The sequence below is a fragment of the Kluyvera georgiana genome, from assembly GCF_050990895.1.
Classification (GTDB): domain Bacteria; phylum Pseudomonadota; class Gammaproteobacteria; order Enterobacterales; family Enterobacteriaceae; genus Kluyvera; species Kluyvera georgiana.
The window spans coordinates 2,420,985-2,477,766 of the sequence record NZ_CP158865.1 but is presented as its reverse complement, the minus strand read 5'-3'; the positions used below and the strand labels follow the sequence as shown (position 1 = coordinate 2,477,766).

At 52.1% G+C, this 56,782-nt stretch carries 54 protein-coding genes and 1 pseudogene (2 of these 55 only partly in view); 35 read left to right on the top strand and 20 right to left on the bottom strand.

What is annotated here, in order from left to right; all coding sequences use genetic code 11:
- Positions 1-694, top strand: the 3' portion of a protein-coding gene (locus ABTW00_RS11730; RefSeq protein WP_209438766.1) for an RES family NAD+ phosphorylase. The gene continues 5 nt to the left of window position 1, outside the view; the window shows 694 of its 699 coding nt (coding positions 6-699); its start codon lies off the left edge, out of view; its stop codon occupies positions 692-694.
- 7 nt (positions 695-701) lie between these two features.
- On the opposite strand, the gene yddG is transcribed toward ABTW00_RS11730, so the two are convergent.
- The gene (gene yddG, locus ABTW00_RS11725) at positions 702-1,580 is read right to left on the bottom strand and encodes an aromatic amino acid DMT transporter YddG (RefSeq protein WP_064545508.1); all 879 of its coding nucleotides are present in this window, start codon (positions 1,578-1,580) and stop codon (positions 702-704) included.
- A 220-nt stretch (positions 1,581-1,800) separates the two neighbouring features.
- Here yddG and fdnG point away from each other — a divergent pair, with 220 nt between their 5' ends.
- The 4 genes from fdnG (at position 1,801) to araJ (ending at position 7,757) form a co-directional block, all read left to right on the top strand.
- On the top strand, positions 1,801-4,848 hold the full coding sequence (gene fdnG / locus ABTW00_RS11720; protein ID WP_433640896.1) for a formate dehydrogenase-N subunit alpha: 3,048 nt from the start codon (positions 1,801-1,803) through the stop codon (positions 4,846-4,848).
- An 11-nt stretch (positions 4,849-4,859) separates the two neighbouring features.
- Positions 4,860-5,747: a formate dehydrogenase subunit beta gene (fdxH, locus tag ABTW00_RS11715; protein ID WP_271446976.1), complete on the top strand. Its 888-nt coding sequence runs from the start codon at positions 4,860-4,862 to the stop codon at positions 5,745-5,747.
- Positions 5,740-6,396: a formate dehydrogenase-N subunit gamma gene (gene fdnI / locus ABTW00_RS11710; protein ID WP_433640894.1), complete on the top strand. Its 657-nt coding sequence runs from the start codon at positions 5,740-5,742 to the stop codon at positions 6,394-6,396. Before fdxH ends, fdnI begins: the two co-directional genes overlap by 8 nt.
- 203 nt (positions 6,397-6,599) lie before the next feature.
- Positions 6,600-7,757 (top strand): MFS transporter AraJ, encoded by a 1,158-nt coding sequence (gene araJ, locus ABTW00_RS11705; RefSeq protein WP_433640892.1) that lies wholly within the window; start codon positions 6,600-6,602, stop codon positions 7,755-7,757.
- Positions 7,758-7,791: 34 nt separating this feature from the next.
- On the opposite strand, the gene adhP is transcribed toward araJ, so the two are convergent.
- Complete coding sequence (adhP, locus tag ABTW00_RS11700; RefSeq protein WP_163445580.1) at positions 7,792-8,802, bottom strand: alcohol dehydrogenase AdhP; 1,011 nt, start codon at positions 8,800-8,802, stop codon at positions 7,792-7,794.
- A 217-nt stretch (positions 8,803-9,019) separates the two neighbouring features.
- Between adhP and ABTW00_RS11695 the strand changes: the two genes are divergently transcribed.
- Positions 9,020-9,619, top strand: a complete 600-nt coding sequence (locus ABTW00_RS11695; protein WP_064545496.1) for an inorganic diphosphatase — start codon at positions 9,020-9,022, stop codon at positions 9,617-9,619.
- Between the two features lie 65 nt (positions 9,620-9,684).
- Here ABTW00_RS11695 and ABTW00_RS11690 read toward each other — a convergent pair whose 3' ends face one another.
- The 3 genes from ABTW00_RS11690 to ABTW00_RS11680 form a co-directional block, all read right to left on the bottom strand.
- Positions 9,685-11,397: an ABC-F family ATP-binding cassette domain-containing protein gene (locus ABTW00_RS11690; protein ID WP_433640889.1), complete on the bottom strand. Its 1,713-nt coding sequence runs from the start codon at positions 11,395-11,397 to the stop codon at positions 9,685-9,687.
- A 404-nt stretch (positions 11,398-11,801) separates the two neighbouring features.
- Positions 11,802-13,496, bottom strand: coding sequence for an NAD-dependent malic enzyme (locus tag ABTW00_RS11685; RefSeq protein WP_064545492.1), 1,695 nt, complete (start codon positions 13,494-13,496; stop codon positions 11,802-11,804).
- A 255-nt stretch (positions 13,497-13,751) separates the two neighbouring features.
- Positions 13,752-14,510, bottom strand: a complete 759-nt coding sequence (locus ABTW00_RS11680) for a class I SAM-dependent methyltransferase (RefSeq protein ID WP_433640886.1) — start codon at positions 14,508-14,510, stop codon at positions 13,752-13,754.
- Between the two features lie 102 nt (positions 14,511-14,612).
- On the opposite strand from ABTW00_RS11680, the gene ABTW00_RS11675 reads away from it, so the two are divergent.
- The 3 genes from ABTW00_RS11675 to ABTW00_RS11665 all read left to right on the top strand — a co-directional run bounded on the left by ABTW00_RS11675 (position 14,613) and on the right by ABTW00_RS11665 (position 16,517).
- Complete coding sequence (locus tag ABTW00_RS11675) at positions 14,613-15,419, top strand: helix-turn-helix transcriptional regulator (protein ID WP_065357737.1); 807 nt, start codon at positions 14,613-14,615, stop codon at positions 15,417-15,419.
- A gap of 136 nt (positions 15,420-15,555) precedes the next feature.
- Positions 15,556-15,807, top strand: a complete 252-nt coding sequence (locus ABTW00_RS11670; protein ID WP_433640884.1) for a non-heme iron oxygenase ferredoxin subunit — start codon at positions 15,556-15,558, stop codon at positions 15,805-15,807.
- Between the two features lie 89 nt (positions 15,808-15,896).
- Positions 15,897-16,517 (top strand): LysE family translocator, encoded by a 621-nt coding sequence (locus ABTW00_RS11665; RefSeq protein WP_433640882.1) that lies wholly within the window; start codon positions 15,897-15,899, stop codon positions 16,515-16,517.
- On the opposite strand, the gene ABTW00_RS11660 is transcribed toward ABTW00_RS11665, so the two are convergent.
- A complete protein-coding gene (locus tag ABTW00_RS11660; protein WP_433640880.1) occupies positions 16,503-17,387 on the bottom strand; it encodes a LysR substrate-binding domain-containing protein in 885 nt (294 codons plus the stop codon). The two genes, ABTW00_RS11665 and ABTW00_RS11660, sit on opposite strands and share 15 nt — an antisense overlap.
- 96 nt (positions 17,388-17,483) lie before the next feature.
- Here ABTW00_RS11660 and ABTW00_RS11655 point away from each other — a divergent pair, with 96 nt between their 5' ends.
- Both ABTW00_RS11655 and ABTW00_RS11650 read left to right on the top strand, forming a co-directional pair.
- On the top strand, positions 17,484-17,807 hold the full coding sequence (locus ABTW00_RS11655) for a carboxymuconolactone decarboxylase family protein (RefSeq protein WP_433641021.1): 324 nt from the start codon (positions 17,484-17,486) through the stop codon (positions 17,805-17,807).
- Positions 17,798-18,178 (top strand): tautomerase family protein, encoded by a 381-nt coding sequence (locus ABTW00_RS11650; protein ID WP_433640878.1) that lies wholly within the window; start codon positions 17,798-17,800, stop codon positions 18,176-18,178. The genes ABTW00_RS11655 and ABTW00_RS11650 overlap by 10 nt, the downstream gene beginning before the upstream one ends.
- A 32-nt stretch (positions 18,179-18,210) precedes the next feature.
- Here ABTW00_RS11650 and ABTW00_RS11645 read toward each other — a convergent pair whose 3' ends face one another.
- Positions 18,211-19,188 (bottom strand): NAD(P)H-dependent flavin oxidoreductase, encoded by a 978-nt coding sequence (locus ABTW00_RS11645; protein WP_433640876.1) that lies wholly within the window; start codon positions 19,186-19,188, stop codon positions 18,211-18,213.
- Positions 19,189-19,337: 149 nt separating this feature from the next.
- Here ABTW00_RS11645 and ABTW00_RS11640 point away from each other — a divergent pair, with 149 nt between their 5' ends.
- Positions 19,338-20,228 carry a LysR family transcriptional regulator gene (locus ABTW00_RS11640; protein ID WP_433640874.1) on the top strand — a complete coding sequence of 297 codons (891 nt, stop codon included), beginning with the start codon at positions 19,338-19,340 and terminating at the stop codon, positions 20,226-20,228.
- A gap of 4 nt (positions 20,229-20,232) precedes the next feature.
- Here ABTW00_RS11640 and ABTW00_RS11635 read toward each other — a convergent pair whose 3' ends face one another.
- Complete coding sequence (locus ABTW00_RS11635; RefSeq protein WP_433640872.1) at positions 20,233-20,817, bottom strand: GDP-mannose pyrophosphatase; 585 nt, start codon at positions 20,815-20,817, stop codon at positions 20,233-20,235.
- A gap of 160 nt (positions 20,818-20,977) precedes the next feature.
- Between ABTW00_RS11635 and ABTW00_RS11630 the strand changes: the two genes are divergently transcribed.
- From ABTW00_RS11630 to ABTW00_RS11615, 4 genes are all read left to right on the top strand, one after another.
- The gene (locus tag ABTW00_RS11630; protein ID WP_433640870.1) at positions 20,978-21,304 is read left to right on the top strand and encodes an antibiotic biosynthesis monooxygenase family protein; all 327 of its coding nucleotides are present in this window, start codon (positions 20,978-20,980) and stop codon (positions 21,302-21,304) included.
- On the top strand, positions 21,297-21,689 hold the full coding sequence (locus ABTW00_RS11625; protein WP_433640868.1) for an amino acid-binding protein: 393 nt from the start codon (positions 21,297-21,299) through the stop codon (positions 21,687-21,689). Before ABTW00_RS11630 ends, ABTW00_RS11625 begins: the two co-directional genes overlap by 8 nt.
- Positions 21,686-22,396: an ArsR/SmtB family transcription factor gene (locus ABTW00_RS11620; RefSeq protein ID WP_433640866.1), complete on the top strand. Its 711-nt coding sequence runs from the start codon at positions 21,686-21,688 to the stop codon at positions 22,394-22,396. The genes ABTW00_RS11625 and ABTW00_RS11620 overlap by 4 nt, the downstream gene beginning before the upstream one ends.
- Positions 22,397-22,457: 61 nt before the next feature.
- Positions 22,458-23,495 (top strand): S66 family peptidase, encoded by a 1,038-nt coding sequence (locus ABTW00_RS11615; RefSeq protein WP_433640864.1) that lies wholly within the window; start codon positions 22,458-22,460, stop codon positions 23,493-23,495.
- A 50-nt stretch (positions 23,496-23,545) separates the two neighbouring features.
- Here ABTW00_RS11615 and ABTW00_RS11610 read toward each other — a convergent pair whose 3' ends face one another.
- The 8 genes from ABTW00_RS11610 to ABTW00_RS11575 form a co-directional block, all read right to left on the bottom strand.
- Positions 23,546-23,989: a VOC family protein gene (locus ABTW00_RS11610; RefSeq protein WP_433640862.1), complete on the bottom strand. Its 444-nt coding sequence runs from the start codon at positions 23,987-23,989 to the stop codon at positions 23,546-23,548.
- A 414-nt stretch (positions 23,990-24,403) separates the two neighbouring features.
- Positions 24,404-24,910 (bottom strand): polyketide cyclase, encoded by a 507-nt coding sequence (locus tag ABTW00_RS11605; protein ID WP_004110859.1) that lies wholly within the window; start codon positions 24,908-24,910, stop codon positions 24,404-24,406.
- A gap of 133 nt (positions 24,911-25,043) precedes the next feature.
- Positions 25,044-25,952, bottom strand: a complete 909-nt coding sequence (locus ABTW00_RS11600) for a LysR family transcriptional regulator (RefSeq protein WP_433640859.1) — start codon at positions 25,950-25,952, stop codon at positions 25,044-25,046.
- A 215-nt stretch (positions 25,953-26,167) separates the two neighbouring features.
- A complete protein-coding gene (locus tag ABTW00_RS11595; protein ID WP_433641019.1) occupies positions 26,168-27,547 on the bottom strand; it encodes an ISNCY family transposase in 1,380 nt (459 codons plus the stop codon).
- Positions 27,548-27,719: 172 nt separating this feature from the next.
- Entirely contained in the window at positions 27,720-28,301 is a 582-nt protein-coding gene (locus tag ABTW00_RS11590; RefSeq protein WP_433640857.1) for a hypothetical protein, read from the bottom strand.
- A 128-nt stretch (positions 28,302-28,429) separates the two neighbouring features.
- Positions 28,430-28,756, bottom strand: coding sequence for a zinc ABC transporter substrate-binding protein (locus tag ABTW00_RS11585; RefSeq protein ID WP_167575071.1), 327 nt, complete (start codon positions 28,754-28,756; stop codon positions 28,430-28,432).
- A 19-nt stretch (positions 28,757-28,775) separates the two neighbouring features.
- Positions 28,776-29,210, bottom strand: a complete 435-nt coding sequence (locus ABTW00_RS11580; protein WP_433640855.1) for a VENN motif pre-toxin domain-containing protein — start codon at positions 29,208-29,210, stop codon at positions 28,776-28,778.
- On the bottom strand, positions 29,203-30,123 hold the full coding sequence (locus ABTW00_RS11575) for a hypothetical protein (RefSeq protein WP_433640853.1): 921 nt from the start codon (positions 30,121-30,123) through the stop codon (positions 29,203-29,205). Before ABTW00_RS11575 ends, ABTW00_RS11580 begins: the two co-directional genes overlap by 8 nt.
- 485 nt (positions 30,124-30,608) lie before the next feature.
- Here ABTW00_RS11575 and ABTW00_RS11570 point away from each other — a divergent pair, with 485 nt between their 5' ends.
- The 8 genes and pseudogenes from ABTW00_RS11570 (at position 30,609) to ABTW00_RS11535 (ending at position 41,748) form a co-directional block, all read left to right on the top strand.
- Positions 30,609-31,451, top strand: a complete 843-nt coding sequence (locus tag ABTW00_RS11570; RefSeq protein WP_433640851.1) for a helix-turn-helix domain-containing protein — start codon at positions 30,609-30,611, stop codon at positions 31,449-31,451.
- Between the two features lie 128 nt (positions 31,452-31,579).
- Entirely contained in the window at positions 31,580-32,881 is a 1,302-nt protein-coding gene (locus tag ABTW00_RS11565) for an MFS transporter (protein WP_433640849.1), read from the top strand.
- A 13-nt stretch (positions 32,882-32,894) separates the two neighbouring features.
- Positions 32,895-35,558, top strand: a complete 2,664-nt coding sequence (locus ABTW00_RS11560) for a family 78 glycoside hydrolase catalytic domain (RefSeq protein WP_433640847.1) — start codon at positions 32,895-32,897, stop codon at positions 35,556-35,558.
- 111 nt (positions 35,559-35,669) lie between these two features.
- Positions 35,670-37,028: a carbohydrate porin gene (locus tag ABTW00_RS11555; protein ID WP_433640845.1), complete on the top strand. Its 1,359-nt coding sequence runs from the start codon at positions 35,670-35,672 to the stop codon at positions 37,026-37,028.
- A gap of 172 nt (positions 37,029-37,200) precedes the next feature.
- Positions 37,201-37,448, top strand: a pseudogene (locus ABTW00_RS11550) (nuclear transport factor 2 family protein); the annotation flags it as partial.
- Positions 37,449-37,574: 126 nt separating this feature from the next.
- Complete coding sequence (locus ABTW00_RS11545) at positions 37,575-37,997, top strand: hypothetical protein (protein ID WP_433640843.1); 423 nt, start codon at positions 37,575-37,577, stop codon at positions 37,995-37,997.
- A gap of 15 nt (positions 37,998-38,012) precedes the next feature.
- A complete protein-coding gene (locus tag ABTW00_RS11540; RefSeq protein ID WP_433640841.1) occupies positions 38,013-41,192 on the top strand; it encodes a multidrug efflux RND transporter permease subunit in 3,180 nt (1,059 codons plus the stop codon).
- Positions 41,131-41,748 carry a TetR/AcrR family transcriptional regulator gene (locus ABTW00_RS11535; RefSeq protein ID WP_433640839.1) on the top strand — a complete coding sequence of 206 codons (618 nt, stop codon included), beginning with the start codon at positions 41,131-41,133 and terminating at the stop codon, positions 41,746-41,748. The genes ABTW00_RS11540 and ABTW00_RS11535 overlap by 62 nt, the downstream gene beginning before the upstream one ends.
- Positions 41,749-41,798: 50 nt before the next feature.
- Here the strand turns inward: ABTW00_RS11535 and ABTW00_RS11530 are convergent, their stop codons facing one another.
- Positions 41,799-42,020: a hypothetical protein gene (locus ABTW00_RS11530; protein ID WP_433640837.1), complete on the bottom strand. Its 222-nt coding sequence runs from the start codon at positions 42,018-42,020 to the stop codon at positions 41,799-41,801.
- Between the two features lie 192 nt (positions 42,021-42,212).
- Between ABTW00_RS11530 and ABTW00_RS11525 the strand changes: the two genes are divergently transcribed.
- Both ABTW00_RS11525 and ABTW00_RS11520 read left to right on the top strand, forming a co-directional pair.
- A complete protein-coding gene (locus ABTW00_RS11525) occupies positions 42,213-43,583 on the top strand; it encodes an MFS transporter (protein ID WP_433640835.1) in 1,371 nt (456 codons plus the stop codon).
- 13 nt (positions 43,584-43,596) lie between these two features.
- Positions 43,597-44,859, top strand: coding sequence for a gallate dioxygenase (locus ABTW00_RS11520; protein ID WP_433640833.1), 1,263 nt, complete (start codon positions 43,597-43,599; stop codon positions 44,857-44,859).
- Here ABTW00_RS11520 and ABTW00_RS11515 read toward each other — a convergent pair.
- Entirely contained in the window at positions 44,856-46,082 is a 1,227-nt protein-coding gene (locus tag ABTW00_RS11515) for a LysR family transcriptional regulator (RefSeq protein WP_433641017.1), read from the bottom strand. The genes ABTW00_RS11520 and ABTW00_RS11515 overlap by 4 nt on opposite strands.
- 128 nt (positions 46,083-46,210) lie before the next feature.
- On the opposite strand from ABTW00_RS11515, the gene galB reads away from it, so the two are divergent.
- Genes galB through ABTW00_RS11495 form a run of 4 tightly spaced genes read left to right on the top strand, consistent with a single transcriptional unit; the run spans position 46,211 to position 49,621 of the window.
- Positions 46,211-46,951: a 4-oxalmesaconate hydratase gene (gene galB, locus ABTW00_RS11510; RefSeq protein ID WP_433640831.1), complete on the top strand. Its 741-nt coding sequence runs from the start codon at positions 46,211-46,213 to the stop codon at positions 46,949-46,951.
- Positions 46,948-47,661 carry a 4-carboxy-4-hydroxy-2-oxoadipate aldolase/oxaloacetate decarboxylase gene (locus tag ABTW00_RS11505; RefSeq protein ID WP_433640829.1) on the top strand — a complete coding sequence of 238 codons (714 nt, stop codon included), beginning with the start codon at positions 46,948-46,950 and terminating at the stop codon, positions 47,659-47,661. Before galB ends, ABTW00_RS11505 begins: the two co-directional genes overlap by 4 nt.
- 2 nt (positions 47,662-47,663) lie before the next feature.
- Positions 47,664-48,746 (top strand): 4-oxalomesaconate tautomerase, encoded by a 1,083-nt coding sequence (locus ABTW00_RS11500; RefSeq protein WP_433640827.1) that lies wholly within the window; start codon positions 47,664-47,666, stop codon positions 48,744-48,746.
- Positions 48,746-49,621, top strand: a complete 876-nt coding sequence (locus ABTW00_RS11495; protein WP_433640825.1) for a DUF1932 domain-containing protein — start codon at positions 48,746-48,748, stop codon at positions 49,619-49,621. The genes ABTW00_RS11500 and ABTW00_RS11495 overlap by 1 nt, the downstream gene beginning before the upstream one ends.
- Before the next feature lie 139 nt (positions 49,622-49,760).
- Here the strand turns inward: ABTW00_RS11495 and ABTW00_RS11490 are convergent, their stop codons facing one another.
- Positions 49,761-50,477, bottom strand: coding sequence for a YebC/PmpR family DNA-binding transcriptional regulator (locus tag ABTW00_RS11490; RefSeq protein WP_064545445.1), 717 nt, complete (start codon positions 50,475-50,477; stop codon positions 49,761-49,763).
- A 416-nt stretch (positions 50,478-50,893) separates the two neighbouring features.
- On the opposite strand from ABTW00_RS11490, the gene ABTW00_RS11485 reads away from it, so the two are divergent.
- Entirely contained in the window at positions 50,894-51,265 is a 372-nt protein-coding gene (locus tag ABTW00_RS11485) for a hypothetical protein (RefSeq protein WP_433640823.1), read from the top strand.
- 98 nt (positions 51,266-51,363) lie between these two features.
- Entirely contained in the window at positions 51,364-51,654 is a 291-nt protein-coding gene (locus ABTW00_RS11480) for a VF530 family DNA-binding protein (protein ID WP_064545441.1), read from the top strand.
- A gap of 94 nt (positions 51,655-51,748) precedes the next feature.
- Here the strand turns inward: ABTW00_RS11480 and ABTW00_RS11475 are convergent, their stop codons facing one another.
- Entirely contained in the window at positions 51,749-53,530 is a 1,782-nt protein-coding gene (locus tag ABTW00_RS11475; RefSeq protein WP_065357742.1) for a sigma-54 interaction domain-containing protein, read from the bottom strand.
- A 455-nt stretch (positions 53,531-53,985) separates the two neighbouring features.
- On the opposite strand from ABTW00_RS11475, the gene ygeW reads away from it, so the two are divergent.
- The 3 genes in view from ygeW to ABTW00_RS11460 are tightly spaced (at most 60 nt apart) and all read left to right on the top strand, a layout consistent with a single transcriptional unit that may run on beyond the window.
- A complete protein-coding gene (gene ygeW, locus ABTW00_RS11470) occupies positions 53,986-55,173 on the top strand; it encodes a knotted carbamoyltransferase YgeW (protein ID WP_433640820.1) in 1,188 nt (395 codons plus the stop codon).
- Positions 55,174-55,233: 60 nt separating this feature from the next.
- Positions 55,234-56,433, top strand: a complete 1,200-nt coding sequence (gene dpaL, locus ABTW00_RS11465) for a diaminopropionate ammonia-lyase (protein ID WP_433640818.1) — start codon at positions 55,234-55,236, stop codon at positions 56,431-56,433.
- Positions 56,434-56,465: 32 nt separating this feature from the next.
- Positions 56,466-56,782: the beginning of a YgeY family selenium metabolism-linked hydrolase gene (locus ABTW00_RS11460; RefSeq protein WP_064545433.1), read on the top strand. 901 nt of this gene lie beyond the right edge of the window; 317 of the gene's 1,218 nt are visible here — the first part of the coding sequence; it begins with the start codon at positions 56,466-56,468; its stop codon lies off the right edge, out of view.

The following is a 56,782-nucleotide window of genomic DNA, read 5'->3' as shown; positions in this document are numbered from 1 at the left end:
CGCGGAAACTCCGCCTCGCGTGGCGTTAAAAGGTGCGACGGCATATCGCATTATTCCCAGTCGCTATCCCACCATCGATCTTTTTGAGGATGTGGCCAGTAGCGATGAGCTGGAAGCCGTTTGGGCCGTTGAGGCATTAACGAATGAGCGCTTAATGGAATCTGCCGGTGAACTGATGCGAGTCCCAAAAGCCGATTGGCTCGTCGGGCTGAATGGCAGCAGCTACGTGATGGCCGCGTTTACGCACATTAATCCTGAAGGGGCGCGGTTTACCACCGGCGACTTTGGCGGTTACTATTGCGCTCCGCAGCTGGATACGGCCATCAAGGAGACGGTGTATCATCAGGAGCGCATTTTTGGCTATACCGATGAGCCCGCGCAGAAGGTTCAAATGCGGGTGCTTTTTACCGAGTTTGATGCCAACCTGGCCGACATCACGCAGGAACCCTTCATCTCTTCAGCGCTATATCACGCGACGGACTACAGCCAGTCGAAAGCCTTTGCACAGGCGCAGAAAATGCAAAACAGCGATGGCATCGTTTATTGTTCGGTGCGTCATACCGGGCACACCTGCTACGTGCTGTATCGCCCCTGTCTGGTGACCAAAGTGCTGCAAGCCGAACATCTGGAATATCACTGGAATGGGCGTTCGATTACTAACATTCTGAGCATTAAGCTGTACGGCGGCGAATAAGAGGGTGTTACCGCCGGGTTGCCTGCCAGCACAGCAGGGAGCCGATGCAAACCATCGCCGCTCCTTGCCAGAATGACCATGATAGCGCCGCGCTGAGCAGCACGGCCGCCAGAGCCGAGGAGAGCACGGGCGTGAAGTACGACGCGGCAGCCAGCAGACTGACGTTACCGTGGAGAATACCCACGTTCCAGGCCGCATAGGCTAAACCTAAAGACAATGCGCACAGCACCATCTTGATAACCACCGGCCCGCTAAATACCATCGGTGGCTGCTCGCTCAGCAGAAATTTCACCCACAGACTCAACGCGGTTAATAAAACGAACAGAGTGATACCGTTTTTGCCTTTGGCATATTTGGCGGTCACCGTGCAGTAGGCCGCCCAGATAAAGGCGCCAACAAACGCCAGAATATAGCTCAAAGGGCTGGAAATGACGTTACGTGTTATTTGGTGAAGATCCAGCCCATGCTCGCCACCTAATACCCAGGTGACGCCTAATAGCGCAAGGAGTAAGCCGGGGATAACCAGCCAACTGCTTTTTTGACCGTTAAACACAATGGCAAAGAGAATGGTCAGGCTTGGCCACAGATAATTGACCATCCCCACCTCAATGGCCTGCTGGCGGGTGCCCGCATAGCCTAAAGACAGCGCCAGACAGATTTCATAGCTCACGAATAGCACGCTTCCCGCCAACAGATAACGGCCAGGCATCTGACGCAGTTGGGGAAAACCCACGGTAAAGATCAGCAGAATGCCGCTCAGACTGTAGATCATCGCCGCGCCGCCAACCGGCCCAAGCCCTTCGCTGACGCCGCGAATTAACCCCACCATGGTGCTCCATAATACAATGGCGGTGAGGCCGATGAGCGTCGCTCTTTTCTTATCCATCTCTGACCTGATGCTTTTACAAACGAAGTCTGCGGTTATAGCATTTTTTCACGGCCTGCTGGGATATTTTTCCATAACCATTAACCCTAAAGGATTAATAAAATTCGCCGCCCCTGACTATTAAGGGGGGATCGGTTTTCGACATTGATTTGACGCAAATAAATCAAGGGTATTGCTGTTAGTTTTTCCGGCGAAGTACATCCATACAATGAGGAAAACAATGGACGTCAGCCGCAGAAAGTTTTTTAAAATCTGCGCGGGCGGTATGGCCGGGACGACGGCAGCGGCATTAGGATTTGCTCCTAAAATGGCGCTGGCTCAGGCGCGTAATTTCAAATTGCTGCGCGCCAAAGAAGTTCGTAATACCTGCACATACTGCTCCGTGGGTTGTGGGCTTTTAATGTATAGCCTGGGCGATGGGGCTAAAAATACCCGGGAATCGATTTACCACATTGAAGGTGACCCGGATCATCCGGTCAGCCGTGGCGCGCTGTGCCCGAAAGGCGCGGGGCTGCTGGACTATGTACACAGTGAAAACCGCCTGCGTTATCCGCAATACCGCGCACCTGGCTCAGATAAATGGCAGCGTATTTCGTGGAATGAAGCCTTCGATCGCATCGCAAAACTGATGAAGGCCGACCGCGACGCCAACTTTATTGAGAAGAATGAGCAGGGCGTGACGGTTAACCGCTGGCTGTCCACGGGGATGCTGTGCGCTTCGGCGGCCAGTAATGAAACCGGTATGCTGACGCAAAAATTTGTGCGCTCGCTCGGCATGCTGGCGGTAGACAACCAGGCGCGCGTCTGACACGGACCAACGGTAGCAAGTCTTGCTCCAACATTTGGTCGCGGTGCGATGACCAACCACTGGGTTGATATCAAAAACGCTAACGTCGTGATGGTGATGGGCGGTAACGCCGCGGAAGCCCATCCGGTGGGATTCCGCTGGGCGATGGAAGCGAAGAACAATAACGATGCCACGCTTATCGTCGTCGATCCGCGCTTTACGCGTACGGCGTCGGTGGCCGATATCTACGCGCCGATTCGTTCCGGTACCGACATTACCTTCCTGTCGGGCGTGCTGCTGTATCTGATCGAAAAAAATAAGATCAACGCCGAATACGTGAAGCACTATACCAACGCCAGTCTGCTGGTGCGGGAAGACTTTACTTTCGATGACGGCCTGTTCAGCGGCTACGATGCCGAAAAACGCCAGTACGATAAATCCTCCTGGCACTACCAGCTGGATGAGAACGGCTACGCCAAACGTGATGAAACCCTGACCGACCCGCGCTGCGTCTGGAACCTGCTGAAACAGCACGTTTCTCGCTATACGCCGGACGTGGTGGAGAACATCTGCGGGACGCCGAAAGCCGATTTCCTGAAAGTGTGTGAAGTGCTGGCCTCGACCAGCGCGGCCGATCGCACGACCACCTTCCTGTACGCGCTGGGCTGGACGCAGCACACCGTTGGGGCGCAGAACATCCGCACCATGGCGATGATCCAGCTGCTGCTCGGCAATATGGGGATGGCGGGAGGCGGCGTGAACGCGCTGCGCGGTCACTCCAACATTCAGGGCTTAACCGACTTGGGTCTGCTGTCGACCAGCCTGACTGGCTATCTGACGCTGCCGTCGGAGAAGCAGGCGGACCTGCAAAGCTATCTGGACGCGAATACGCCGAAAGCGTTGCTGCCAGACCAGGTGAACTACTGGAGCAACTATCCGAAGTTCTTCGTCAGTCTGATGAAGTCGTTCTACGGCGATGCGGCGACGAAAGATAACGACTGGGGCTTTAACTGGCTGCCGAAATGGGACCAGGCCTATGACGTTATCAAATACTTCAACATGATGGATAACGGCAAAGTCACCGGCTATATCTGCCAGGGCTTTAACCCGGTTGCATCCTTCCCGGATAAAAACAAAGTCGTGCGCAGCTTAAGCAAGCTGAAGTACATGGTGGTGATCGACCCGTTAGTGACTGAAACCTCCACCTTCTGGCAGAACCACGGCGAATCGAACGATGTAGACCCATCAACGATTCAGACGGAAGTGTTCCGCCTGCCGTCGACCTGTTTCGCCGAAGAAGACGGTTCTATTGCCAACTCGGGCCGCTGGCTGCAGTGGCACTGGAAAGGTCAGGAAGCGCCGGGTGAAGCACGTAACGACGGCGAGATTCTGGCCGGTATTTACCATCGTCTGCGCGAGATGTATCGCAACGAAGGCGGTAAAGGCGTTGAGCCGCTGCTGAAAATGGGCTGGAACTACAAGCAGCCGGATCATCCGGAATCTGAAGAAGTGGCGAAAGAGAACAACGGTTATGCGCTGGCGGATCTCTACGACGCGAACGGCATGCTGGTAGCGAAAAAAGGCCAACTGCTCAATAGCTTTGCGCTGCTGCGTGATGACGGTACAACCTCGTCCTCCTGCTGGATCTATACCGGTAGCTGGACCGAGCAGGGCAACCAGATGGCCAACCGCGATAACGCCGATCCGTCTGGTCTGGGCAATACGCTGGGGTGGGCCTGGGCGTGGCCGCTGAACCGTCGCGTGCTGTATAACCGCGCCTCGGCGGATGTTAACGGCAAACCGTGGGATCCGAAACGCATGCTGATCCAGTGGAATGGCACGAAATGGGCGGGTAACGATATTCCGGACTTTAATACCGCGCCGCCGGGAAGCAAAACCAATCCGTTTATCATGCAGCAGGAAGGTCTGGGCCGTCTGTTTGCGCTCGATAAGCTGGCGGAAGGTCCGTTCCCGGAACACTACGAGCCGATGGAAACGCCGCTGGGTACCAACCCGCTGCACCCGAACGTCATCTCAAGCCCGGTGGTTCGTCTGTACGAAGAAGATGCCGTGCGTCTTGGGAGGAAAGACAAGTTCCCGTACGTGGGGACCACCTATCGTCTGACCGAGCATTTCCATACCTGGACCAAGCATGCGCGCCTGAACGCCATTGCCCAACCGGAGCAGTTTGTGGAAATCAGCGAAGGACTGGCGAAAGCCAAAGGGATTGCCAACGGCGATCGTGTGACCGTCAGCAGCCAGCGTGGTTTTATTCGCGCCGTTGCGGTGGTCACTCGCCGCCTGCAGACGCTGAACGTCAATGGTCAGCAGGTGGAAACCATTGGTATCCCGCTGCACTGGGGCTATGAAGGCGTGGCGCGCAAAGGTTATATCGCCAATACCCTGACGCCAAACGTGGGCGATTCCAACTCGCAGACGCCGGAATACAAGGCGTTCCTGGTTAACATCGAGAAAGCGTAAGGAGCGTTTAAATGGCGATGGAAACACAAGACATTATTAAACGCTCGGCGACCAACCCGATCACTCCCGCGCCGCGCGCGCGGGATTACAAACAGGAAGTGGCCAAGCTGATTGATGTCTCTTCCTGCGTGGGCTGTAAAGCTTGCCAGGTGGCCTGCTCCGAGTGGAATGACATTCGCGACGAGGTGGGGCACTGCGTGGGGGTTTACGATAATCCGGCGGATCTGAGCGCCAAGTCCTGGACGGTAATGCGTTTTAGCGAAACCGAGCAGAACGGCAAGCTGGAATGGCTGATTCGTAAAGACGGCTGTATGCACTGTGAGGATCCGGGCTGCCTGAAGGCATGCCCGTCCGCCGGGGCGATTATTCAGTATGCTAATGGGATCGTCGACTTCCAGCAGGACAACTGTATCGGCTGCGGTTATTGCATTGCCGGGTGCCCGTTTAATATTCCGCGCCTCAATAAAGAGGATAACCGCGTCTATAAATGCACGCTGTGCGTGGACCGCGTTAGCGTCGGCATGGAGCCCGCCTGCGTGAAAACCTGTCCGACCGGCGCGATCCATTTCGGTACCAAGAAAGAGATGCTGGATGTGGCGCAGGAGCGCGTGGATAAGCTGAAGAAACGTGGCTATGCCAATGCCGGTATCTATAACCCGGAGGGGGTGGGCGGAACGCACGTGATGTACGTACTGCATCATGCGGATCGGCCTGAGCTCTATCATAAGCTGCCGAAAGAACCTGCCATTGATACCAGCATTAATCTGTGGAAAGGGGCGCTGAAACCGTTATCCGCCGCAGGTTTTATCGCCACCTTTGCCGGGCTTATCTATCACTACATTGGTATTGGTCCGAACAAAGAAGTGGATGATGACGAAGAGGAGGATGGCCATGAGTAAGTCGAAAATGATTGTGCGCACGAAGTTTGTCGATCGCGCCTGTCACTGGACGGTGGTTATCTGTTTCTTCCTGGTGGCGGTCTCGGGGATTTCGTTTTTCTTCCCGACGCTGCAATGGCTGACTGAAACCTTCGGCACTCCGCAGATGGGGCGCATTCTGCATCCGTTCTTCGGCGTGCTGATTTTCGTGGTGCTGATGTTTATGTTCGTCCGCTTTGTGCACCATAACATCCCGGATAAACAAGATATTCCGTGGATGTTGGGGATTGTCGAAGTTCTGAAAGGCAATGAGCATAAAGTTGCGAAGGTTGGCAAATATAACGCCGGGCAGAAGATGATGTTCTGGAGCATCATGAGCATGATTTTTGTGCTGCTGGTGACCGGGGTCATTATCTGGCGTCCTTACTTTGCGCCGTATTTCCCGATTCAGGTTGTGCGCTACGCGCTGCTGATTCACGCGACGTCGGCCATCATTCTGATCCACGCGATCCTTATCCATATGTATATGGCCTTCTGGGTTAAAGGATCAATTAAGGGGATGATTGAAGGTAAGGTGAGCCGTCGCTGGGCGCAGAAGCACCATCCGCGCTGGTATCGCGAGGTTGAACGCGAAGAAGCGAAGAGAGAGAGTCAGGAAGGGCTGAAGTAACAACGCGTCATCGAAGTGATAAAGAGCGGTCTGATGTTTCCGAATGGGAGTGTCAGGCCGCTTTTTTTTGCTCGCGATAAATATGCGTTATTCACGCTGTTTTTATGGATAAACTTGCCGTCACGCGTTTTTGTCTGGTTTGCATTCTGCGAATGGTCGATAATGCCGACCCGCAAACTCAACATAAACAAGTGATTAGAGGGATGAAAAAAACAATCTTCGCGCTGGCGCTGGGTACTTTTGGCCTGGGAATGGCCGAATTCGGCATTATGGGCGTGCTGCCCGAGCTGGCGCACGACGTGGGGCTCTCAATTCCGGTCGCGGGAAATATGATCTCGTGGTACGCCTTTGGGGTGGTCATTGGCGCGCCGATCATCGCGTTGTTTTCTACGCGCTTTTCCCTCAAGTCAATTATGTTGCTGTTAGCGGCGCTCTGTATTGCCGGCAACGTCATTTTTACCTTCTCCTCCAGCTATGTGATGCTGGCTTTCGGGCGACTGGTGTCGGGGTTTCCGCACGGGGCTTTCTTTGGCGTAGGGGCCATTATTCTGTCAAAAATCGCGCCCCCCGGAAGGGTAACCGCGGCGGTGGCGGGGATGATTGCCGGGATGACGGTGGCGAATCTGGTTGGCGTACCGGCTGGTACCTGGCTGGGGCATCAATTCAGCTGGCGTTATACCTTCCTGGCCATTGCTCTGTTTGACGTGGCGGTGCTGCTGGCGATAATCGCCTGGGTGCCAACGCTATTTGATAAGTCTGATGCACGTTTACGCGAGCAGTTTCATTTTCTCAAAAGCCCTGCGCCGTGGCTTATTTTCGCCGCCACAATGTTTGGCAACGCCGGGGTATTTGCGTGGTTCAGCTACATCAAGCCGTTTATGATGAACGTCTCAGGATTCTCTGAGGGGGCGATGATGTTCATCATGATGCTGGTGGGCCTTGGCATGGTGCTGGGTAACATCCTGAGCGGTAAGCTTTCCGGGCGCTATAGCCCGCTGCGCATTGCGGCTACCACCGATTTCGTTATCGTGGTGGCACTGCTGATGATCTTCGCGTTGGGCGGCATTAAATTTGCGTCGCTGACGCTGGCCTTTATCTGTTGCGCCGGGCTGTTTGCGCTTTCCGCGCCGCTGCAAATATTGCTGCTGCAAAATGCGAAGGGCGGAGAAATGCTGGGAGCAGCTGGTGGGCAAATTGCTTTTAATCTGGGTAGCGCGATTGGCGCGTTTTTCGGCGGGCTGATGATTACCCTGAATTTCGGCTGGAACAGCGTTGCATTGCCGGCGGCGGCACTGTCATTTCTCGCGATGTCGTCGTTGTTGCTTTACGCGCGTTATCAGCGGCGCAGGGCGCTTGTCTGAATAAGCCTCTCCCATCAGGGAGAGGCTGTAAACATTAATGGCGTAAATCAATCACCATACGGCCACGGATCTGGCCCTGTTCCATCTCTTTAAAGATCGCGTTAATGTCGGTTAACGGACGCAGCGCGACTTTCGGTACCACTTTCCCTTCGGCGGCGAACTGGAAGGCCTCGGTCAGATCCTGACGGGTGCCAACCAGCGAGCCAACGACTTCAATGCCGTCCAGCACCAGGCGCGGGATATCGAGGCTCATGGACTCCGGCGGCAGGCCGACTGCTACCACGCGGCCACCGGCGCGAACCGCGTCAACCGCAGAGTTAAATGCGGCTTTCGCCACCGCGGTGACCACGGCGGCATGGGCGCCACCGGTTTTTTCCTGTACGATTTTCGCCGCGTCTTCGCTGCGGGAGTTGATGGTCAGATCCGCGCCCATTTCAGCGGCCAGCTTCAGCTGCTCATCGTTAACGTCCAGCGCGATGACTTTGGCATTAAAGACGTTTTTCGCATATTGCAGCGCCAGGTTACCCAGACCACCAAGACCGTAAATAGCAATCCACTGACCAGGTTTGATGTGCGACACTTTCACCGCTTTATAGGTGGTGACGCCCGCGCAGGTGATGCTGCTCGCCGCGGCAGAATCGAGGCCGTCCGGTACTTTTACCGAATAATCGGCGGTAACAATGCACTCTTCAGCCATGCCGCCATCGACGCTGTAACCGGCATTTTTCACCGAACGGCACAGGGTTTCGTTACCGCTGTTACAGTATTCGCAGTGTCCGCAGCCTTCGAAGAACCATGCCACGCTCGCGCGGTCACCCACTTTCAGGGAGGTCACACCTGGACCAATCTCTTTAACAATGCCAATCCCTTCATGGCCGAGGATCACCCCGGTCTTGTCACCGAAATCGCCGTTTTTTACGTGCAGATCGGTGTGACAGACCCCACAGCATTCCATGGAAAGCAGTGCTTCACCGTGCTGCAACGGACGCAGCTTTTTATCGGTGACATTTACCTGATGGTCATGAGTGACAACTGCAGCCTTCATATCCTACTCCTGGTTATTTTGTATTCGAAAATAATACTCATTAATGATTAGCCATAGGGGCGTAAAACGCAAGGCGCTCAGGGAGAAGAATCTGGTGGGTTTTCATATTGATAGCATTATAGGTTAACCGTATTGTCATCAAACGGTCATCCTTTGTTCACTCGCAAACTCTACGATGTGACTTTTACTTTCCCTATAACAATAGAGTGAACACCCAATGCATCTGGTCAAAACTATCCTTGCCGCAAGCCTGTTTCTTTCCGCTGCCGCTCAGGCGCAAAATATCCTCGAGTTTCCGCAGCCCGAGAACAACCCGGAGGAGTTTTATGCGGTGACCGAGATTCCGGCAGGAGGAATTATCAAATATGAAACCGACGCCAAAACCGGCTTTCTGATCGCCGATCGCTTCCAGTCGATGCCGGTGGCTTATCCGGCTAACTACGGTTCGCTGACCCAGTCGCTGGCGGGAGATGGCGACCCGCTGGATGTGGTGTTTTATACCCGCGCGCCAATGGCTCCGGGTACGCTGATTAAGCTACGCGCGATTGGCGTGCTGAAGATGATCGACGGCGGTGAGAAAGATGACAAAATCATTGCCGTTCCCGCCAGCAAAATTGACCCGACTTATGACGATATTAAAAACATCAGCGATCTGCCCAAAGTCGAGCAGGAGCGGTTGCAGGCCTTTTTCCGCGTCTACAAACAGCTGCCGGAAGGGCGCAAAAAGGTGGAGCTGAGCGGATTTAACGATGCCGCCGCCGCGAAGCAGGAGATTAAGCAAGCTTGGGATGCGTGGCAGCAGAAAAACCCGCAATAAATTATCGCGCTAACGTGCCCTGAAAAGGAAAACCCCGGCGTCGCAACGCGCGGCCGGGGTACCGTTTAGCTCAACTGATTATTGATTAAGTCAATCTCCTCTCGCCAACGCTGCTGCATCAGCGGCTTCTGATGTTTCGGCTTGCGCGCCAGATCCTCCGCTAACCGCTGTTCGAGCGTAATTAAGCGCTCAAGCAGGTCATCGCCTTCCGGCGTGGTTACAGGGGATGAAACCGTTGCCGCCTCCGGCGTTTCTGAACGGGTACGCTGGCGTAATTGCTCATAGACCGCATCGGCGTCCGGCCATTCGCTCAAGCCACACTCATCAATCAGCCAGAAGCGGTTACAGCTTTGGCTGATAAGCTGGCGGTCGTGGCTGACCAGCAGCAGGCCTCCGGGGTAGTTGCAGAGCGTTTCCGCTAACGCCGTTTTACCATCAATATCCAGATGGTTGGTGGGTTCATCCAGCAACAGCAGGCTATAGCGGGCAAGGGACAGGCCGACAAACAGCAGGCGCGAACGTTCGCCGCCGCTCAGCGTACTGACTTTTTGACCGTGACGCGTCCAGCCGAAACCGGCTGAAATCAGCGCGCGTTTGCGGGTTTCACCCGATGGCTCGAACATTTCCAACGCTTCCAGCAGCGTGGCGTTATCGGCTAACTGGTGTAACGTCTGATCGTAATAGCCAGGATGCAGACGCGGATGCAGCTTAAGCCCGACGTCTGGCGCTTCCTGCTGCATTTGCCGCCAAAGGAGGCGCAGTAGCGAAGATTTACCACCGCCGTTGCGCCCCATAATGGCCACGCGGTCACCGCTTTGCAGCCGGGCGATGCCGGTGGTAAACAGCGGCGCGAGTCCAGGCGCAGGGGGGACGGCAAGGTGCTCCATTTCCAGCAGTCGATCGGCTCGTACCGCATCGCCATGGAGTTCCAGTTGCCATGGCGTGCCGGCGGTCAGGTCGGTTTGCGCTGCTTTCAAGCGGGCAACCTGCCTCTCCATCTGTTTGGCCTTGCGGGAGAGATCTTCATTGTCATAAACCTGCCCCCAGGTTGCCAGCCGTTTGGCGCTGGCGGTGACGCGGTCGATCTCTTTTTGTTCGGCTTTATGCCGTAACGCATCGCTCTCATCCTGTTCAGCCAGCGCCTGACGCGCGGCGGTGCAGGGGAGAGAGAACGCGTGCAGGGTGTTATCACGCAGTATCCAACTGGTATTGGTCACGGCATCCAGCAGCGGATTATCATGTGAAACCAGCACAAAGCTGCCGTTCCAGTTATTCAGGAACGTTTCAAGCCAAAGCAGCGTTGGCAGGTCGAGGTGGTTACCCGGCTCATCCAACAGCAACAGATCGGGATTAAGAATCAACGCGCGTGCCAGCAGTAGGCGCGTATGCTGTCCGCCGCTTAAGGTGGCAGCAGCCTGTTCCAGCTCATCAGCGTGAAACCCCATCTCCATCAGCAGCCGTTCAGCCTGCCAGCGTTGGCTTTCATGTGCGGTGAGAGGCAGCTGCGCCAATACCGCCTGTATGAGCGATTGCGCTAGCAGGTCATCAGGAAGATGCTGTTCGACTCGCGCCATCAGACAATGGTTAGCGATGGACACGCTACCGGACGAAGGGGTAATGGTTCCGTCAAGTACCTGTAATAAGGTACTTTTCCCGCAACCATTATAGCCAATCAGACCGATACGATCGCCTTTCTTCAGGGTGAAGGAGAGTGCGTTGAAAAGAGGGCCGAATGCCGTCTCAACGTGAAGAGATTGTGCAGTTAGTAATGTGCTCATTTGCTTACTCAAGTGTTACAGGCATGAGAATGCCTCGTCATACAACGCTGACGATAACTTGATAAGCCCGAGGGAAGGGTTTAAAGGTTGGTGTCTTCGCTCAAGCAGAAGTTATCGCAGCACGATACCGATAACGCTTGAGCTGGTGCGATCACCAAATGTATGTGAAACATTGAAAATTTCACAGTACAGCATAATTATCCTCCTTTTTTCATGATGTCAGGTGATTCGGTAAATGCAGTGTAGCGGGTGTGTAATCTCTTTACCACCAAAGATATTAGTTACAACATACATGCGCTGCGTTTAAGGTAACACACAATCAGCATCGTGCATATCATGCATTTTCAAGCAGAAGAATAAGGAAAACCCGGCGTCACGCTTGTTCAGCCGGGCTATAGGACAGGTTAAATTGAGGTACGACGATAGCTGCGATATTCCGGCAGCCAGAAGTTCTCATCAATCGCTTCTTGCAGCGCGTCAGCAGAGGTATTCGTCGCGACACCCTGTTGCTGCGCCATCTTACCCACCGCAAAGGCGATGGCACGCGAGACGATGTGAATATCCTTCAGCTCAGGAAGCACCAGCCCTTCGCCGTGGTTGGCAAGCGGAGAGTGTTTTGCCAGGGTTTCGCTCGCCGACATCAGCATTTCATCGGTGATACGCGAAGCGCCAGAAGCGATCACGCCCAGACCAATCCCCGGGAAGATATAGGAGTTATTACACTGGGCGATCGGGTATACCTTATCTTTCCAGGTCACCGGCGCAAACGGACTGCCGGTGGCAACCAGCGCCTGGCCATCGGTCCAACTGATGATATCCTGCGGCGTGGCTTCTACACGTGAGGTTGGGTTCGACAATGGCATCACAATCGGACGCGGGCAGTGTTTGTGCATTTCACGAATAATCTCTTCCGTGAACAGGCCCGTTTGGCCGGATACGCCAATCAGGATATCCGGCTTCACGTTACGCACCACATCGAGCAGTGAAATCTGCTCATTATCATGCTGCCAGTCGTGAATTTTTTCCTGCTTTTGCACCAGTTTACTCTGGAACGGCAGCAGGTTAGGCATCTGGTCGGTCAGCAGACCGAAACGGTCGACCATAAACACACGGCTGCGAGCCTGTTCTTCACTCAGACCTTCACGCTGCATCTGCGAAATGATCTGCTCGGCGATGCCGCAGCCCGCAGAACCCGCCCCCAGGAAGACGATTTTCTGCTCGTTAAGCTGGCTACCCGCCGCGCGGCTTGCCGCAATCAGCGTACCGACGGTGACTGCCGCGGTGCCCTGAATATCGTCGTTAAAGCAGCAGATTTCATTGCGATAGCGGTTCAACAGCGGCATCGCGTTTTTCTGCGCGAAATCTTCGAACTGCAGCAGCACGTTCGGCCAGCGCTGTTTCACGGCCTGGATAAAATCATCAACAAACTGGTAGTACTCTTCGTCGCTGATACGCGGATTACGACAGCCCATATACAGCGGGTCGTTCAACAACTGTTGATTATTGGTGCCGACGTCCAGTACCACCGGAAGGGTGTAAGCCGGGCTGATGCCGCCGCAGGCGGTGTACAGCGAAAGTTTACCGATAGGAATCCCCATGCCGCCGATCCCCTGATCGCCCAGACCGAGAATACGTTCTCCGTCGGTGACCACAATCACTTTGATGTTGTGGTTCGGCACATTTTGCAGGATATCGTCCATGTTGTGACGATTCTGATAAGAGATGAACACGCCGCGCGCACGACGATAAATCTCAGAGAAGCGTTCGCAGGCCGCACCGACAGTTGGCGTGTAGATAACCGGCATCATCTCATCGAGATGGTTTTCAACCAGGCGGTAGAACAGCGTTTCGTTGGTATCCTGAATGTTGCGTAGGTAGATATGCTTATCGATTTCAGTTTTGAAACCCTGGTATTGAATCCAGGCGCGCTCGGCCTGCTCTTCAATACTTTCGACAACCTCGGGCAGGAGCCCCAGCAGGTTGAAGTTGCTGCGTTCTTCCATACTGAACGCGCTGCCTTTATTCAGCAGCGGAAATTCCAACAGAACCGGCCCCGCATAGGGGATATACAGGGAACGATTTTTCTTGCCTGGTAACATCTGACTTAACTCCGTTATCTTCACTCCAGACCCAGCGGCGGGTGCAGCGCGCAAGATTATAGAGCAACGCTTAATACGATGGTGACAAATCGATAGAAAGGGCACAAAAAAGCGGGTGACGGCCTAAAAGTTCGACAATTTCAGTTTTATTTAATGACTTTATTGGTGACAGTGTCACTTTTAAGCTAAATCAAACGGCGTCATCAAGAGAGTAAGAAAAGAGGTTGCCGCCAATTCTGACGACAACCAGCACATTTATCGTGCCTGGAACATAATGGTGTCTGAGGTGAAGCTGCCATCAGCGGCAATAGCGAAATGCTCGCGTACCTCATGAGAGACTTTTTCTTGCAGGTAACGAATGGCCTCAATGATGTTGTCCGGCGTTTTCATCCGCGCAACCCAGGAAGAGAACTCCAGGTGCAGCCTATCGCCCACCAGTTTATCGACGACCATTCCCCGGTTATTGAGCATCGCCAGCCATTCACCTTGTGAGTAGTTGCGAATGTGCGATGGGTCGCGCAGCATTTCAATGGTTTGCAGCCAAACATCCAGAATCGCTTTTCCCGGTGATGCAATGTCCATCATGATAAAGCGGCCACCCGGTTTCAGGACGCGGCGAATCTCCATCAATGCCGCCTGCATATCGTGCCAGTGGTGGGCGGAATAGCGGCTGATAACGACATCAAAACTGTTATCACCAAACGGCAGAATTTCTGCCGGGCCTTGCGCGCAGGTAATGTTGTGCAGCCCACGTTTTTCCGCCTCCTCGGCAACCACCGCCAGCATCCCTTCAGACAGATCGTACGCCGTCACCTGCGCCACCTGTGTCGCGGCGGTAAAACTGGCGTGCCCGGCGCCACAGCCGACATCCAGTACCGTGGCCTCGCCATCTTCGGATAACCATTCGCTCAGGCGACGTAAATCGGCCCCCTGGGCGTGGACATTGCTCTGTAAATAGGCTGTCGCCTGACCGCCAAACTGTGACTTCACCAATGCTTCATGATGGTTGTTCATACCCGTCTTCCTCTGTTGTTATGTTCTTGTTAGAACGGACTATACGCCGCGACTAATACGGGTACAATATTGGTACTTATACTGGTATATCGAGTTACTACCATGGACAAAACCGGGCTGACAGGGCCAGAGGCGCTGGGTACATTTTTACGCGTGAAGCGAGAAAGCACCTCACCGGAAATGCTGGGCATTCCCGTGCTTTCTCGCCGTAGAACGAAGGGGCTACGGCGTGAAGAGGTTGCACAAATGAGCGGTATCAGTACCACCTGGTACACCTGGCTGGAGCAGGGACGTGATATCACCGTTTCCGCGCAGACGCTCTCTGGCATTGCGATTGCGCTGCAGCTCAAACCCGCGGAACGGGAATATCTCTTTTTGTTGGCACATAAGAGCGATCCGCTCAGCGAACAGGTGCCCGCGGTAGAACAGACAATTCTGTCCACCGTGCATCACGTCTCGGAACCTTGCTATCTGCTGGATCTTACCTGGCAGGTGCTGGCATGGAATAAAGAGGCTGAGGCGCTCTTTACCGGCTGGCTGGACGTTGAGTCTGCGCCTAACATGATGACCTTTATGTTCCAGAATCCGCTGGCGCGAGCGCTGGTCAATAACTGGGAGGCGCGTGCGCGACGCATTGTCGCTGAACTCCGATCGGATGCGATCCATTATCCGAATGACAGTACCCTTAACGCGTTTGTGCAACAAATGAGCGACAACAGCCGTGATTTTCGCGAATTCTGGTCTCAGCAGCAGGTGATCGTGCGGGAAGGGGGCGAGCGCGTTTTTCACCATGCCGTAAAAGGTGACATCACCTATCGCCAACTGAGCTGGCAACTGGCAAGCAACCGGGCATTAAAAATGATCATGCTGGTTCCGGAAAGCGACTCACTGCATTGCGTTACTCGGTAAACAATCTCATAAAACAACGACGTAGCCAGGTGTTGGCGGCATCCTGATGGACGTGGCTGGGCCAGAACAGGTTAATCTGGATACGGGGCAACTCATAGGGCAACGGACGAATGGCTAGCCCGAAGCGCTAATTGGCGTGGACGTCAATGGTCACGATACTGCGCTGTATCGTACCGATGAGGGCATTTTTGCCAGCGATAACCGCTGTTCACATGGTAATGCACGCCTGAGTGACGGTTTTCTGGAGAACGGTGAAATTGAGTGCCCGCTCCGTCAGGGGGGCTTCTGTATCAAAACCGGCAACGCAATGTGCAGCCCATTGACTGAAGGGGTTAGGATTTACCCGGTGCAAATCGAGGGCGAAAAGGTCTATCTCAAGTTCGCCTGATTCCTCTCTGGCCCGGCATTCTCGTCGGGCCAAAAAATGTTGCCAAAAAGTAAAGCCTGCAATAGTATCCTCGCTTTCGGAGATCGAAAATGTCTGTTGCAGACTCCCTTCTTGCTTTTTCGCTTGCCGCACTGGTACTCACGCTAACGCCCGGTCTGGATACGGCGCTTATTCTTCGCACCTCGGCCGCTGAAGGCGGTAAAAAAGCCTTTCAGGCGGCGCTGGGTATCGACGTGGGTTGCTTTATCTGGGGAGCGTTAATTGCCTTTGGACTCGGTGCGCTGCTGGCTGCATCGACGCTGCTGTATGATGGGCTGAAATGGCTTGGCGCCGGGTATTTGTGCTGGCTGGGCATCCAACTTATGCTGCTCCCCCGGGAGTCCTTCACCACAGCATCGACCCACGCGGTTCAGCGCTATAGTGGGTTTATGCGCGGCCTGCTGGGGAATGTGCTCAACCCCAAAATGGGCGTCTTTTATGTCTCATTTTTACCGCAGTTCATCCCGGCGGGACATTCGCCGCTGATCTGGACCTTTTTGCTGGTCGCTATTCATGTCGCGCTCGGGACCTTGTGGTCACTCACCTTGATTCTGGCAACGCGATACGCCGCGGCGGTATTACGTCAGCCACGGTTTATCAAAGCGATGGATCGCGTCACGGGCGGTCTGTTTATGCTGTTTGCCGTGAAATTAGCGTTAAGCAGCCGCTAGTGCCTGGACAATCAGTTGCTCCAGTAGCAAATGTGCCGGGTGCTGTGCCGGTAAACTGGCGGGATTGTGTTTTAACGTGATTCCCATAACGCCCGGCGAGGGCAGCCGGGCGTTTACCGTTCTCAGATTTGCAGGCATGCCGACCCGCGTACGGACGGTAAGCCCCAGGCCGGCCTGAACCGCGGCCCAAATACCGCCCAGACTATGACTAACGAATACCACACGCCAGGGAATGCCCGCGCTATCCAGGGCTGCCGTGGCGCGAGCACGCATCAGGCATGGGTGTTCAAACATCACCAGAGGAATGGGCTCTCCGTCGGTAAGGCATTTATCAAGAACCCCATTTTCTGAGCCAATCCACTCCAGCGGCCGTACGTCTAACAGTTTGCCATCGCTTGCGCTGAGGTCCGGCTGCCAGAACAGTGCCATATCCAGCGACCGATCATCGAGAGCCTGCTGTAAGGAGCCATTACGGTCCACTTTGGCCATGATCCTGACGTCAGGATGTTGATAATGAAATTGACCCAGAATGCCGGGCATCAGCGACTCGCCAAAATCCTCCTGCATGCCGATCCGCATTTCACCCTTCAACTGCGCGCCCTGAATCGCCCGTTGTGCTTCATCACTCAGGGCCAGCAGGCGACGGCCATAAGACATCAACGTCTCTCCTTGCTGCGTCAACTGAAGGTGACGACCTTTTTTCGTCACCAGCGCGGCGCCGCACTGGTGCTCGAGCTTTTTGAGTTGTGCGCTGACGGCTGACGTTGAGCGGCAAAGCTGCGTGGCCGCCTGGGCGAAACTACCGCACTCAATACCGGTTATAAAACTACGTAACGCGTCCAGATCCAGCGTAGGAAGCCTCTTTTGCATATTCATCCTTTTTATCAGGACGGTTGGTCCTGAACTATTCGATATTCAGGATGCTACTGTTGCGCCAGTATGAGGGGACTGTCAATACGGAGAACCATTATGTCGTCATCACTGGACCGTCATACCCTGGCAAAAATAGCTCCCAAGCTTGCCGAAGTGAGCAGCCAACTCCTTTTCAACGATATCTGGCAGAGGGAAGACCTTTCTCCACGCGACCGTAGCCTGATAACCCTGTCCGCGCTAGCAGCGATGGGACGCGTACATCAGATACCCTGGCACCTGGATTTTGCACGTCAAAACGGCTTGCAGCGGGAAGAAATCATCGAGGCCTTTACGCATCTGGCTTTTTATATCGGCTGGCCCGCTGCCGTCACGGCGCTGGGCTGCATCAGTGAAGAGGAGGAACGATCATGCCCTTAACGCGCATAACGCTGGGTGATACCTATAGCGATAGACAGATAGCGTTGATGTCGACGATTCTTCATCAAACCCTGGTCGATAGCTTCGCGGTACCCGTTGAAGACTGTTTTCAGTTGTTCGATAAATTGCCTGCCAACCAACGCATATTTAATACTCACTACCTTAGCGGTGGTCGTAGTGAAGGATTTGTCCTGATACAGATCACCGCGGGCCGGCCGCGAACGCCGGCGCAAAAGCAGGATTTTTATCGCATGCTGAATGAACGGTTTGGTCGAGAACTCAATATCTCACCGGATGATGTGATGGTCATTATCCAGTTCAACCAAGCGGAGGACTGGAGTTTTAGCCGCGGTGAAATGTTTTGCCCCTGAGTCAAAGGGCAGCGTAAGCTGCCCGTTTTACGTTATACCGTTAATTGTTCGACGACTTCAGCGACGCTGAGAATCTTTTTAATCCCGCCAATGCCGGTACCCAGCGAGATATAGCCTTCATCGGTGTTGCCTTCCAGCATACCAAGGCGTAACCCACGCAGGCCGCCCATTACGCGGGCTAACTCTTCTTTGCTGGCACCAGCTTTATCGAGTGCGACCAGTTTCTCTGCCAGCTTCCCGGGCAGCGAGCGATAGTAGTCGGGCAGGGTGCGGAACAAACGTAAATCAAGACCGTTCGCCGCCACAATTTTCTCTTTAACCGACTGCGGCACACGGTTTTCTACGGTACTGATGAATACGGAACCCGCAAATATCCCTTCGGCGCCCAGCGCATAAGCGGCTTTGGCCGTGCGCTTATCAACGATACCTCCGGCGGCAAGAACCGGAACATTTTCCACGGCATCGGCAATCAATGGAACAATAGAGAACGTCCCCAGCGCGGTACCGGGTAGGGTGCCACCTTCATCAAAACCGGTGGCAACAATCATATCGGCTCCTGCTCGTTCCGCTGCGCGGCTATTCGCGGGCGTCGGGTTGATATCGCGATAGATAATGACGATGCCGGCGGCTTTCAGTTCGTCGAACAGTGCGGGAATAATCGCGCCGTCGCTGTAGCCGGTGTAAACCACGGCTTTTACCGCTTCTTCTTTGATCACCTGTAGAATTCCCGGCGTCCAGATATCATTCTCCGGAGTGGGGATCAGGTTCACGGCGAATGGTTTTTCGGTCAACTTTTTGGTTTTTCGAATCTCTTCGCGCATTTTCTCTGCGGTTTCTTCCGGCGTTGAGACTGCGGTCTCAGCGGTCAGCCCCGCATTTGGCCCAAGGACGCCAAGGCCTCCTGCATTGCTGACCGCAGCGACCAGTCGCGCATCGGTCAACCAGGAGAGTGGGCCCTGGATGACCGGTTTTTCGATACCCAGAATCTGACATATACGGTTATTTTTCATGATGTTATTTCCTTGTTACAGCGCTAATTCGCTGGAATAAGGGCAGTGTAGAGAGATTTATTATTCAGAAAAATAGTGAAAAATGTTCATCACTATTATTAAATTAGTAACAATGATTCGATAACGGGCGGGAAAGGTGTGTTATGCAGATGAATCTATTTGAAAATATTAAGATATTTATCGAAATCATCGATTCCGGCAGTTTCACGCAGGCTGCGGAAAACCTGCAAATTCATCGTCCCGCCGTCACCAGGGCCGTACAGCAACTGGAACAACACAGCGGAGTGCGGCTGTTGCAACGTACCACGCGGCGTATCTATCTGACGCCGGAAGGCGAAGAGTTTTACCGGCGCAGTAAGCCATTGCTTTCACAGGCTGATGATTTACTGGAATCTTTTTCACCGGACCGGCCGCTGCACGGCCAGCTGCGCGTTGATATGCCGATTGCTTTTGCGCGTCTGGTCGTCATGCCTAAGCTGCAGACCTTCTATGAGGCACACCCGGACCTCGAGATAATCCTTAGCAGTAGTGACGTGCGCCGCGATATGCTGCGTGACGGCCTTGATTGTGTGCTGCGTGTCGGGGAGCTGGATGACGGCGACTATGTGGCTCGCCCGTTAGGCACCGTAAAAAGGATGACCTGCGCCAGCCCACACTATCTTGCGCAATACGGCACGCCAGAAACTCTTGACGACCTTCGCCATCATCAGGCCGTGAACTGGATTATCAGTAACGATCGTGAAGTCATTCCGTGGCACTTTGTGACACCGACAGGCATCGAAGAAATGACGTTGCCGGGCAAACTAATCCTCGATAACTCGGAAGTGTATATTGCGGCAGGCCTCGCCGGGCTTGGCCTGCTTCAGGGGATGAATTTCTTCTTACAACCGTATATCGACCGTGGTCAACTGGTGGAGGTGCTTCCGGACTTCCCGTGCCCGTCGCGCAAACTGTCGCTGCTTTACCCACATCGCCATTTATCGCATAAGGTGAGGGTATTTGCCCAATGGCTGGAAGGGTTACTGGAATGCTTGCGCTAACGGGTTAGAGAATGCCTTTGTGCGCCATGTAATAGAGCAGCATAATGGTTTTGCCATCGACAATCGCGCCGCTATCAATGGCGGCCAACGCCTCGTCAAAGCCCATCTCCAGTACTTCAATATCTTCACCTTCCGACGCCAGACCGCCGCCGGTGCTCACCTTATCCCGAGCGGTATACTCCGCAATAAAAAAATGTAGTTTCTCCGTCACGGAACCCGGGCTCATAAAGGCCTCTAAGACCTTCTGCACGTTGGCAAGGCGAAAACCGGTTTCTTCTTCGGCTTCCGCCTTAATGCGGCTTTCCGCATCCATATTGTCCAGCAATCCGGCTGCCGTTTCGATTAAATACCCCGGATAGCCGTTCATGTAGGTTGGAAAGCGGAACTGGCGGGTAAGAATGACCGTCCGATGCTCGCGGTTGTAAAGCAGGATCGTCGCGCCGTTACCACGATCATAGACTTCACGACTTTGCCGCTGCCAGTCGCCGTTCTGGCGCTGTAAATCAAACGTATATTTTTTTAGCGTATACCAATCATCTGAGAGGGTGTCCGTCTTGATAATGCGTACTTTTGCGTTTTTTTCGTGCATAGTGGTTTCTCCCTTGTCGAAAAACCATCATATACGGCACATTCGTGCATTATCAAGAAAAATCATGTATGCCATGTGTTTGACATATTTCGTTGTCTATCGAAGTATTCAACGCTTTCAAACGCTACAGTGGCCGCCTCAATATACGTAGGAGGTTGTGATGATTGCCGTACTGTTTGAAGCACAAGCCGTAGCCGCCCAGCAGAGTCGATATCTGGCGCTGGCCGCCGAACTGCGGTCAGAACTGGAAAATACTCCGGGTTTTATTGCCATTGAGCGATTTCAAAGCTTGTCGACGGAAGGCAAAATTCTGTCGTTATCCTGGTGGAAAGATGAAGAGTCTGTACGGGAATGGAAGCGAAATGCACTACATGCGGCCGCACAAGAAGAGGGAAAGCGGACCCTATTTCGTGACTATCGTATTCGTGTCGCACAGGTCATTCGGGAATATTCATCCGATCAACGGGGGCATGCACATCATGTATGATATTCATGTTATTTTACAATCTTGCCCGGGTGAACTGGCAAGGTTAGGTACCATGCTGGGGCAGCATGGTATAGGCCTGGAAGGCGGCGGTGTTTTTACCACAGGCGAGGTGGCGCATGCGCATTTTCTGGTTTCTGAAGGTGAACGGGCGCAACAGGTTCTGTACGATGCGGGAGTTCAGGTTGTCAGCGTTACCCAGCCGTTGATTCGTCAACTCAAACAAGAACGGCCAGGTGAATTAGGTGAGATCGCTCGCGTGTTGGCTGAGCAGGGTATTAGCATTCTTGTGCAATACAGCGATCACGATAACCACTTGATTTTATTAACCGATAATAACCAACTGGCGGCAAGCATAACAAAACCCTGGAGTATTAATCTGTCATGAAGGTGCTTAAAGCAAGCCAGGAACTTGACGATGGCGAGGCTCTGGAACATGCGATGGCGGAGGTGGCGACCGCCATCGCAGATCCCTCACGGGTTAGCATGCTTTGCGCCTTGATGGATGGACGGGCATGGACAGCAACGGAGTTGAGTGCGGTGGCGGATATTGCGCCATCGACCGCCAGTGCACATCTGAATAAACTATTGAACGGTCAGCTAGTTAGCTGCCTGTCTCAGGGGCGACATCGTTATTACCGGTTAGCAGGGCGAGAAATCGCCTCGCTGCTGGAAACGCTGATGGGCGTGTCGATGGCAAGGGCGCCGCAGATTAAAACCAATGCGCCTGTTCATCTGCGTAAAGCACGGACGTGCTACGATCATTTAGCGGGAGAAATCGCAGTCACGCTGTATATATTTATGACGGAAGCGGGCTGGTTCATCCCCGAAAATGAGTCGTTATCGGCCACCGGGACCGCCCGATTTGCCGAGATAGGCGCCGTGCTAGCTCCCCGTTCCAAACGCAAAGAAGCCTGTGGTTGTCTGGACTGGAGCGAGCGACGGCTGCATCTTGGCGGTAACGCCGGCGCCGCGCTGCTGAAGGCCTTCGAACGAAATGGCTGGATTGAACGTGTTCCGGGCTATCGGGAGGTGCGTTTTACCGGCCCCGGAGAACAGGCGCTGTTCCATTTCTTTCACGTAAAGCTGAAATAACGTCATTGCGCTGTCGAATATTGATAAGCTATGTTTGGACTTTATTTTACGGACTTCGCTGATGAATATTCGCATTCCCCCCAAATTGATTCCTGGCGATTTAATTGCCATTACGGCTCCTTCATCCGGGGTTCCTGAGCATGTTCATCCGAGATTAGAACTTGCTATTCAGCATCTACGTAACCGCGGATATCAGGTTGTTGAAGGGGAATGTTTACGACAGCAATTTAAAAATAAAAGCGCCGATAAGCTCCTGCGCGCACAAGAATTGATGTCTTTTCTCACGTCGCCGGAGGTGAAGGCCGTAATGCCTCCCTGGGGTGGTGATTTAGGCATGGAGTTGCTCGAACTGCTGGATTTTACGCAGCTAGCGCATATTCCCCCCAAATGGTTTGTCGGTTTTTCCGACCTCAGCACGTTCCATTTTCCTCTGACCACCCTGTGCGGATGGGCTACGGTACACGGCCCCAATCTCATGGAATTAGGCGCTCGTGAACTGGACACCACCACACAAGCCATTTGGAGAGTGCTGGAGTGTGAACGAGGCGGACAGGTAACGCAGCATGCTTCCCATGCCTACCAGATAGAGGAAAATCAATGGGGTAGCCATACCGATGCTGGGTTTAATCTTACGCAAAATACGCAGTGGAAACACCTTGATGGCGTGACGCAGTCGGTGTGTTTTCAAGGGCGTTTAATCGGCGGTTGCCTGGATATTATCGCCTGGCTGGCTGGAAGCGAGTGGGGCGATTTACCTCGTTTTCAACGTGAAAATCATGATTCTGGTTTAATTCTTTATTTTGAAAATGTGGAAATGGGCCCCTGCGAATTAACGCGGGCACTTTACAGCCTGCGCCTTAAGGGATGGTTTAAGTGTGTGACCGGTATATTAATTGGCCGAAGCGCGGGGCCGGATACCGAATTACCCACGCAGCAAAGCTATACTGATGCATTGCAATCCGCGTTGGGTGATTTACATATCCCTGTGATCTACGATGTCGATATCGGGCATATTCCACCGCAAATGACGCTCGTCAATGGCGCCCAGGCCACAGTGATATTTGAGAATCACGGAGGTTCAATTACGCAGCAATTGTAAACTGCGACAGGATTTTGCACTCGCAGATCAAGAGACAGCCTTTACAGCGTTCAGTTGTCCTGTCGTAGCCATGGCGTAATTGTCACGCCAGCTAACAATCCCTCAGGGCTGAGCATTCGAGTCACCGTCTGACCCCAGGGTTCTTTACGGTTTGCTACCAACAGGTGATAACCCTGGCGTTTTAAAACATCAGTCGCAATATCGATATTCTCGACTTCAAACTCAATCCAGCCTTGAGGCACAGGAATATCATCTGGCCATATTGCTGTACCAAAGCAGGACTGGGCTGCCTGGGATAATGGCCAAAGCGCGAAATGTTTCACGCCGTTGAGTACATCCGTATCCGTCAAAAAATAATCACTGTTGCCATCCATAGCTTTGAGCGGCAGGTTAAGCGCATCAATATAAAATGATTTGCTAGCATGGGTATCGCGGGTGACAGGACCAAAACCTGCGACGAACATAACGTTCAGACCGGATAAATCTGGGGACATACTTTCTCCTGAAGTTACCGTGAGGATATGAGGTATATCGCTAATTTATCCGTCAGGGATGCCCACAACAATCTCAATGTCGGGCGTGGTTCTGGTTTCGTGATGTTAACAGCATTTGAGAGGGATTTTGTACGGGGCAACAACCAGTACAATCATCGTCGTTGAACGCTGGTTTTTCCCTTGGGTTTTTTTGTCAAAGCTCACTGAAATTGTCTAATCACTGGCTCGTTAGAAATGTCCGTGTGTTGAAAAGTCCGCTTAGTGCCAGGAGGGGACATTACAGATATGGCCGCGCGGTGTCACTTGCGGGGGTTACATGATTTACCTGTAATCAAGTGCAATAGCAAACGGGCAAATATTCTTGAGGCTGCGGGGAAGTGCAGCCTCAGTGATATGACTGTGGAAAGCGGTTTATTATTTCTTTGCTGCTCGAATCAGGCCGTCAAGCCATTCCTGATGACCATTAAGCATTGGGTTCGGGCGGGTATTTGCCAGATCTTTTGCCGGGACTCCGTTCTGTGTTTCCTGGGTTAGGATACGGACCCTGTGACCGGAAAGATCCTCCAGTAGCCACGCATGATGGACATCGAGTCGTTGAGCGGTATCTTTTTCACCGGCCCATCCGTGCCATGCCAGGCGAGCAGGTTTACCTTCAGCAGGTGGAACAAACTCCACAACCTGAGCTTCAACTGGGAAACCAAACGTGCTGAAGTAGAAGCGAACCCCATTTTCCAATTCTGGACCTTTGTTGTCATAAAAGCGCACATCGGCGGAATTTTTATAGTATTCCGGCCATAGCAATGGCTGACTCAGGAGCGGCCAGACATCATTGACGTTCAGACCTGAGATGATCATTTCATTAGAAACAAAGTTATCGGTAAAACCCGGAATAAAGCCTTCAGGCCAGTTAATCGCGTTCATAAATTTCTCCAATTGCTATAGTTGAGTGTACTGCGTGTGTCATTACGGCAGTAACGTGATGACAGTGATTATTGGTGCAATGGAGTTATAAGGCGAATTGTCATTACTTATATTCTTAATAAAATAAATTATATCAGGGCGCGGGATGTTGGCTTACTTCTGCGCATAAAGCACGAATCCACTGATGACTTGGGTCACGATGGGTTCGCTCATGCCAGGCCATGCTCTTGGTAAAGCCGGGTACTTTCAGGGGCAAAGGAAGAATGATGAGATCGTTGTTAGTCAAGACCATGCGATGAGGTACAACTGAAATCATATCAGTCACTTGCAATATATCAGGTATCACCTGAAAACTATTAACTGACATGCCTACTCGTCGTGTCAGACTGAGCTTAGCCAGTGCTTCATCTGTAACACCGGTGAAGTTACCTTCTGATGACACCAGAATATGTTCCTGTTTGCAAAATTGTTCGAGCGTCATTTCTGAACTCGCTGCCAGAGGATGATGACGTCGTGCTACGCAGACATAATCTTCTTCATAGAGCGCTCTTCCATGCAGGTCTTCGGGGGTTGTTTGCGGTGTTATCAAAGCCAGATCAACTTCACCCCGAGACAACTGCTGATACATTCGCTCATTGTCCACGGGCCGCACGGCGATTTTAATATTCGGTGCACGTTGTTTTAGCTCAGCCATCAACGGAACGACAACAGCCTTAAGTGCATAGTCCGTTGCGACGATGGTATAAGTCAGTTCTACCGTCACGGGATCAAATTTCTTTGGTTTCAGCAGGATAGCGATATCGGTGAGGATTTGTTTTACCGGCGTAGAAAGTTCGTTGGCCCGCATTGTGGGGACCATACCGTGGCTGGTGCGAACAAAGAGTGGATCGTCAAAGTAATCACGCAAGCGAATAAGCATACCACTGACGGCAGGCTGCGTCAGGGAGAGGCGCTGTGCAGCCCGAGTCACGCTTCCCTCATCCAGTAATGCATCAAGGGCCTTAAGAAGGTTAAGGTCGAGGGTTCTGACATCATTTTTCATAATGAACTAGCCTGACAGATATTAAAATTTTAATTCAGGCTAAATGCTCGGGAAAAGGTTGTCTAGAAGGTTTGCGAGTATTTTCCTTTTGGGGGAACTTCCATTTCTGGATGGTAAGCCTTGTACGGATAAGTCCGCTTCGCTCAAAGCGGACCTTAAGCTCTCTTGCATTGCAGCTCTATGAAGATGGGATTATGTCTGCCATCATCTCCATGTCATTTCCTTGTACCGAAAATCTCGTCAGAACGTGATTGTAATGTCTTCAGCGCATTGAGCATATCGTCTTCGTCCAGAGATCGCTGGGATTTCTTCTCTGTGGGTTTCCTGCGTCGGCGCGAGGGGCCATCTCCGGCAGGGAGAGCCTGTGAACGGTTATTGTCGCGTTTGTCCTGTATCAGTTTGATAAATTCAAGTGTACGCCCGAGGCGCTTGTTGTCCACGATAGCCCCCTGGTCGATTTCCTGAAGGCGATCATAGGTGGAGTAGGGAAGGACAACCCCGTTTAGCCGGAGCTCTTTCCGGCCATCCGGGTAATGCCAGACCTCAATGTACTTGCCAATAGCCCTTCGGCTTAACTCATTGTCTTCAATCAGATAGAGCACTTTGTCATACTGCACCGTCAGGGATTTTGAAACACGGCGCGGTTCCCGCCATGTGAAAAATGCGGTCAGATCATCATCAGTTTCAAGTGGCCGGTGAACATCAAAGTCATGCCGGGGTGCTTTGCCAAAGCGCCGGTTGTAATCGGTCATAAACTCATCAGCAAAATCATTGGCTGCATCCACTGAGGAAATGCCCCTGAGCCGGAGCTCCTTTACCAGGCGATCCTGAAGCGTCAGATGGGCCCGTTCCACACGGCCTTTGGCTGAGCTGGTATTGGCGCAGATAGTCTGGATGTTCAGTTCGTGCATCGCACGGCCAAACTGGGTATAACCATCGCCACCGGTAGCGTTTTTATTGTTGATTCTGAAGACGCTGGCTTTATCGCTGTACAGCGCCAGGGGTTTGCCATGCTTCTCCAGATAGCCCCGCGTGGCTTCAAAATAGGTGAAAGTCGATTCCGATTTCACGAAACGGAGTTGCATCAGGCGGCTCGTCGCATCATCAACGTAGACCAGGGCAGTACAGGCAGGCGCACGGTTCTCGAACCAGTGATGGTCGCAACCATCAATCTGGATCAGTTCGCCGCAGCAAGCCCGGCGATAGCGTGGCTGCTGAATTTTTGGCGCACGTTTCTTGCGGGGAACCCAGAGCCCGGTTTTTATCATAAGCCGTCTGAGCGTTTCCTTACCAAGAACAATACCGTGATTTTCAGCGAGCTTTTCCCGCGCCAGTGTGGGGCCAAAATCGGCATAGCGTTCACGGATGATATTCAGGGCCTGATCAGTCAATGATGCGGGAAGCAAGCGATTTCCGGTGCGACCACGACTCTGGTTATTCATGCCCAGTGGCCCGGACTGACGATAACGTTTCAGCAGACGGCTGCAATGGCGCGGCGTGATACCGAGCATTTCGGCTGCCTGACCAGGACGCAGGTTGTGGTCGATGACATCCTGAAGGATTTTGAGGCGGTTGATTTCTTTCACGGTGAACATCCCGGTGTCATGTATAGTCACAGAAAACTCCTCATCAGGAAAAGTGAGTTGTTGACTAGGCATACAGGTCTGAGAACTATAGCCTGGACATTCCTAATGGAGCCACAAATAGACATTATCATTGAGCCCCTACATCATTGGTGCGCATAATGTATATTATGTTAAATAACCTCTATGAGTCTATTACTTCATGCTTTACTCGTGCGGCCACAGAAATCAGCATGTTGTGAATTTTGAGATACCTCCCTTTTATTGCAGCACTACCGCCCCCCAATAATTGGTTAGCGTAATATCCTTTCCCGGCTGTCCCTATCCCGGTTAAGCCTGACATCATGAAACTGAGGTAATCGAACTTCTCACCGGTATTGCCGGTTGCAACCTGGACAGCCCCATTTGCTCCGTAACTCAGTCCGGCACTAACAAATTTTTCCGTCAGCGTGGCTGATGACGTTAACAACGAACCCGCTCCGGCAACCGTACCCCAATAATTTTCTGGCTCACCGAAGAAAGCCAGAGCTCTATCACCCTGTGACGTATTGCTATTCAGATAGTTTAAGTCGTAGCGGTTACCTTCAATGACGTAGTCCTTCACATCCGGGTTTTCCAGCGAACCATACAGCCAGCCAGGCCGACCTGCCGCGCTGAGTCCGCCCTCAATATTCCATTTATCTTCCCCGGACAGCGCCGTCAGAGGGTCGGTAGCCACATCAATATGCAATTTCAGCCGGTTATCAGCACTAATTACAGCATACATGTTCTGAATATCTCCGCATTCACGACCGGCTTTACGACAGGCAGTCATTTCTCTATCAAAAGCATGCGCCTCGTCGTAGCTCAGATAATTATTCTCAACCGCAACCGAGGGAGTTGGAATTTCTTATATTACGGACCACCCCACGTTAATTGAGACTTCAAATCGCCAGGAACTATATTAAATAACTCTTTTATATAAATAAGATGTTGGTTATAATTTGGTGATATATTCTCATTGCATTTTTTAACATAATATTTTGCTTGGTTATTTAAAAACCATATATCGTGCTCTGTAAAGTTCTTATCCAAGATAGTAACAGTCAAATTATGAACAAGTTCAGCTTCGAGATAGCAAGATAAATTCAAGCTTTTTTCTTTATTTTCCGGTCTCTGTAGGTTTCTTATATAAGGCAGTGCAAGCCCTAACATTTTCACGTATATTTCATTTTTATACATGTAACCATCCTTATATTTATCACTTTCTTGTCGGCATAGAAGAGGCTCCAGCCGGAGCATTAAGCCAGCTTGGACGACTTGCCATATCAGAACCACCCTGAGCAACTTCTTTATCCCAGACCTGTGCTCCAACCGGATCGTCTTTCAGCTTCTTATCGCTTTCCGCGCTTTGCTTATCGCTGACCTGTTTCCATTTATCGATCACAGCCTGACAATCACCACCTGATTTCCGGCAGTCCGACAGCTCTTTATCAAAGGTCAGCGCTTGGTTTGCACTGAGATAGTTATTCTCAACCGTCGTCTTACCCGCCTGCCCCGCATTCAGCGCATCCTGCGTACTTCCGCCTGCCAGACCTCCGGCTAATCCTGCCGCGAGACTGGCAAATGCACTCAGCGTTGTTTTCTCATCTTCCGTCAGGTGACTTACGTCTTTACCGTAAATATTTTCAGACATTCGCCACCGCACGGCTGACGTCACCATTCGCCAGCCCCTGTATCAGCGCCGTCCCTGCTTCAACAATACGCCGGTTATCGCCGCCGACTTCCCACTGTGACTGATTAATTTCCGCCTGTATCGCCTGGGCTTTAATGTAACCATCAATGGTTGCAACGTCATCCGTTGCCTGCCCCGCCTTAGCAAGCTCTTGTTTCGCCGCATCGCGTTCAGCCTCTGATGGTGTCTCCCAGTCTTTATTCACCTTCCTGGTGGCGGCGATCTCTGCCTGCGTCGCCGCGATATCGGCTATCTGCTGGCCAACCTCGCCGATAAGCTGATTACGGTCTATGCGTTTTTGCTCGGCATCCTTATCAAATATCGTCTCCAGCTTCTCATGTGCGTTAGCCGTATCCCGGCTTAGGTCGTTGATATCCTGCTTTTGATTACCGCTGTCACGCACAATAATCTGGCCATCTGACATCGCCGCGTGTGTGGTATTGCTGCTCTGCCCGCTGTTATTCACCCCACTCAGTAACGCGCTGGCGCTGTTGGTGATGAGCTGGCCGGCAATCGGGCCACCCGAGTTGATGCCGATGCTCTGCTGTTCTACCTTGTAATCCGCGTGGTTGCGGATGTCGTTAAAGCCTAAGGTGCCAGTATCAAGACGATTTTTATCTTTATCCGCCTGGCTGATGATAACGGCTCCGTTAAGCTGGGTATGCTCACCCACGGTGATGTCAAAACCACCCTGTCCCGCGTTAATCCCCGTCTGCTCATCGACGGACTGGTAATCACTGTGCATCGCCGTCTTACTGGCACTGGCCGAGAATGAGCCGCTGTTCATGCTGGCGCTGCCGCTAACGTTGACGCTTTGCTGTTTCTCCCCCACGGTCACTTTAACGGTTAGCCTTAGCAATGGCCGGGTCGACATCAGCAACCGTTTTTTTTCTTCTGATAAAGCTCCAGATGCCCAGAGTAAGAATCAAGACCGGAGTCATACATTTTGAAATTAACATTCTGTTTTATCCACAAGGACATTCAGTCTATCGCGATTTGACCTCAAAGCAATCCTCGCTCTGCCCCCTCTTTCCCCTCTTCATGATGGCTATAAATCATAATCATTCGATAGCTAATTAAAGCACATCATCATTAATTAATTTCTTCCATCTCATTGCAAACAACAAAACTAATCTGACATTCCTTTCTCTGTATTTATAGAAAAATGAAGGTTGAATCACATGTAATTACGGCTGAGTGCCAAATTGCCATGTGGACTTGTCATAACTATTGCTGTTAAATATAAATGCGTTATCAAATTTAATATTTCACCAACAAACAGCGACAGACATTTCATTCATAAACATGAGAAGGTGAATATGCTATGGTTATTGTTTGTAATTTACTACGGGTGACAATATGAAAATTATGCACAGTCATGAGTTTTTCTTGTCAGAAAAACATGCTTTCTGCCTTTTTATGCTTGGTCAACAAAGTCTTGAAGAAGTTCATGGACATGATTTCGATGAGATTGTTATTGTGTATGAAGGTAGCGGATTCCATATAATCAACGATAACGTGCAATTTATCTATAAAGGCGACTTCTTTTTCGTCTCAACCACCGATACGCATAGTTACATATCAACCAATAACTTATCGGTAATTAATGTTCTTATCCATAAGAGTCGACCTTTTACATTTTTATCAAATATCAACAAACTCATTGCGAGAATTGAAGAAAACAACAGTCTTACCAATCAGTATAACATCTCTTTATCTCAGGATGATTTGCAGAAAATTATAACACTGAGCGAGGTTATCAACAGTCGCCAGGATGATGACTTCAATGATATCTATTTTTCGGCAACCGAGATGGCCCTCTTTGGTATTATCGATACACTATATCAGTGCACTCAGCGAAGAGCGACTCGCCAGTCTCATGATGCTTCAGGAAGAAAATATCTCCTTAACTTTCTGAAGTATAACTACCAGCGACATATTCACTGGGGCGAACTTTGCGATGAAAGTGGTATGGCAAAACGCACGATGTTCAGATTTATTAAAGATATCACCGGCTATACTCCGGGTAATTTTCAGCAGCTATTTCGCCTACTGAAGGCGCAGGAGTTATTGCGGACTACGGATAAAACCATCAATGAGATAGCTATCATCTGTGGTTTTCAAAATACGATCAGATTCACGGAAAGTTATAAACGACGCTTCCGCTACCCTCCTTCCCGGGAGAGAACTCTCACCCGTTAATTAGTATGAGCAATACCAGTATTAAAACACCTTATTGACAAGGTGTATTTCCGTGCAAAGAAAAAGAATGCCGCAATACCTCGAATATTAACCTTATTATAATTATCTCCTTAGAGAGGATAACAAGTATGTCAGTAAAAAAAATACCTAACCCCTGGTATGTTGGGGTCGTGTCAGGAATGGCATCCTACATAGACTCTGCCGCGATTGTGTCAAACGGTACTGCTCTGGTTATTTATCAGAAAACAATAGGAACTACGGCAACGGAAATAGGTGTTCTTTCCGGACTTCTCACATTATGTATTGCATTAGGCGCATTTACCGGCGGACGTCTGGGAGATCGTATCGGCAGGCGGCGAGTTTTTATCATTACCATGGCCATGATTATCATCGGCACCTCATTACTTGCTTTAGGTACAACATTTCATTTATTGCTGATCGGCACCTTACTCGTCGGTTTAGCGACCGGCGCTGATTTACCCGTCTCGCTGGCAACCATTTCCGAAGCGGCAACGGATAAAAACAGAGGAAAGATCATCGCCCTTTCCAACCTGTTGTGGACCATTGGTATTGGTATGACGATGGCGATTGCCGCCATTGTGGGTGAATGGGGAAGAAGCGGCGCGCAAATCATGTATCTGCATGTAGGATTGGTGGCTGCTGTACTGCTGGTTTTACGCTGGTCTATTCCCGAATCGCCTTTATGGCTGGTTGCCCGCGATGAACTTCGCCGTGGCGTCACGACGGTTCGCGCGCAAAAATCCTCCTATAAGGATCTGCTGCGAGGAAAATATTTATGGCCGTTTGTCGCACTTTGTATTTTTTACGCATTTACCAACCTCGCCGCTAACACCGGCGGACAGTTCGGAACCTACGTTGCGGTTAACGTGGTGGGAATAAGCGTCGGCACAAATTCATTATGGAATTTACTAATTATGCCCGTTGGTATGGCCTCCGGCATTTTGTTCATGCGTATCGTCGATACGCCTAAACGTATGCCCTTCTATATATTAGGTGCAGTCCTGCTAACCGGCGGATACGCCCTGCCGATGGTTTTTAATTTCACCCCTGCATCATGGTTCTGCTGCATGTTATTTACCAACATGGGTAGCGGTCTGGCATTCGAAGGAATTATGAAAGTCTGGTCGCAGGAGTCATTCCCGACCATGCTGAGATCGACCGCTCAGGGCGTTATTGTTGCCGTTGCCCGCCTCTCATGCGGTCTGCTCGCTTTTGTTACCCCCGTATTGCTTGATGCTGGCCCAATGGTGCTGTACGCCACACTCTCATCTGTTGTCGGTATTGGCCTGTTTATTGGCTGGCTCTGTTTCCGCGGGAAGCAGCGTAATGAATTTAATGATGAAGCGCAAATGCTCCCCCCTGATGACCGTAATAACGAAATGAATAAGCATTTAGCAAGTGAAAACTAAAAGGAGCGGTAACATGTTAGCGATTAAAAGCGTGTCATTAAACTATTCCACAACGCTTAACGGCACTGAGACTATGCCGATAATCGGCTGGGTGATTGACAGCAACCATCAAAATGTTGAGCAAACAGGCAGACAAATACAGCTGAGCGAAAACGCGACCTTTACAAAAATCGTTTATGACAGCGGTTGGGTCGCCAGCGCAGATTCACAAAATATCGTCTTACCTGACCTTGAGCTTAAAAACTCGCGTCATTACTTTATCCGGGTAAGGATAGGTGATAATCACGGAGAGCAGAGCGACTGGAGCGAGAGCGCCATGTTTATTACCGGGCTGCCGGGATCGAAGTGGACGGCGGATTTTATCTCTGCCGAGACCAGTGACGACAAAAATGAATCCAGAGGCACGCTGCTCAGAACGCTTTTTGAGCTCCAGGACTGCGATGATATTGATTCAGTTGTTGCCCATGCCAGCGCCCTTGGCCTGTATAAACTCTATGTCAACGGTGAAAAAGTGGGTAAGGATGAGCTAACCCCCGGCTGGACCAGCTATCACCACCATCTGCTCTATCAAACTTACGATCTGACGTATCTGGTCAACAGCGGGGAGAATGCAATTGCCGCCAGCATCGGCGCGGGGTGGTATAAAGGCGATATGAGCTTTAATCGCCAGCGTAATTATTATGGCGAACGTACCGCGTTTATCTGTCAGGTAGTCGTGACCTATAAAGATGGGCGGCAAACGATGTTCGGCACCGATAATCGCTGGCTGGCCACTGACTCGCCGGTCTTATTCTCGGAGATTTATGATGGTGAAACCTATGATGCGCGTCGTGAACAATTCGCCTGGAATAAGGTGAATTGCGATACGGCAGGATGGCGTGCGGTCAGCCTCGTTTCATCCAGCAAACGTGTCCTGCAGGCACAAGGGACCTGTACCGTACAGGCCATAGAAACCCTCAAACCTCTGGCCCTTCTCACGACACCTGAAGGCGATACCGTCATTGATTTTGGGCAGAATCTTACCGGCTGGGTTGAGTTTCACGTCAATGGCCAGGCCGGAGACAAAGTTATTCTTCGCCATTTCGAAGTTCTGGACAAGAACGGCAACGTGTATCTTGCTAACCTACGCTCGGCAAAGCAGCGCATTGAATACGTGCTTAAAGGGACGGATAACGAGATTTACCACCCTAACTTTACCTTTCAGGGCTTTCGCTATGTGAAGATAGAATCCTGGCCTGGAACGGTAGAGCTGGATAATTTTAAAGCCGTGGTAGTGCATTCGCAGATGGAACAGACCGGAGAGTTTCTCTGTTCTAATCCGTATTTAAATCAGCTACACCATAATATTCTGTGGGGTTTAAAGGGAAATTTCGTTGATGTCCCCACCGACTGCCCGCAGCGCGACGAGCGATTAGGCTGGACCGGCGATGCGCAGATTTTCTGCCGCACTGCGAGCTATTTGATGCAAACGCGCAACTTTTTCGCCAAATGGCTGACCGATCTTCGTTATGACCAGACGCCAGAAGGTGGCGTACCGCACGTCGTTCCCGATATCCTCACCGACAGAAGCGACGAAGACCGCTTTATGCGCGACGGCTGCACCCATTCTGCCGCAGCATGGGCCGATGCTGCGGTGATCAATCCCTGGACGCTCTATTTGATGTATGGCGATACCGCAACGTTACGCAACCAGTACGGCAGTATGAAGGCATGGGTTAATTTCATGCGGACTCACGCTACTGATAATAAATGGAGCTATAAACTTCAGTTCGGTGATTGGGTCGCGCTTGATGCTAAAGAAGGCAGTTATTTCGGCGCAACGCCGAACGATTTAACCTGCATGGCTTATTATAGTTTGTCCACATTATTGCTTGCCAAAACGGCAAAAGTGCTCGGATATATGGACGACTATGCAGACTATTCCACGCTTTATACCTCAATCGTTAACAGCTTCCAGCAGGAATTTTTTACCCCTAATGGACGTCTGGCGGCAAGAACGCAAACCGCACATATCTTAGCCCTTCACTTTGATCTGGTCCCGGATCGGTTCAGAGAAAGAACCATCAACACATTGGTTGAACTCCTTAATGAACATGACGGGCATCTGGTAACAGGATTTGTGGGTACGCCTTATTTCTGCCACGCACTCAGCAACAACGGTCGCAGCAAGGAAGCCTGGCAGTTGCTGTTAAAAGATGATTTCCCTTCCTGGCTCTATCAGGTTAAAGCAGGTGCAACAACCATCTGGGAACATTGGGATGGAATTAAACCCGATGGCTCAATGTGGAGCCCGGATATGAACTCCTTTAACCACTACGCCTATGGCGCAATCGGCGAGTGGATATATCGGGCAGTCGCCGGTATCGACACCGACGAAGACCACCCCGGATTCCGCCATATCCATATTAAACCGACCTTTGGCGGTAATCTTGAATGGATGAATGTCCGCTATCGTTCGGGATATGGTGAAATTCGCGTGAACTGGCAGGTAGATGAGCAGCAGGAGATTACGCTGGATATCACCATTCCGCACAACACCTGGGCCACAATTAAACTCCCGGCGGCAGGTGAAATTATAGAGAGCCATGAGCTCAAGTTTACCCTTACGGGAGATGAATATCAGGCCGTTGGCGGATCCGGCAAATATAAAATTAAATATCGGCAGTCGCGATTTTAATAATTAACCACCTCTGCTTTGCCGTTATTTAAAGAACAATGCCGTCACGCCTTTAATGATGGCGAAGCGTTTTTTCGCGATCTTACCTCTGTTAATGAATGGAATTATATAATGAAAAATAAAACTGCTCTACTATCGATGGGATTATTCCTGGTGAGTCCGACATCTTTTGCAGACTCACCGGAAATATCAATGGAACAACGCCTACAGCGCCTTGAGCAACGGCTCTATTCGGCAGAAACGCGGGCGCAAACCGCTGAAGAGGAAATCAGACAGCTGAAATCCGCGCAGGTACACGGTAGCACACAGGCTATCCCGGTCGTGGGAACGGCCTCCGCGCAGGAAACAGGCAATAATAAAACTGAGCCAACATTGACCCTCAGTGGATTTGGTGACCTCAAATTTTATGGCGACGTTGAATTTAATATGGACGCGGAAAGCCGCAAAGGTTCGCTTATTAACCAACGCGACGATAGCAATGAGAAATGGGATATTAATGGGCGCATTTTACTGGGTTTTGATGGTTACCGGGGGCTGAACGATGGTCGTTTTGCCGGATTTACGGTACAACCACTTGCCGACCTGAATGGCTCCGTTAATCTTGATGATGCTGCTTTCTTTTTCGGCAAAGAGCAGGACTGGAAAATTAAAGTTGGCCGCTTCGAGGCCTTCGACATGTTTCCCCTTAACCAGGATACTTTTATTGAGCATTCCGGCAATACCGCCAACGATCTGTACAACGATGGTCACGGCTATATCTATATGATGAAAGAGGGTCGCGGGCGGTCTGATTCCGGCGGCAGTTTTATGCTGAGTAAACAGCTGGATAACTGGTATTTCGAATTAAATACTCTGGTCGAGGACGGCAGTTCGCTACTGGTTGATAAAAAATATCATGGACGTCAGATTGATAATGAAAAAAACGTGGTTTATCTGCGCCCGGTAATTGCCTGGTCTGAAGATGCGCTGAGCGCCGCCGTAGCAATGGAGTCCAACGTGGTGAATAACGCCTGGGGCTATTATGATCCTCAGGGCAAATGGGTAAATCAGTCCAGACGAAACGGCTATGGCGCGACATTGACCTGGAACGGCCTAAAGAAAGATCCTGATAACGGTATTGTCGTTAACCTGAACACCGCCTATCTGGACGCTTCGGGTGAAAAAGACTTCACCGCCGGCGTTAATGCTCTGTGGCAGCGTTTCGAACTCGGTTATATCTACGCGCACAACAAAATTGAGCAATTTGATGGCAGTTCGCTGGCAAACTGTGACGATGGCTGCTGGATCACCCAAAAAGGCACCTATGACATCCATACGCTGCATACCTCATACCAACTTCCCGACCTGATGGATATGAAAAACTTCAATATCTATTTAGGCGCGTACTGGTCATGGCTGGATGAAAAAGGCGGAGACGAAAGCGTTCACGACCGCTACGGCGCCCGCCTGCGCTTCAAATACTTTTTCTGATCCCTTCGGAGGCCCGGTAAGGCGCCAGTCGCCACCGGGCAATACCCTAAGTCGATAGGTTGATTAATTCACCTGACAGGCCAGGCGCCTGATATTACGACCATTGCTGGAGGATTTATGCTGAAAAAACGGTTATCGCCTTTTCATTGTTCTGCGCTCTGACGCCCGCTGTGTTGAAGGTTTTGAGCAGTTTATCGCGTTTCTGAAGAATAAATACCCCGACTCGCGCAGCGAAATTAAACAGGCATTTGTTGACGGCGATTATGTGATCCTGCACGTTGAAGTGACCGGGCGTGAGCCTGGCGTTACGCGCGCGATTATCGATATTTCCACGTCGATGAGCAGCATAAAATCGTTGGGCACTGGGACGTTACCCAGAACGTTCCGGAAAAAACTGCCAGCGACAATAGTATGTTTTAACCCTTAACCAGCGCTGCCTTCCGCCCACTTTCCCTGCTTTCCCTATTTTTGCTTTAACAGAACAGAGCTTGTTTAATCCATTTATTTACTTTACTGTAAAGTAAATAAATTAACGAGATTAGCCTGATGTTCAACGACGAAAAATGGGGAAAACTATTTTTTTTCATTGGATTAGCCCTCTTTTCATGCTTTTCCAATGCCTCGTTGCGTCCGAGCGTTTCGCAAGAAACGCAGATCCAGGACGCATGTTCGCGTACGCAGGAACCGGCTCAGGCCAGTCTCTGCCATGCCCTTCGTATTCACCAGCATGTGGAGAGACGGCAACAAAACCTGCGTTTTTTACTGCAACAGAACATTTTCAGTATTCAAACCTATGACTACCTCTGGAGCGAATATCAGCAAATCAGCGCATGTTCCGAAATCAGCAGATTTCTGGTTACCCATGCCAGTGACGAAAATGCAACCTCACTGCCCTTTCCCCTGTCACTGCCGTGCCACGCGCTAAGCGAACCGCCTGCCGTATTCGTTCTGCAAGAATCTATTAACTGACCGAGGTGGCTAACGATGCTGGCACGCTTTTTCGTTTTTCGCCCCGTTTTCGCCGCCGTCATCGCCATTTGTATTATAGCCACCGGTGCCTTTGCACTGATGACGCTGCCGATAGAACAATATCCGGATATTGCCCCTCCCGGCGTCAACGTCACGGCAAACTACCCCGGAGCCTCTGCTGAAACCGTTGAAGACAGCGTGACTCAGGTGCTGGAGCAGCAGATCAAAGGTATTGATGGACTGCTCTATTTTTCTTCCAGCAGCAGTTCGGCAGGCCAGGCGCGAATTAGCCTCAGTTTCGACCAGGGCATTAACCCTGACATGGCGCAGGTTCAGGTACAAAATGTGGTCAATCAAGCAATTACGCGCTTACCTCAGGAGGTTCAGCAGCAAGGTATCACGGTAACAAAATCACAGGGCGACAGCCTGATGGTGGTAGCCCTCTATGATCAAAGTAAGCGGTTAACCAGCCTTGATATTAGCGACTTCCTGGTCAGTTCCCTGCAGGAGCCGCTGAGCCGAATTGAAGGCGTGGGTGAAACGACCGTGTTTGGTGCACAGTATGCGATGCGCATCTGGCTCAACCCTCTTCAACTGAACAGCTACGGTCTGATGCCCTCGGACGTGCAGGTCGCCATCGAAGCGCAGAATTCGCAGGTCACCAGCGGCGAAATTGGCGCGCTACCTACTCTTGAAGGACAATACCTGAACGCAACGGTGACCACACAGTTGCGGATGGAACGCCCGGAACAGTTTGAAAACATCATTTTGCGCACCCGCAGCGACGGTTCGGTAGTCTATCTGCGTGACGTTGCCCGCGTTGAGATCGGTGCGGAAAACTACCAGAACCAAACCACGCTTAACGGTTTTCCCTCCGCCGGGATCTCAATTCAACTGGCTTCAGGGGCCAATGCGCTGGAAACGGCGGAGAAAATACGGGCAGAGGTCGAACGTCTGGCGTCGCGCTTTCCGCAAGGCGTTGTTGCCGCTTACCCCCGTGACAGCACGCCGTTTGTGACGGTCTCTATCGAAAGCGTGGTACGCACGCTAATTGAAGCGATTCTTTTTGTGATCGTGGTGATGTACCTCTTTCTTCAGAGCTGGCGGGCGACGCTAATTCCGGCCCTGACGGTGCCGGTGGTCCTGCTGGGGACTTTCGGCATCCTCAGCCTGCTGGGCTACAACGTGAATACCCTCACTCTGTTCGCGATGGTGCTGGCGATTGGTCTTCTGGTAGATGACGCCATTGTGGTGGTGGAGAACGTTGAACGCTTGATGGCAGAGGAAAGCCTCACGCCGCTGGCGGCTACGCTACGATCCATGAATGAGATAACCGGCGCGCTGATCGGTATCGCACTGGTCCTCTGCGCTGTTTTTATTCCTATGGCGTTCTTCGGGGGATCGGTAGGGATTATTTATCGCCAGTTCACCGTGACCATTGTCTCCGCGATGGCGCTTTCTGCACTGGTTGCCCTGACGCTGACGCCAACGCTGTGCGCCCACCTGCTAAAGCCTGGACAGATTAAAAAAGGGGTATTTTTCAGCAGGTTCAATCGCGGTGTTGCTATCTGTCAGAATCGCTATCTTGCCATACTCCGTCAGATAGTCGGCCGCCCGTTCCGCTTTGTGCTCCTTGCGCTGTCGCTGACCTGTTTGATGTTCTGGCAATATCAGCAGCTTGCAACCGGTTTTTTGCCTGAAGAAGATCAGGGCGCGGTGATGGTTCAGTTTACCCTCCCTTCGGGTTCGCCGATAGCAATGACCGAGGAGGTCGGCGCTGAAATTACTCGCTATTTTATGACCGAGGAGGAAAACAACCTGCACGTCATTTTTATGGTCACCGGAAGAAATAACGCCGGCAGCGGGCAGAACGTGGGTATGGCCTTTGCCGAATTAAAGCACTGGGATGAGCGACCTGGAGAACATAATAGCGCCAGAGCGATTATTGCGCGGGCAAACCAGTATTTTAATAAAACCTCCCGGCTGGCCAACATCACTATTATGTCTCCGCCAGTCGTGCGCGGGCTTGGGCAATCGAGCGGCTTCGAGTTATGGCTACAGGACAGTTCGGAAAGCGGCTACCCGGCGCTTATCCTGGCACAATCCAGCCTGCTCAATGCTGCCAGAGAAAACCCCAACCTTACCGCCGTACGGATGAATAGCCTGGAAGAAAAGGCGCAGCTACAGGTTGATATCGACAGACAAAAAGCGCAGGCTCAGGGCCTGGATCAGATCGATATCAACAGCACCCTCTCGGCCGCCTGGGGCGGCGTGTATATCAACGACTTTATCGACCGCGGGCGCGTAAAGCGCGTTTATATGCAAGGAGATGCGCCCTGGCGTTCAACGCCGGAAAATTTATCCGCCTGGTTTGTCCGCGGCAGCAGCGACAATATGACCTCCTTCGATAGTTTCTCGTCATCGCGCTGGACCACCGGACCGCAGATGCTTCAACGATTCAATGGTCTGCCGGCCGTGCAGTTTCAGGGGAGCGCAGCAGCGGGCATCAGTTCGGGTTCAGCAATGACGGAGATGTCCGGACTGGTGAGCGCGCTGAGCGGGTTTGATCTGCAATGGAGCGGTTTATCCTGGCAGGAGCAGGCATCTTCGGTACAAACGCTATGGGTGTATCTGGCCTCTCTGGCTTTTATGTTTTTATGTCTGGCCGCCTTATATGAGAGCTGGTCTGTTCCGATTGCCGTTATGCTGATTATTCCCCTTGGTATCGTGGGCGCCGTCAGCGCCTCTTTACTCGCCGGGTTTGAAAATGATATCTACTTCCAGGTCGGAATGCTGACGACGATGGGCCTTTCAGCCAAAAATGCCATCCTGATCGTTGAGTTTGCCCTTGCGCACTACCGGCAAGAGAAACCGCTGTATGAGGCTTCTCTGGAAGGCGCACGCCTGCGTTTGCGCCCTATCATCATGACTTCACTTGCATTTGTTGTCGGCGTTATCCCTCTGGTACTCTCTACTGGTGCAGGCGCTTCCAGCCAACGAGAAATTGGAACCGCGGTAATCGGCGGTATGCTCAGCGGGACGCTGCTCACGCTGCTTTTCGTTCCACTCTTTTTCCTGCTGGTGCAGCGAGGAATCATGCGGCTAAAAGACGCAAACAGTAAGGATTCAATCGATGGTCAATCAACGCGGGCGGCCGATGAAAGCCCGCCCTCGCATTTTACAAACCGCTCGTAAGCTGTTTCTTGAGTACGGACTTGATGTCTCTCTCGATACAATTGCGGCAGAAGCAGGGACCACGCGACCGACGCTATACAGCCATTTTCCCGGCGGTAAAGACGCCCTGTTGCTGGAAACCTTTGAGTTGCTTAATGACAACATGCAGCCGCCGTTACGTCAGCTCTTGCAGGAAAGTCATCAGGATCTTCCCACGCTGTTGCGCGGGTTCGCTAAGGTCGTGCAGCAACACTTTTATACGCCGGAGAATATCCATTTTCAGCGCCTGCTGATCCAGGTGCTGGTACAAAAGCCCGAGCTATACCACACGCTTGAACAGCGCCCCTCAGGTCGCGTTTTGCAGGCGCTAGGCGAAATACTGGCGCAGAAACGAGACGAAGGGCTCCTGACCATCAACGACCCGGAGCTCCAGGCGACGGCGTTTCTCGGCGCGATTATGGGATATCTGCTTCCGGGAGCATTAATTGCGCAAAAAGCGGTAGCCCCAGAAAAGCTCGACCAGCTCGCCGAGTGTTCGATTACCGTCTTCCTTACGGCCTGGGGCTATAAGCCATAGCGTCGCCGCCCCCCTTGCAGAGGGATTAAACGCGAACAACCGGCCCTCAGCTAAAATCCCCGGCCGCCTGCCCGCCGAACAGGATCCGCGACAGCGCCAGAATGCCTGGCGCCTTCCAGAAACCAGTGCGCGTGCAGCAGCGCATTGCACAATAACATCACTAGCAGCCCGCGAATGGCGATTAACACCTCGCCGATGATCCATTCTGTGACGCCCAAAGCGATGATGGTGATGCTGGCCGTGTATAGATCATCCCTTTTGGCGGATATCATTAATCAGCCCTGTTCTGCTTGTCCTCACAACCCCCTGGTTTTCGCCAGATCCATCACATTATAAATAGAACTCATACCTGTGCTTGGTTTTTTGAACCAGACACAATTCGTCGCCTGCCTTAAGTTGTATGCGAACGTTCATCACATAACACAAACAGAACATTCATACCGCCTGCTTAAGGAAGTCACTCTATGAATCAAACAAACATCGTTGATGTAAAGGCGTGGATCGATGCCCGGCCAATATCACGTTTTCAGTGGCATGTCCTGCTCCTTTGCTTTCTTATCATTATGCTTGATGGTTACGATGCCGCAGTTATGGGCTTTATTGCTCCTGCGTTAATTGAAGACTGGGGTATCAGTCGCGCTCAACTAGGCCCGATACTGGGCGCTGCCATGTTCGGCGTCGCTATCGGTGCTTTGGTCGCAGGGCCGTTGTCGGATCGTTATGGCCGCAAGCGGGTCCTGCTCTGGTCAGTTGCTTTGTTCGCCCTTTTCAGCCTGGCTGCTGCAGCAGCGCAAAGCCCGCTACAAATGGCGCTAATGCGCTTTCTCACCGGGTTAGGTTTAGGGGCTGTCATGCCAAACTGCGTCACGCTAGTTGCGGAATACATGCCTGAACGCCGTAAAGGATTAATGATTACCCTGATGTACAGTGGATTTAATGTCGGCTCCGGACTGGGTGGATTTATTGCCGCTGCTCTGCTGTCGCGCTACAGCTGGCATTCGGCGCTGATTTTCGGCGGTGTGCTACCGCTGGTTCTGCTGCCCATTATGATCGCCCTGCTACCAGAGTCGGCTATGAGCATGGTTGCCCGCCGAGTGCCAACAGAAAAAATTGCCAACGTGCTGAATCGTCTGGGTGGAAACTTCAATGAAAATAATATCTTCACATTGAATACCCCGCAGATATCGCGCAGCAGTAAGGTGATTCAACTGTTCCGTCACGGATACGCCAGAGGGACAGTTGCATTGTGGCTGACCTATTTTATGGGACTGTTTGTCATTTACCTGCTTAATGGCTGGCTACCTACGATTCTGCGTTCCGGAGGGCTCTCACTGCAGCAGGCTGCGATCATCACCGGCCTGTTCCAGCTTGGTGGTCCACTTGGCGGTATTATCGTCGGCTATATGATGGACCGCACTGCCGCCAAAAAAGTCATTGCCCTTACCTATTTCCTTGGTTGCCTGTGTCTGTTAGCGCAAGGACTGATGGATTTCGGTTCAGTGGCGCTGGCGGTGCTGATCTTCATCAGCGGGATGTGCATTAATGGGGCGCAAAATGGTCTTCAGGCTTATTCCCCCGCCTATTACCAAACGGAAATTCGCGCCACGGGCGTAAGCTGGATGCACGGCATCGGCCGCACGGGGGCGATTCTGAGCTCTACGCTCGGCGGCGTCATCATGCTGGCCGTTCCGGGGCACTCATCCATTTTCCTGGTGCTCGCTTTGTCAGCTTGTCTGGCGGGCATCGCTATTTTGATGCACCGTATGAACCGAAAAGAGCCTCGAGCAACAGAGGCAGAAATGAGCGCCCTGGCGCAAACCCTGCGTAACCGATAACTGGAGTTTCATTATGGCCCGAATACTTGGCGGTATTGCCGTCTCACACACGCCGACGATTGGCTTCGCGGTTGATCACCACAAACAGCAGGATCCGGCGTGGACCCCTATTTTCCAAAGCTTCGAGCCCCTTCAGCGCTGGCTTGATGAGAAAAAGCCCGATGCGTTGGTCTACATCTTTAACGATCATGTGACCGCATTTTTCTTTGACCACTATTCCGCGTTTACCCTCGGAATTGACAAAGAGTATGGCGTAGCAGACGAAGGCGGCGGCCCGCGCAATCTGCCGTCGGTAAAAGGCGATGCGGCACTCTCGCGGCATATTGGTGCAAGCCTGATGGCCGATGAGTTTGATATGTCGTTCTTTATGAATAAAAAACTGGACCACGGGTTGTTTTCCCCCCTGTCGGCGCTTCTGCCCTGGCAGCAAGAAGAGGGATGGCCAACCCGCGTGATCCCGCTGCAAATCGGCGTACTGCAATTCCCTGTGCCGAGCGCAAAACGTTGCTATAAGCTGGGCCAGGCATTACGGCGTGCCATTGAAAGCTATCCGGAGGATATTGACGTGGCGATTGTCGCCACCGGCGGGCTGTCGCATCAGGTGCACGGGGAACGCTGCGGATTCAACAATACCGACTGGGACGCGCAGTTTGTCGATATGCTAGTTAACGACCCGGAAAAACTCACCGAAATAACCATCAGTGAATATGCGACTCTGGGCGGTATGGAAGGCTCTGAGGTTATTATGTGGCTGGTGATGCGCGGCGCCCTTTCGGCCAATGTCACGGAGACCTGGCGTGATTACTACCTGCCCTCAATGACCGGCATTGCCACGCTTATTCTGGAAAATAACGCACGCACGCCGCCTGTGGACACCCTGACCCGCCACCGCCAGCATATGGCACAGCAACTGGCTGGTGTTGATAACCTGCCGGGAACGTATCCTTTTACGCATGAGCGCAGTCTGAACGGCCTTCGGCTGAACAACTTTCTGCATAAGCTGACGCAGCCCACCTGGCGCCAGCGTTTCCTGAGTGCGCCGCAGGCACTGTATGAGGAGGCCGAGCTGAGCCAGGAGGAACAACGTCTGCTGAACGAACGCGACTGGCGTGGTTTGATCCAGTACGGCGCGAGCTTTTTCCTGCTGGAGAAAATGGGCGCAGTAGTCGGTGTATCGAATCTGCATATTTACGCCGCCATGCGCGGTCAAACGCTGGAGGAATTTCAGAAAACGCGAAACCAACAGGTCACCTATTCTGTCGCTGGCACCCGTTAACCTTTCGCCACGTGGTTATGAATAAAAGTGAGCAAGGCTTGCGTTGCCGGTGACGGTAGGCTCCCTTCCCGAAAGGTCAGCCCGATACGGCGTGTAGTATCGGGCAAACGGACTGGCAAAACGGTGAGCAGCCCGTTCTCAATTTCATAGCGCATTTGGCTTGTAGAGACCGCAGCCAACATATCGGAGTGAAGCAGCAGGCCACGCACCATTGCCGCATCACCGGTTTCAACACAGGGCTGTGGTAGAGGTAGCCCTGAGATGAGAAAGGCATTGTCCAGCAGATGCCGCGCCGGAGCGTTTGAGCGAGGTAGCACCCACTGCGCCTGCGCCAGCTTGCTTCTGGGATCAGGATCGTGCAGCAATGGATGGTCATTGCGCGCCAGAATCAGCATATCCTCTTCAAAGAGCGCCTCGCTTTTCAGGTCGGGGAGATCCTCATTCTGACGCAAGGCGCCAATAATAAAATCAATATTGCCCGCGCGCATGTCCGACACCAGAGACTCATACGGGCTCTCGTTCGTCATTATTGTGATGTTGGGATGGCGCGCCAGGAAACTGGCGATCGCTCCGGGTAGCAGTTGTGTCCGACTAAGTGGCAGCGCACCTATACGCACGCTTCCCTCCAGCACGCCGCGCCGGGCGGCGAGATCGCTCCAGATATTATCCAGTTCGTTCAGCGACCGACTGATGTGGGGATAAAGTACGTCTGCCGCAGCTGTCGGACGAACCCCTTCCGGAGTACGACGAAATAGCGTCGCGTCGGCCCCTTTCTCAAGAATTTTAAGTGCTGCGCTGATGGCCGGCTGCGTCACCCCGAGCTGGGTCGCGACGGTCTGGGTATGATTGACATGATACAGTTGAATAAAAATTTCCAGTCGACGGGTATGAAATAGCCAGCCTGCATCCGGCAGCGCGGTAGACGCGCTGGTGCGCACCCTTAGTTTTTGCATCAGGGCAGGCACTGCCTGCAAATCCTCTACCGCCCGCCTGGCGCGCGGTAATATGCATTTTCCGTACTCCGTAAGCACCATACCGCTGTAGTGACGCTCGAAAAGAATGACGTTCAGTGAGGCTTCCAGGTCGCGTATTGCACGCGTAATGGCGGACTGTGTACGAAATAAATCATCGGCGGCACGGGAAACACTTCCCCTTAAAGCTACCTGACAGAAAAAGCGTAGCTGCATAATATTTATCGATTTGCTTCGTATTTTTCTCTGCATGATCGGCCCAACACCACTCAATGAATTCAATAACAACATAAATAAAAATCATAGCGTTCACAAGTTAACGAATTACCTTCCTGTGACGGGACATGACAAGCTGACAAAAAACAACAGAGGAAGACACCATGTCCCAACCGATTCGTGAAAAAAGTGCCCTTGTCGTTAGCGCCCACTCCGCTGATTTCGTCTGGCGTGCAGGTGGCGCGATAGCCCTGCACGTCGAGCAGGGCTATCAGGTGCATATCGTCTGCCTGTCGTTCGGCGAGCGCGGGGAGTCCGCTAAACTGTGGCGCAAAGGCAATATGACTGAAGAAACGGTAAAACATCATCGTCGGGAAGAAGCGCAGGCTGCTGCCAACATTCTCGGGGCCAGCGTGGAGTTTTTTGATATTGGTGACTATCCGCTGCGTGCCGACAAAGAGACCCTGTTCCGCCTGGCGGATGTTTATCGTCGAGTGCAGCCGCACTTTGTCCTGACCCACTCCATGCAGGATCCCTATAACTACGATCATCCGATGGCGTCGAACCTCGCGCAGGAAGCCCGCATTATCGCCCAGGCAGAAGGATACCGTCCGGGTGAACCTGTCGTGCAGGCGCCGCCAGTCTATTGTTTTGAGCCGCATCAGCCTGAACAGTGCAGTTGGAAGCCGGACGTCCTGCTGGACATCACCCGCGTCTGGGAGAAAAAGTATCAGGCAATCCAGTGCATGCAGGGCCAGGAACACCTGTGGGAATACTATACTCGCGTGGCGCTCCAGCGGGGCGTGCAGGCTAAACGTAATATCGGCATCACCGCCGCACGTGACATCGTGCATGCCGAAGCTTTCCAGAGCATCTTCCCTCGTGTGACGGAGAATCTTGCATGAACCTGCTTAACCGTAAAGGCGTTGTCATCCGCTCCCTTCCACGCAAGGACAATACCACCCTGCGTCAGTTCAGCGCTGCAGGGGTAGCTACGCTTCACGAAGCTTATGACCGACAGGGGCTTATGGCCCCGTACATCAGACCAATACAACAGGGCATATGCCGTGCCGGAAACGCAGTCACCGTGCTGGTCACGCCCGGCGATAACTGGATGTTCCACGTTGCAGTCGAGCAGTGCCGTCCGGGCGATATCCTCGTGGTAGCCCCCACTTCACCCTGCGGGGATGGTTTTTTTGGCGACCTGCTGGCAACGTCGTTACAGTCGCGCGGCGTCGTGGGCCTGGTGGGTGATATCGGTATCCGTGATTCGCATACCCTCCGCGAGATGGGCTTTGCCGTCTGGTCCCGGCAGGTTTACGCCCAGGGTACGGTGAAAGAGACGCTGGGCTCGGTTAACGTCCCGATTATCTGTGCAGGCCAGTTGGTGACGCCGGGGGATGTGATTGTCGCCGACGACGACGGCGTGGTGGTCATCCCGCACGCGTTTGCCCGCGAGGTGTTGGTAAAAGCCGAAACCCGAATAGCGAACGAAGAAGCGAAACGAGAGCGGATGGGGAACGGCGAACTGGGGCTGGATATCTACGCAATGCGTCCGCGTCTCGCCGAGAAAGGGCTGCGTTATTACGATAACGCTGAAGACGTGGAGAGCTAAACATGGCACAACGCAGAATTCCCTGCCTACTGATGCGCGGAGGCACCTCTAAGGCAGCCTGCTTTCTCGCGGACGATTTACCGGTGGAACCCGCAAGTCGGGACGCAGTGCTGCTAGCGGCGATGGGCTCGCCCGATGCACGTCAAATCGACGGCATTGGCGGAGCCGATCCGCTTACAAGCAAGGTGGCAATCATTCGCCGCTCGGCTCGGCCAGATGCCGATGTCGATTACCTTTTTGCCCAGGTGAACGTCGATCGTGCCGTGGTCGATTACGGTCAGAACTGCGGCAACATTCTTGCTGCTGTTGGACCTTTTGCCATTGAGCGCGGCCTGGTTGACTGCGTCGCCCCCCTAACCCGGGTGCGCATCTATATGGAGAACACCGGCCAGCTTGCGGTTGCAGAAGTGCCCTGTGACAACGAAGGCGTGGAGTATGCGGGCGAGACCCGCATTGATGGCGTACCCGGTACGGCCAGTAAAATTGTGCTCAATTTTCTCGACGTGGCGGGATCAAGCTGCGGCGCGCTGCTCCCGACCGGACAGTCTCGGGATCGCTTCGACGGCATCGATGTAACCTGTATCGATAATGGTATGCCGGTGATCCTTGTCCGTGCCAGCGACCTCGGGCGCACAGGTTATGAGACCCGTGAACAGCTCGACGCAGACGATGAGCTGAAGCAGCGGCTGGAGTCTATTCGCCTGCAGGCCGGACCACGCATGAATCTGGGAGACGTGTCGCAACGCACGGTTCCCAAAATGACGCTAATTGCCAGGCCGCGCACCGGGGGAGCTATCAGCAGTCGTACTTTTATTCCGCACCGCTGCCATACCTCGATTGGCGTTTTCGGCGCGGTGAGCGTCGCCAGCGCCTGTCTTATTGAAGGCTCAGTGGCGCAAGAGCTGGCGAGCCTTGAGCGTATGCCAGAACTGAGCGTTGAGCACCCAACCGGTGAATTCAGCGTGGCGCTCCAGCTTGCTGATAACGGCCAACTGACAGGCTGCGGTCTGCTGCGCACGGCGCGGCTGCTGTTCATCGGCGACGTTTGTATTCCGGCCAGCGTATGGCCGCGTGAGGAGCTGTGATGACGACAATAACATTTATAGGCTATGGTGAAGCAGGAGGCATTCTTGCTGATGCACTGGCAAAAGAGAACCCGGTCACCGTCTGGGATTGCAAGTTTAATGGTCCCGAGCGCGATGCAATGATAATGAAGGCGCGTCAGGGAGGCGTGCGGGCAGCAATCTCACTGGCCGACGCGTTGACAGGTGCCGAACTCATCTTTTCCACCGTCACCGCAGGATCCGCGTTAGATGTCGCGTCACAAGCAGCCCCGCTGATGGCGGATAAGCAGTATTTCCTTGACCTAAACTCCGTCGCCCCACAGACCAAGCGGCAGGCTGCCGAACGCTTTAAGCCCGGCACTTACGTTGATGTCGCGGTGATGGCGCCTGTTCCCCCCGCAGCACTCAGAACGCCTTTGCTGATCGGGGGCCCACAGGGGGAAGCTATCGCCGAATTACTGACCGCGCTAGGATGTCATGCCCGCTACGGTGGGAACGACATTGGCAGCGTGTCGGCAATCAAGATGTGCCGCAGCGTAATGATCAAAGGACTGGAAGCGCTTACCGTCGAATGCCTGTTCGCCGCCCACCGGTACGGCGTTGAGGAAGCGGTGCTGGCATCGCTACACGCCAGCTTCCCCTCATTGGGCTGGAATGATGCCTTCCCCGGCTACCTGATAAGCCGCGTTGCCGAGCATGGCTTCCGACGCAGCGAAGAGATGGAAGAAGTGGTCAAAACCCTTCGCGACGCAGCGGGTGATAGTGTGATGAGTCAGGCGACGGCGATAGCCCAACGCCACCTGCCAGAACGTATGGCCGCGCTAGGAATTACCTATGCGCAGCTTGAGCCGTTTAACTGGAAAGCGCTGACAGCGTTGCTTAAAGACAACATTTAAACGCACCGAGCAGCGTGTAAGGAAGAAGGACGATCCTGCAGCACGTTGTGCGTTATACGCGTTACCAAAAGGAGCAGCAAACTAAAGTGAAACCCTCGCTTAAAACGCTGCTCCCCAATCACAACGATTACAACCTCAATTAGAGATTTGCAACGTTGTGATATACTTTTTGTACATCATCGTCATCTTCAAGGGCATCAACAAGACCTTCAAAGATTTCCAAATCTTCTGGTGAAAGCTCAACTTCAGATTGTGCAATCATTTCTAATTCTGTCGTTGAGAATTCAGTAATTCCGGCTGCTTTCAGAGCTGCAATACCTTTATGAAGGTCTGTAGGTTCGGTATAAATAACGATGTTTCCTTCTTCTTCGGTTACATCACGAACATCAACTTCAGCTTCAAGCAAAATTTCAAAAATACGATCGGAGTCTGTTCCTTCAAATACAATCACGCCAGTATTATCGAACATGTAGCTGACCGCGCCCGCCGCACCGATGTTGCCGCCTTTCTTATTGAAAATCATGCGGACATTCGCGATCGTACGGTTAACATTGGAAGTCAATGTTTCAGCAATAATCATTGAACCACTCGGTCCAAAACCTTCATAACGGCCTTGTACGAACGTCTCATCCCCGCCACCTTTAGCCTTATCAATGGCTTTATCAATAACGTGTTTTGGAACTTGGGCTTGCTTAGCACGTTCAATAACGAATTTTAAAGACGTGTTTAACTCTGGATCTGGTTCACCTTGTTTAGCAGCAGCATAGATTTCCACACCGAACTTTGCATATACTTTAGACGTTGCACCGTCTTTAGCCGTTTTTTTAGCAACAATATTGGCCCATTTACGTCCCACTGGGATGCTCTCCTCGACAATTTATTTACATTACTGGCAGAATAATAATCTATTTGCTTTATCCGCCATATTATATCACAATGTATAAATATTCGTCCATGAGAAATGGAAAAGCTAAGTTTTTCGGAATGTTACTTTAACTCTATCAATATTTAACATTATAGATAAACAATGCCTATGCTTTCTTTTGAGCCTGTTTTTTATTTATTTTAATAATTTATCTACGCTGGAAATATATAAATAAAATAACAAATGTGATAGCGCAGGTATTGTAGGGTATCGTGCGCTACGTGAAATCTGCGTTTTGTCGCGGGTCATTTCCCTCAGAATTGACGTAGCGACGCTAACCCGTTTTTTATTGCAACAATAAGAGTAAGCGTCTACCTTTGTCGTACCTTGCCAAGGTTCTTAACCTTATGATGCCAAAACATAAACTCGTTTCTGCGTTTTGTATACTGTTCCTGCTCGGCACCACCTGCGGTTGTTCACTCACGCGTGTCTCTGATACCACACTCGCTGAAGAAGTCGCGAATCTGAACGTGATTGGCATGCGCCTTGGCGATGCCAGAGAGAAAGTTCGTCGCCAGGGATATGAATGCAACGATCAGGGCATGCTTCGCCATGTACAAACCGAACATGTCAGTCGGCCATTAATACAGCTTGAATGCAGCCGTTCGAGCAGCGAACTTTTTTGCCCGCAGATTCGCAATGTGGTACTCAATGCCGATCCGCAAACGCTGACAGTGGTCGATGTGGGTAAATACATCACTCAGCGAGCATGTTTTTAACACCCGGAATGTCGTTATCCCGCAAAACGCAACCGTTGCCGCTGGCGATGGTTTCTTGTACCCTTCCCTCGCCTATCCATCAGTAATTACGGAATCCAATGACCACGCAGACTTCCAAAGATCCTTTACACGGCGTAACCCTTGAAATGCAGGTTAACGCGCTGGTTGACCGTTATGGATGGCAGCAGTTAGCGAAGCTTATCAACATCAACTGTTTCAAGAACGACCCGAGCGTGAAATCAAGTTTGAAGTTTTTGCGCCGAACGCCCTGGGCTCGTGCGGAAGTGGAAGCGTTGTATCTGGACTCGTTGACTGACGAAAAAGCAATTACGCCGGCGGAACCGACGTTTGATCCATGGGCGAACAGCCGCGCTAAGCGCGAGAGTTAATATAAAGAACGCAACCACCGGTTGTGCGTGGTTGCGATTTCCCCTCCGTACTGCCACCAGCTTACCGTCATTTATATCGAGCAAGCCGACCGGCCTAGACTACGATGAGATCGTATTTTTTGATCTTGCGATACAACGTGGCAATCCCGATGCCTAACTCGTCTGCCGCTTGCTTTTTATTGCTATAGCGGCTTAACGCATCACGAATCATCTGCCGTTCCATCTCTTCGAGCCCGGTCACTCCCTCCTCATCTTTCACGGCTCTGACCACAGTTGACCCCGGTGTATCCGCGCGCTCGCCGGCCTTGCCGCTGCTTACCAGGTTTGGCGGTAGCAGAGAAACATCGATCACTTCGCCGGAAGGTACCACGTTGACCAGATACTCCATCAGGTTACTCAGTTCACGAATATTGCCAGGCCAGCGATAGCTTTTCAGCAGCGCAATCACCTCTGGCGCGACGCCGGGATAGACCAGTTCCAGCCGCCGGGTATGCAGATGCAGGAAATAGTGAATCAGCAGTTCAATATCATCCTGGCGTTCACGCAACGGCGGTAGACGTAGCGGAATGACGTTAAGCCGATAGTAGAGATCTTCACGGAACTTACCTTCGGCGATAAACTGCTCAAGATTCTGATTGGTGGCGGAAATGATACGAATATCCACCGGAACCGGATGACTTGCCCCTACCGGCTGAATCTCACGGGATTCAATAGCGCGCAACAGCTTGGCCTGCAGCGTGAGCGGCATATCGCCAATTTCATCCAGAAACAGCGTCCCGTAATTAGCGGCCTGAATCAGCCCCGTTTTGCCATTCGCCGATGCACCGGTAAAAGCCCCTTTCACATAACCGAACAGCTCGCTTTCCAGCAGCTGTTCGGGAATGGCTGCACAATTAATGGCAATAAACGGCTTATCTTTGCGGTCGCTCAGCTTGTGCACCGCACGGGCAACGACCTCTTTACCGGTTCCGCTTTCCCCGACAATCATCACGCTTGATGGGCTTGGGGCAACGCGAGTAATCAGCTTTTTCAGCTGCCGCATTGGCCGACATTCTCCAACCATCTGTTCAATCTGCGGCCCTTCCTGCGGCGCGGTAATATCTGCCGAAGAGTGTGACTGATGAAACGCCATCAGGAACAGCCACTGATCCTGAATGGCGTGCAACTGACCAATGATAAGCTCTTTCTTATCATCAATAGAAATGACATGTTGAACGTGACCGCGAATAAAATTTTGCGCGAACGTCAGCGGCCGAAAATGAATCTCTTTACCCACCATATTACCCTGAGTGGCCCCAAGGATTTTTAACGCTGCCTGATTAACAAATTTGACTTTCTGTTCCTGACTAACAACCAGTACTCCCTGGTCCATATTGTCAAGCATCGTTAAAAACATTTTCTGGATATTGTCGCCACCGCTCTGATCCTCAAGTAAGCGGGAGACAAATATGGAAGAGACGTGACGGACATAATCGGAAAACTCGGTGATGTTATCATTTATTCGCTCCTGCTGGTCGCGCGTCAGCGCAATCAGACTAATAACGCCGACGCACTGCTCCTGATAAATCACCGGCGTGCCAAGGAAGGCCTTTTCTTTGCAAGTATCCTTACTTTCACAGCCTTTACAGAGCGGGTCAAAACGAGAATGGGTAACTACCTTCTCCTTCTTTGTTTCGATAATGTAACGAAGAAGTCGCGAATCTGTATTTAATTTGCGACCGAGAAATTTTCCGTAACTTCCCGTACCGGCCACGCGGCACAGCGAATTGTCGACAATTTCAACTTCAAGCTGGAGAACGCTGGAGAGCATACGGGCAAAGCGTTGAATTGTCGGCTGAATTTGCATCAAGATAGATGACGAGCTGGAAGGTATCATAATATCACTCACTGAAAGCTAACTGGGTGAACGACAACATTTATTTCTCTACGATGATACTACCGCAGCCCTTAGCAATAATTGATGCAGTGCTTTCTCTTTTTCGGTTCTTGAAGCAAATATGGAAGTGGTATCACACTTTCATATCAATGTGATAATTTTCAGGGTGATTTTATCAATTTGGCGCACTTCTCTACCGGTACCCTGAATATTCCGCCAACGGCCTCGAAACGCAAATAACAATATGACGAAATTATTCATCATCCTATTTGTTGTCATTCGCCATGACAGCTTCTTTTTCGTGACGCCTATCTCATAATTTCAGCACATTCTCCGCAACTCATTCGGTCCCTTTGAAATTGGCACGCTTATTGTTAGTGAAATATCAGCGCTGGCATTCGCCGCAGCGGCCACCAGCAATCAATAAGCCCGTCATTCACGACCAGGATTGAAATATGAAAACTGTTAACGAACTGATTAAGGATATCAACACGCTGAATTCCAATCTGCATGAGAAGGATTTTCTGCTGACGTGGGAACAGTCGCCGGACGAACTCAAGCAGGTGCTGGACGTCGCGGAAGCGTTAAAAACGCTGCGTGCGGAAAACATTGCCACCAAAGTGTTTAACAGCGGGCTGGGGATTTCGGTATTCCGCGATAACTCTACGCGAACCCGCTTCTCCTATGCTTCCGCGCTGAACCTGCTCGGGCTGGCGCAGCAGGATCTTGACGAGGGGAAATCGCAGATTGCTCATGGGGAAACGGTGCGCGAAACCGCCAATATGATCTCTTTCTGCGCCGATGCTATCGGCATTCGCGACGATATGTATCTTGGGGCTGGTAATGCCTATATGCGTGAAGTGGGCGAAGCGCTGGATGACGGCTACAAACAGGGCGTTCTGCCGCAGCGTCCGGCGCTGATTAACCTGCAATGTGATATTGACCACCCGACACAAGCGATGGCCGATCTGGCCTGGCTACGTGAACACTTTGGTTCGCTGGAGAACCTTAAAGGCAAGAAAATCGCCATGACCTGGGCCTATTCCCCAAGCTACGGCAAGCCGCTCTCCGTGCCGCAGGGCATTATCGGCCTGATGACCCGGTTTGGGATGGACGTCACCCTCGCCCACCCGGAAGGCTATGACCTGATTCCTGATGTGATTGAAGTGGCGAAAAATAACGCCAAAGCGTCCGGCGGTAGCTTCCGTCAGGTAACGGATATGGCAGAAGCCTTTAAAGATGCCGATATCGTCTATCCGAAGTCATGGGCGCCGTATCAGGTCATGGAACAGCGTACCGAGCTACTGCGTGCTAACGATCATGATGGCCTGAAGGCGCTGGAGAAAGCCTGTCTGGCGCAGAACGCCCAGCATAAAGACTGGCACTGCACCGAAGAGATGATGTCGAAAACCCGTGACGGTGAGGCGCTGTATATGCACTGCCTGCCAGCAGATATTACCGGCGTTTCCTGTAACGAAGGTGAAGTCACCGAAGCCGTTTTCGAAAAATACCGTATTGCCACCTACAAAGAGGCCAGCTGGAAACCGTACATTATCGCCGCCATGATCCTCTGCCGCAAATACGCGAAACCGGGCAAGCTGCTGGAGCAACTGCTGGGCGAAGCGCAAAAACGCATCAAATAGCCGCCTCCGCTGGCCTGCGGGCCAGCGTCACTTCCCCGTAATGACGAATAAGGACAGTGTATGTCTGCTTTCTCACTGAAAATGGATATTGCCGATAACCGTTTTTACACCGGCGAACCTTCGCCGCTGTTTTCGCGCCAGCCTGCGCAACAGGCGCGCCGCTTCCATCAAAAAATTGCCGGCTACCAGCCCACGCCGCTGCACGCGCTGAATAACCTGGCCGCCCTGTTTGGCGTAAATAAAATACTGGTGAAGGACGAGTCGCAGCGATTTGGCCTTAACGCTTTCAAGATGCTGGGCGGTTCTTACGCAATTGCACAATTACTGTGTGAGAAGTATCAGCTGAATATCAATGAACTGTCGCTCGACGACCTGAAATCACGCATTAAAGAGAAAATGACCTTCGCCACGACGACCGATGGTAACCACGGTCGCGGCGTGGCGTGGGCGGCGCAGCAGCTTGGGCAAAACGCGGTGGTTTACATGCCGAAAGGCTCGGCTCAGGAACGCGTGGACGCCATTTTGCGACTCGGCGCAGAGTGTATCGTCACCGATATGAACTATGACGATACCGTGCGTTTCACCATGCAAACGGCGCAGAAAAACGGCTGGGAGGTGGTGCAGGACACCGCATGGGATGGCTACACCAAAATCCCCACCTGGATTATGCAGGGCTACGCCACGCTGGCCGATGAAGCCGTCGAACAAATGTCGGCGATGGGCATCGCCCGCCCGACGCACGTTTTCTTACAGGGCGGCGTCGGCGCGTTAGCGGGGGGCGTGCTTGGCTACCTGGTCGACGTTTACGGTGCGGGGAATCTGCATTCTGTCATTGTGGAACCTGAGCTGGCCGATTGTCTTTACCGCTCCGGGCTCAAGGGGCAGATGGTAAACGTCGGCGGCGATATGGCCACTATCATGGCAGGGCTGGCCTGCGGTGAACCCAACCCGCTCGGTTGGGAAGTTCTTCGCAACTGCGCCAGCCAGTTTATCTCCTGCCAGGACGCAGTGTCCGCGCTCGGTATGCGAGTGCTGGGCAATCCGCTGGGGCACGATCCGCGAGTCATTTCCGGGGAGTCCGGTGCGGTCGGTCTTGGCGTGCTCGCCGCCGTTCACTACCACCCACAGCGCGACGCGCTGATGAACAAACTTCAGCTGGATAGCCAATCCGTTGTGCTGATTATCAGTACCGAAGGCGATACCGACGTCAAACACTATCGGGAAATCGTCTGGGAAGGCAAACATCCGGCAGCGCAATAAATCCTACAAATTCAGAACTGGAGAACATCTTCATGGCTAAGCATATTCCTTTTAAACTGATTGTTGAAAAAGCCAACCACTACCAACAGGACATGACCCGCTTTTTGCGCGATATGATTGCCATCCCGAGCGAAAGCTGCGACGAGAAGCGCGTGGTACACCGCATCAAAGAAGAGATGGAAAAAGTGGGCTTCGATAAGGTGGAAATCGACCCCATGGGTAACGTGCTGGGCTATATCGGCCACGGTCCGCGCCTGGTGGCGATGGACGCGCATATTGATACCGTGGGTATCGGTAATATCAAGAACTGGAGCTTCGACCCCTACCAGGGCATGGAAACCGACGAACT

Bases quoted from the DNA above. Each gene is read 5' to 3' on its own strand.
- ABTW00_RS11555 (WP_433640845.1), top strand. From the start codon at position 35,670: ATGAAAAATAAAACTGCTCTACTATCGATGGGATTATTCCTGGTGAGT.
- ygeW (WP_433640820.1), top strand. From the start codon at position 53,986: ATGAAAACTGTTAACGAACTGATTAAGGATATCAACACGCTGAATTCC.
- ABTW00_RS11540 (WP_433640841.1), top strand. From the start codon at position 38,013: ATGCTGGCACGCTTTTTCGTTTTTCGCCCCGTTTTCGCCGCCGTCATC.
- ABTW00_RS11695 (WP_064545496.1), top strand. From the start codon at position 9,020: ATGCATCTGGTCAAAACTATCCTTGCCGCAAGCCTGTTTCTTTCCGCT.
- galB (WP_433640831.1), top strand. From the start codon at position 46,211: ATGTCCCAACCGATTCGTGAAAAAAGTGCCCTTGTCGTTAGCGCCCAC.
- yddG (WP_064545508.1), bottom strand. From the start codon at position 1,580: ATGGATAAGAAAAGAGCGACGCTCATCGGCCTCACCGCCATTGTATTA.
- ABTW00_RS11560 (WP_433640847.1), top strand. From the start codon at position 32,895: ATGTTAGCGATTAAAAGCGTGTCATTAAACTATTCCACAACGCTTAAC.
- ABTW00_RS11625 (WP_433640868.1), top strand. From the start codon at position 21,297: ATGTATGATATTCATGTTATTTTACAATCTTGCCCGGGTGAACTGGCA.
- ABTW00_RS11515 (WP_433641017.1), bottom strand. From the start codon at position 46,082: ATGCAGAGAAAAATACGAAGCAAATCGATAAATATTATGCAGCTACGC.
- fdxH (WP_271446976.1), top strand. From the start codon at position 4,860: ATGGCGATGGAAACACAAGACATTATTAAACGCTCGGCGACCAACCCG.
- ABTW00_RS11575 (WP_433640853.1), bottom strand. From the start codon at position 30,123: ATGTCGACCCGGCCATTGCTAAGGCTAACCGTTAAAGTGACCGTGGGG.
- ABTW00_RS11480 (WP_064545441.1), top strand. From the start codon at position 51,364: ATGACCACGCAGACTTCCAAAGATCCTTTACACGGCGTAACCCTTGAA.
- ABTW00_RS11535 (WP_433640839.1), top strand. From the start codon at position 41,131: ATGGTCAATCAACGCGGGCGGCCGATGAAAGCCCGCCCTCGCATTTTA.
- ABTW00_RS11690 (WP_433640889.1), bottom strand. From the start codon at position 11,397: ATGAGCACATTACTAACTGCACAATCTCTTCACGTTGAGACGGCATTC.
- ABTW00_RS11585 (WP_167575071.1), bottom strand. From the start codon at position 28,756: ATGTATAAAAATGAAATATACGTGAAAATGTTAGGGCTTGCACTGCCT.
- ABTW00_RS11630 (WP_433640870.1), top strand. From the start codon at position 20,978: ATGATTGCCGTACTGTTTGAAGCACAAGCCGTAGCCGCCCAGCAGAGT.
- ABTW00_RS11645 (WP_433640876.1), bottom strand. From the start codon at position 19,188: ATGAAAAATAACCGTATATGTCAGATTCTGGGTATCGAAAAACCGGTC.
- ABTW00_RS11485 (WP_433640823.1), top strand. From the start codon at position 50,894: ATGATGCCAAAACATAAACTCGTTTCTGCGTTTTGTATACTGTTCCTG.
- ABTW00_RS11640 (WP_433640874.1), top strand. From the start codon at position 19,338: ATGAATCTATTTGAAAATATTAAGATATTTATCGAAATCATCGATTCC.
- ABTW00_RS11525 (WP_433640835.1), top strand. From the start codon at position 42,213: ATGAATCAAACAAACATCGTTGATGTAAAGGCGTGGATCGATGCCCGG.
- ABTW00_RS11660 (WP_433640880.1), bottom strand. From the start codon at position 17,387: ATGCAAAAGAGGCTTCCTACGCTGGATCTGGACGCGTTACGTAGTTTT.
- ABTW00_RS11635 (WP_433640872.1), bottom strand. From the start codon at position 20,817: ATGCACGAAAAAAACGCAAAAGTACGCATTATCAAGACGGACACCCTC.
- ABTW00_RS11650 (WP_433640878.1), top strand. From the start codon at position 17,798: ATGCCCTTAACGCGCATAACGCTGGGTGATACCTATAGCGATAGACAG.
- ABTW00_RS11570 (WP_433640851.1), top strand. From the start codon at position 30,609: ATGAAAATTATGCACAGTCATGAGTTTTTCTTGTCAGAAAAACATGCT.
- ABTW00_RS11610 (WP_433640862.1), bottom strand. From the start codon at position 23,989: ATGTCCCCAGATTTATCCGGTCTGAACGTTATGTTCGTCGCAGGTTTT.
- ABTW00_RS11685 (WP_064545492.1), bottom strand. From the start codon at position 13,496: ATGTTACCAGGCAAGAAAAATCGTTCCCTGTATATCCCCTATGCGGGG.
- adhP (WP_163445580.1), bottom strand. From the start codon at position 8,802: ATGAAGGCTGCAGTTGTCACTCATGACCATCAGGTAAATGTCACCGAT.
- ABTW00_RS11665 (WP_433640882.1), top strand. From the start codon at position 15,897: ATGTCTGTTGCAGACTCCCTTCTTGCTTTTTCGCTTGCCGCACTGGTA.
- ABTW00_RS11520 (WP_433640833.1), top strand. From the start codon at position 43,597: ATGGCCCGAATACTTGGCGGTATTGCCGTCTCACACACGCCGACGATT.
- ABTW00_RS11600 (WP_433640859.1), bottom strand. From the start codon at position 25,952: ATGAAAAATGATGTCAGAACCCTCGACCTTAACCTTCTTAAGGCCCTT.
- ABTW00_RS11565 (WP_433640849.1), top strand. From the start codon at position 31,580: ATGTCAGTAAAAAAAATACCTAACCCCTGGTATGTTGGGGTCGTGTCA.
- ABTW00_RS11495 (WP_433640825.1), top strand. From the start codon at position 48,746: ATGACGACAATAACATTTATAGGCTATGGTGAAGCAGGAGGCATTCTT.
- ABTW00_RS11545 (WP_433640843.1), top strand. From the start codon at position 37,575: ATGTTCAACGACGAAAAATGGGGAAAACTATTTTTTTTCATTGGATTA.
- ABTW00_RS11620 (WP_433640866.1), top strand. From the start codon at position 21,686: ATGAAGGTGCTTAAAGCAAGCCAGGAACTTGACGATGGCGAGGCTCTG.
- ABTW00_RS11500 (WP_433640827.1), top strand. From the start codon at position 47,664: ATGGCACAACGCAGAATTCCCTGCCTACTGATGCGCGGAGGCACCTCT.
- dpaL (WP_433640818.1), top strand. From the start codon at position 55,234: ATGTCTGCTTTCTCACTGAAAATGGATATTGCCGATAACCGTTTTTAC.
- ABTW00_RS11680 (WP_433640886.1), bottom strand. From the start codon at position 14,510: ATGAACAACCATCATGAAGCATTGGTGAAGTCACAGTTTGGCGGTCAG.
- ABTW00_RS11505 (WP_433640829.1), top strand. From the start codon at position 46,948: ATGAACCTGCTTAACCGTAAAGGCGTTGTCATCCGCTCCCTTCCACGC.
- ABTW00_RS11605 (WP_004110859.1), bottom strand. From the start codon at position 24,910: ATGAACGCGATTAACTGGCCTGAAGGCTTTATTCCGGGTTTTACCGAT.
- ABTW00_RS11595 (WP_433641019.1), bottom strand. From the start codon at position 27,547: ATGTTCACCGTGAAAGAAATCAACCGCCTCAAAATCCTTCAGGATGTC.
- ABTW00_RS11530 (WP_433640837.1), bottom strand. From the start codon at position 42,020: ATGATATCCGCCAAAAGGGATGATCTATACACGGCCAGCATCACCATC.
- fdnI (WP_433640894.1), top strand. From the start codon at position 5,740: ATGAGTAAGTCGAAAATGATTGTGCGCACGAAGTTTGTCGATCGCGCC.
- ABTW00_RS11675 (WP_065357737.1), top strand. From the start codon at position 14,613: ATGGACAAAACCGGGCTGACAGGGCCAGAGGCGCTGGGTACATTTTTA.
- ABTW00_RS11475 (WP_065357742.1), bottom strand. From the start codon at position 53,530: ATGATACCTTCCAGCTCGTCATCTATCTTGATGCAAATTCAGCCGACA.
- ABTW00_RS11590 (WP_433640857.1), bottom strand. From the start codon at position 28,301: ATGTATGCTGTAATTAGTGCTGATAACCGGCTGAAATTGCATATTGAT.
- ABTW00_RS11580 (WP_433640855.1), bottom strand. From the start codon at position 29,210: ATGTCTGAAAATATTTACGGTAAAGACGTAAGTCACCTGACGGAAGAT.
- ABTW00_RS11615 (WP_433640864.1), top strand. From the start codon at position 22,458: ATGAATATTCGCATTCCCCCCAAATTGATTCCTGGCGATTTAATTGCC.
- araJ (WP_433640892.1), top strand. From the start codon at position 6,600: ATGAAAAAAACAATCTTCGCGCTGGCGCTGGGTACTTTTGGCCTGGGA.